This is a genomic window from Acinetobacter sp. YH12106, from assembly GCF_013418995.1.
GTDB lineage: Bacteria > Pseudomonadota > Gammaproteobacteria > Pseudomonadales > Moraxellaceae > Acinetobacter > Acinetobacter pseudolwoffii.
Genome location: NZ_VPAV01000015.1, coordinates 1 through 57671 on the forward strand (window position 1 = coordinate 1; position 57671 = coordinate 57671).

A 57671-nucleotide genomic window follows, 5' to 3' on the forward strand; every position below is an offset into this window, starting at 1 on the left:
GATCATATGGATTGGTATTTATATAAAATCAGACACTTAGTTGAGAATGCATTTTGTAGGTTAAAGCAGTTCAGAGGAATAGCAACACGATATGATAAGCTAAAGTGTAGCTATGAGGGGGCAGTTGTATTAGCTTGTATATTTATTTGGCTACCTTTATCGGGTAAATTCTATACTTGAAATGTCAACAGACCCTAATATTTAAAATTTTATCATTTGGTATATATTCTTGATTCTTATTAGGTTTTTCCTATAGATTCTAAAGAGAATTTTTTTAGATTTTTTCTTAAAATTTGTTTGAATTGAAGTGGTGGTGTTTCAAAAAGTATGCTGGGATTAAATGCAGCCATTATTGATGTGGAAGAAGGTTAAATCGAAAGCCTTAAAGTGGTTTTCTAACTTTTTCGAAAAATTACAGCTTCTCCTAAATCCACGCCTGAGCCGATGCCTGATTCTGCAATTATTACCTTCAATACCTACAGTAAAGAACTTACCAATCGATTGCTTATAATTTTAAAAGCAGTGACAAAACTGTCCCATAAATTACTCGAAATTCGCCTCCGACAAACCCGGTACGGTTCACTTACGAAAAAAGATTGAAGGGCACCTTTTTGTTCATCAGATTCGAGTGACTGCAAGTTTTGGGGCCGCCAAAATAGATGCAGAGTCCCAGTTAATGAGTGCTTTAGAAACCGCAGATCAACGTTTATACCAAGCTAAAAATAATGGCCGAAACAGAGTGTGTTTTAACTAACCTAAGTAGACTCCACTTTACTTATTTTCAGACAGCAACCAATCAAGAGCGTTCATTTTTACAATACCATTATAATTGGCTTCAGTCCCGATCGTGTCTAAGGTAAGTAAATACTTGGGATATGAATCAGAAATTTTCTGTAATGGACGTAACTCTCGGCTTAGTGTCTCCTCATTGAGGGTTTCTAATGCCACCTGATAATAAGTTAAATTCTGTAAAGTATCGACAGCAACAAAATCAATTTCATATTCATCAATCCGCCCTACATAGACCGTATAACCTCGTCTGACAAGCTCAAGATAAATCACATTTTCTAAGATATGACCTTGATCAGCATTAGCATCAGGCAACATAATGCGGCGCAATCCAACATCAACTAAATAGTATTTTTCAGAGGATTGTAATAACTCACGCCCACGTACTTTAAACTGTGCGGCGCTATAAAATAGCAAACTGTCCTGTAAGCCCCGAATATAGCGCTTCACTGTTTCAAATGAGATTTTAACCCCGCTTGAAACAAAGGTATTTTTAATTTTATTGATGGAAATGGGTGAGCCTGTCACGCTTGCCAAATATCTTGCGACACGCTCGAGAGAGTTAATATCGGCAGTATTTAAACGGGGAATAACATCTTTAAACATTACACTGGCATAGACTGCTTGCAAGTAATCATAGGTTTCCTGCTGGCTGGTCATGGCAAGCGTATAGGGGAAACTACTTCGCGTGTACATAGCATACAAATCACGATTGGATAATTGTTGGATGATCGGATTATTTTCAATATGCCACTGTTTAAACTCTTGGAATGACAAGGGTAAAACATGTTGCTCGATATAGCGTCCTGTGAGTAAAGTCGCAAGTTCTCCACTCAGAAAGAATGCATTTGAACCTGTAATATATAAATCGATATAATCCCGAACATATAAAGAGTCGACTACTTTTTCAAAATTGGTAACATGTTGTATTTCATCTAAAAAAACATAGTTTTTCTTGCTTTCATCAACTTTTGACAATACATAATCATGTAGTTTACGGTAATCGGTGAGTTCTTCAAATTCCATAAATTCAAAGTTGATGACAATGATGTTTTCGGCTTGTACCCCCTGTGCTTTTAGGTCTTGTTGAAACATCGCCAGCAAGGTGGATTTTCCAGAGCGACGTACACCCGAAAGCACTTTAATGACATCACGGTTTTGCCATGTATTCAGAAATTTTAAGTAGCTATCACGTCGAATATTAGTTTTTCTCATTGTTTCCACTTAAACTCTAAAGTTTTAATTAATTCTATCAAAGTTTAGATACTAAGTTAAAATATATTTAATTAAAAGGAAAGTTTCTAGTTCATGTGAAATATTTAAAATTCTAAACTGCTGTTATAGCAGTTTAGAGACGCTAATCACGACAAGCTCCAAGATACCAGGTCTACTCTTTAGACGAAATTTGATAGGTTTTCATCGATGAGATAATCCAAATTCTGTCTTTTTGATTATTTTCTATGTCATGTTATGTCATTGCTGCTACGACTTATTTGTCATATAAATTGAGTGAAAAGTAAATGGAATTACTATGTTAACTAGAGTGGAACTCATTTTTGTGGTGCTGATGGTGTCAGGCTTAATCTTGATTGCTTATGAAATGCTAAAAGGTTTATTCTAGGGCATCTACACATGATTTTTGATCAAAAAAAATGCCCAGAGAGGGATCAATGGGCAAAACTAAGGACCTTGACGGTCATTCAGAAACTACAGCTAGCTTCTAGCTATGATTCTGCACTTAATTAAAAAAAGCTACACTGGCTGAATATATCAAAAGTTAAATCATGTGATTTATCATTAATTAACACACTTGAGAAAATGAGTTCATCACTCTGCTGATTAATACAGTAATTCACCAAACAAATCCGCTCTAATCTCTTCCAGGCTCAGATCTGATTTCATTCTATTACAGAGTGGATGAACCAGCAGACCATTCTCTAGCACCCCTTGGCCACCTGCGGCTTTGGCAATCCGATGATCCGATTCAGTAGAATCGAGATAGATTAATCCATCACAAATGGGGCAAAAGTTATGATTACCCACCAGAAAATTGTGCTTAAGCAAATTTTTGGTTAATGCTGAAAAGGCCTTGGGCTTTGATCGAGAGATCGGGCTAATCGATTCAACATATCCGACTACATGCTCTACAACCCCATCATCATAATTACCCAAAAATCTTTCAGAATAAAACTCATTAAAGTTGATGTACTTGAAAGCCTTTGACATCGACAAAATAAAGGTGTTCAGGCATTCTTCATCTTCAAAATCGACATCCATTTCCAGGCTTAAACAGATAAAGGCTTTATAAACGATTTGTAGCCGATCATAGCCTTTAATCCCACTGCCGAACTTACCGACCGTTTCAGTGGTCGCCACTGGAAAATTGGCAATCAAGAACTCAATACTACGGCGGACACGTGTAAACTCTTTAAAGCTAATGGTTCGATGGTGAATCTGCATCAGGCTTTCATGAATTTCAAACACAATAGCAAACCATGCCAGAAAGGAAGTAATCTGAAAACGCTGGTCCTTATAAAAATATAAGAACGGATGTAAGCCCAAACTCGGAACCCCAGTATTTTTTACAGGAGTGGCCATTCTGCAAAGGACCGTAAACAGATGTGACATGATCTTTTCAACGCGTTCACCCTGATTCAGGCTCATGATATTATGAATCTGATCACCCGCGATGATATTCATGAGCTCATTGACCAAGCCAATTTTTTTGCCATGACTCATTTCAGTATCTAATAATATGGTAGAGAAAAGCAGCTGATGGATCTTCTCCCCCAACTCGATCAGCGAATTTAAACGTGTATATTGGAGCTCTTCCAAGTTAGATTTATTGTCATTGATATAACAACAGGCATAGATCGCATAATAGGCGTCACTCCCGCGACTTCTGAGATGATATTCCTCATATTTATCTAGACGTTTAGTATCTGAGTTAATCGATTGAAATACCCGTCGCGCATCTTCTGGAGTCCCCAGTACCTGCCGGAAACTGATTTTAATATCGCCTAATTTCGATTTTTTTTCTGCAAATTCGGCATCAGTACAAATTTTTTGAAAATCAGCAAGATCTCCTAAATAATTGCGGAGGTAACGAATATCTTGTTTTTGTTGATCATTGAAATTAGGTGCTTGAGGGACTTGCTCATCCGCAAAATATCTATTGATCCATGCATAAATACAGGAAAGACGATGTGCCCCATCAATAATGTAAATATTGCCGTGTATATCTTTCCAATACAAAATGCATAAATTGATGTTTTGATCTTCTGTGCAATCCTCAATAAAGTTTGCAATTTCTTGCACGCTCCAACATTCCGTAGAACGCTGGTTATCCGCCTTAAATAAACATTTGATGATTGGATGCTTTTCAAAATCAGTCAGTGCAACTTCAAAATTGTCACGCTGCATTGAAGGTGACATTTCTTCTGGCAACATGACTTTACGCTGAATAATATTGGTCAATAATCGTGTTGGACCCATTTTTATTTTCTCCAGACAACACTGTCCTACTTTCGCTCAAGTACGAAATTTGAAAGTGTATATAGTTCGATTTGGTTAAAGCGATGAATTAAATGACCGTCAATATTCAGTCAGCGCTAACAAAAGAGACCTAAGAGAAATGGGGGGATTAGATAATAAAATCTTCATGTTTAGTACCTGTAGTTTAGAGTTGACTATCTACAACCATCTTTTCCACGAGATGGAGGTAGACCAAACAGGGGTGGAAATACCGCACTACAGAAGACGGCCAGTCATAGACTGCCCTGCCTGGCCTACCATAATGGCAAACTAAGCATAATAAGCACAAAAAACCGCTAAAGCGGTTTTAATGCTTCTGTAGTAATTTTCAGGTTTCCACGCCCGATTACAGATTTTGCTGTAATGTAATTATCATATGGGTATCTTTTTCTTTGGTCAAACCGAATTAGAATTTTTTTATTCATTTTTAAATAAAAAAATATAAATCGATAACATATGGATCAAATTGAAAGCAAAGAACAAATCAAAGTCGCTGATTCCTAGGCCCCTTAGGTTGAACGATATATGCTTAGGCTATTTGCACAAGGAAGGATGCTATACGGCTTCTAGCAGCATATTAAATGCAAGGTATGATGTAGTCAGGTAAATGATATTTATGCACACGTAGCTGTCTTGAACAAATTCACAGAATTTGGCTGCACTTATACCCAAATTGTCACTTGAATTTAGCTCAATTAGGGTAGCGCTGTCTTTCAAAACTTTATGTAATAAAGCGTGCGTAAGTCATATTTACTTAAATTCTGATATGATCTCTAATCACCAAATATCGTACACTCAACCATGCTAGTACCCATCGCACGGCGCTTAATGACGCTTGTTGAGACATAATTCTAAAATAATCATATTTATTATGTTTCATCACTATCGGAAAAAACTGATGTTCTGTAAGGATTGAAAGCATAGGTTCATCCTCTGCCGTAAAATGCATCAATACTTTTGTTACATTACTTTCATACAACCATTTTTTTATTAACCAATTGTAAGTTTCTGATTGGTTTTGTTCTAAATAATCAAATCGCTCTAAAATCTCTTGTGCGAAATTAAAATCTACAGCCCTTAGTAATTCAGGCAAACGTGCTAATTTTCCTTGTGTCAAGAATGGATGTCTTCCTATATTTGAACCACGTTTACCTGAAGGAATGTTTGACATCGTAATTAAAGCTCTCTTCCAGGGCTCAATATCTAATTGTGGCTGCCCCTGTCCAGAAATAAGATACCGCTCAATATCTTCAATCTTTTGAAACAGTTCGTGTTTAATTACTTTACCCGTCGAATTCCCTCTTTTTTGAGCATAGATTACCCACCTCTGACTTTCTATTTTTTTGAGCACATATTTTTCGATGGTATCTCTCAACTCATATTTTAGATTACCATTGTGTTGGTTAATCGCTTGGAAATGCCTGAATAAATTACTCCGACTCATGACTCGCTTAAAAAATGCAGTATGTAAATTGGGTTGCTGTTGTTGCATGCTATAGGCATAAGTAGCTAGAAATAAGATATGAATATAATGCTTTAATGTTGTCGATTCATGTAAATGTCCAAGCACTCGACTAATCGCCTTAATCCCTTGCCCAACCTGTCCTTCATTGCCTACTAGCGTATTAAATTGCTCATTCGATGGCATCCAAGTTTGTAGCCATGGCAGTTCTATCGTCAGCGCTTTAAAATCCACCACTGTTTGCAAACACTTTAAAGTATATGCACTTGCAAACGTATGTCTTAAATGATGTAAGCTGAGATCAACATCTCCAGTGACTTTCTTTAATATTTGAGATATTTGATCAAAAAAAGTCCTATGCTCACTGTTCTCATCGGAAATTAATATTGAATCTTTTTTATTCTTATAAATATCATCTAATCCCTTTTTAATCGTCTGGCTTAATAAATTCATCGGAACAACACGTTCTGATCCAAGTGTTTTTAACTGATGCTCACCATAAGGACGAATTCTGAGCATATCCTCATCAATATCTAAGGGCCGTAAATGAAGCGCCTCTGAACGGCGTACACCCATCGCCGCAGATAAACGAAAATGACGCTGAATCTCTAGACGTAAAGCAGCATCATTCACCCCAGACTCTACAGATTGTAAGATTTGAACGATCTGCTGCACTTCATTTTTTGAAAAGACTTTAGCACTTGCTTGATGTGCTGCACGCTTGTGTAACTTTATCCGATCATCATTTAACTGAATTAAAAAATCCCTAAAGCGATTCCACGCTGCGAGATGCTTGCGGTGTGGAAAATGCTCTTGCGTCAACTCCATCCATTTTTGAAATACATCTTCATTAATCTGGCTATCTTTTGTTAAATCTTCTGAAAACCCCAATATACCTGCACTGACGATAGCTAAATGTAGATGAATCATATTTCGATTCTGTAGACTTAACTCTTCTGCATCACAGCGTAAAATCAACCATTGCACAAAGCATGTTAATAAATTGACTGAGTAGCGATTCGTTTTATTACTAGCAAGCTGTTTAAGCCAAATGCTTGATCTAGATTCACCTTTTAGTTGCTGAATCATCGCTAAAATATCAGACAAATGTAGTTGCTCATCGTCTATTTCTATTTCACTTTCTGGCTCAGTGCTATCTAAATTTGTGGTTAATTTTTCATATTCGAATAAGCGTAATAATTCATTTATTGAAAGATCTTCAGTCAGGACTTGGCCTGATATATAACCTGCAATCAACGGAGTGCTATTTAACATCACATTTTGCTGTAAAGCTTTCAACCATTGAGCTAACGATAGAGTTGACTTAACCCCTATTTGTTTTAAATATGTATTAAAACACTTTTGCCAAGCCGTTCTTTGTTGATTTCTTGGCTGTGCTAAAATCTCTTCTAATCGGGGCTGTAGATACTGTCGGTCTACTAAAATTAACGTCGAGACATAAGGACTTAACATTACTGTACGGCGTATCTTTGTCACAGATCTATCATTATTCACTGTCAGTTCAACGAGCCGACTATTCCCCATAGCGACTATATGTTGATCAGAAGCAATAAACTCCAACATCGCTTGTAAATGGCTCACTCTGCACAGTTGTGAATACATGGAGAGTACAACCAGCAAACGTCCTATTTCAACATCACAATTTTGATGTTCAGGTAAATGTTCTAAATCCTTCTGAATATGATCAAGTAAGTTTTGTTCTATATAACACCATGTACTAAAACTATTTTCAGATGTCAGCCATGTACGATGAGCCTTTTGAGGTAACTGAACGAATAAAGGAATTTTCGCTTCATCGCGAATATAAGCACAATATGCTTTAATCGCTTGAGGCAAATCAATATTTTTATTTTTAGCTAAATTTGAGGCTAATAGATGGCCAAGCTCTAAAGCTACTTGTGGCTCAGGATTTTCCTCAAAAATCAGCTGATAATAGGACTTATAGTCTGGGTTTTTCAGCCATTCTTTTACATCATTTTCTGAAAACTCTATTCTAAGCTTTGTCTCTACTTGTACTGTTTTAGTCTCTTGAGTTAAAACAAATGTAGGAACATTCTTGATTTTTAAAAAATCAAAATCTTCAATACACTCGAAACCTAATTGTTTTTGCAAGTTTTCTTGTACATCAAGCCACTGTTGTTTAAAGGCTGATACAGGAAATACGGATAATATATCCCATGGATGACGACCCCGTATCCAGTGCCCAAGTCCAGCGTCCTTGAACCTCCCAGGTAACTGATTACGATCAGAGCGAACCAACTTCCGTGCCCAATTTCTAATTAAATCTTCAATCTGATGAGGATCATACAGTTGCACAGCATAAGATGATAAATCAACACGTAGCTCAATTTGCTCCCCCAACATTCCCATCAAACCACGTAAACTTTGAATTTGTTTGATCAATGCTGGAGTCAATGGCACATAACGATCAGTTGATTCATTTTGATGATGCTTATCTTGAATCAAGGCCCAGCCTTGCTGACTGATCCACTTTGGAAAGGGTTGTTTAATCCCTCGACCAGCTGTGGCAAGATTTATCCATAATTCCGTATATGACATTAAGTACTTAAAGAACATCTGCCAATCTTTCTGTTCATTGGCTTGATATATATAATTTTTTATTCGTGCAATTTCATTTTGTATTTCAATAATCTTTATTCCAATTGGGCTACCCACCCGCTTATTGGAAGAGTATATATATTCAGGAATATTAATTTTTATCGTTCTTAAACAAGCAGCCCAGAGTTGCTCAAGTTGCCTCTGTTCAAAAGAGGCATAATGAATCAAGTTATCATAATTTCGACCTGATGCATTCGTCACTGCTTTAACGACAGCTAAATCACCTTGGCTATGATCATATAACAACCGTGGAAGAATATCTCGAATGCTTTTGAGGCTGATTTCTAGCTCTTTAGGTACACGGTTAATCAGTTCACTCGCGTCACGTTCAACTGCAATATGCTGTCTTGTAATCCCAAGATTTTTGACTTGACTCACCAAATCATTGAGTTCAATCGGTAAAATCAAATGTAACTCGTTGGTCCATGGCACGTGAAATTTAGATTTTTTTGGCTTTTTTTTGAGTATTGGTGTCCCAGCTAAAATACTCAATACATATGCAGATAAAGTATGATCATACTTAATAGTAATATTATTATGACCAGTAATATTATTATGACCAGTATTTTGACTAAAACTTGGCGCTTTAAATTCACCCACCGGACGTCCGGTGAGCAAGCTTAATATCAAAGCTAATTTTGCGCGTAACATCATGCTGGTATCTGTATGAGATGGTTGACAGAGTCTAAATACTTCTTGAATTGAATTTAAGGACAATCGCGATTTGGTCCAAACTAAACCAACATTTGCAGCTTCAATATGTTGAGAAGTCGACTTAGATGCATAAAACCCTCGAAGTAAATCGGATTGTTCTGCCAAAAAAAATCTAAACAAGGGCTCCAATGGTGTTTCATCTTCTTCAATCTCATCATGCTCAAATACATCTGAGACTAGACCACGATGAATTTCATCTACATCTTCTAAAGGTTGAATAGCAATACTTAATGAACCATATCGTTGCAGGATCAATTTTTTGTGCTTTATCCCTATACGGTGTAAAAACTCTCGACGTTTTTTGTTATTTTTTAGCCGATTATTTCGCCAGATTTGTGATAAAAATAGCTTTAATGCATAATAAATTTTATTTAATTGTTCATCATTATTATGAACAGACATTAACTGAATCAGTTGCTTCGGTGAATTTTGAAGCAGTGAAGCTTTTACATCTTCTAAAATCTGTGTATTACCAGCATCACCTAATAGCCTAATCGCTAAAAAGGCATTGTACACACGAGATCCTTTTTGGTCTTTCAGCTTTATGCTTCCATCACCCTTTAAATAACTACTATAAAGCTCAAGAGCATGTACCTTGTCTTGAAAATGAAAAATTTGCTCTAAAAACCAAATAATTACAGTATCAAAACTCTCATTATTATGATTTTCTCCTGCTTGAATCAATAGCAAATCACAAATTCCACTGTCTCCAGTGTATGGACGTAATGGCGTGGGTGTATGTCTGTTTCTATCTATTGTTTCTGAGAAAAAATGTGCATATTTCTTAGAATCCTGCAATCTACTAATGATCTTTAACGTATTAAGCTCATCACGAAATTCTGGTAATTCATTATCACCAATCAAAGTGAAAATTCGCTGACAAATGACAACGATACCGGCTAAGCTATAATGTGCACGTAATAAAAATAATGCTCGGAGGAGTTTTTGTTCTTCTATAGGGGTATTCTGGTTTATCCATTCTAGCAGTTGCTTAAAATAAATATTCATAGCCTACTCCTAAGACGATAAATCCATGCTTTTCCAAAGTCTGTTAAAGCTAAAGCAACTTCTGCCGTTGGCGCCAAACGAACAATTTGCTGCTGATATTTTTGATAAAGTTCCTCCAGTCGAGGTAAAAATACAGAAAAGTTAGCTAAATGAAAATATGGTTGCACAGACTTGCCCAGCTCTTTCACTTTAATTCTTTCTAATGGCAAAAGCTTCTGGGCGATATAACCAGCTAAAACATTTTCGATTAAAAAATTACCACTCACCACCGGTGATGCCCAATTAACCAATTCTTGAACAAAGGAAATCGGCAGCTTTTTCAAAAAATGCTGTGTATTTAAAAATAAAATCATTTCTTCTGGATCTAAACTCTTTAGTCGAAGTTGGCCTGCAACCACCATCTTGTCCTGTGCTTTATCCACTTTAGCCCAGTGTCTTCTTTTCACACTATCCTTTAGAGTTTTTACCTTACATAAGTCCCTATCGACAGCAAGCAGTAACTTACGATATATCGCGAGCAGTAGTAATGCTTGATTTTTAATTTTTTCTGAAAACTCCCGGCTCATTTCCTCATTGAGTAACATCATTTTCAAAACTAAAACTGGGCATGGTTTTTCAAACCTGCCTTCAGAAATTGTTAATGCATCAATGAGCAATGGTGTCATCATTTTTTTCTGCACAGGTAAGTTATTTTTAGCGTCACAATAGTAGAATAACACAGTCCCAAAATTAACAAAATTAAATCAAATAAATTTTATATTTAATAAAAAAGTATTTGATTTATATAATTTATTTACTAACTTTATTTTTACACCAATCTAAGATATTTAGCTTATCATGTCAGCCTATTTGCAACAGTGCCAACAAATCGTTGGCTATAGCTTAAATGAGCGTATGACGTCACAGCTTGTTTGTAATGCACTGAGTATGGCTATTGGCAATCATGAGCCAACTGAAGGCTTGATCGTTCATTCAGATAGGGGTAGTCAATATTGCAGTCATGAATATCGGAATATACTTGAAAAATATGGATTTCAGGGTTCAATGACTAAACGCGGTGATTGTTACGATAATGCACCGATTGAGAGCTTTTGGGGAATATTAAAAAATGAATTGGTTCATCATCGCAACTATCAAACAAGAGAGGAAGCTAAAGCAGATATTACAAAATACATAGAGCTATTTTATAATCAGCAGAGAGTTCAGAAAGGACTGGATTTTAAAACACCAAATCAAACAGCAGAGGACTTTTTTAAATTGGCTGCATAGAATCTCCCAAGTCGAAGTGTCCTGTTTTTTCAGCACACATCAAAATGGGTAACTTCCTATTTTTCAAGAGCTATGTCCGATCAAGTCTGAATTAATACATCTAATCAACAGATTTTTCGATCTCTAAGAACTTTTTAAGGGAACATCATCGACTCAAATCTCTATTTGCAACAGTGCCAAAATTATAACTAAATCTTTTAATTTAATATTAAAACTAAATCCATATTTTTAACCTGATTACCCACACCCATTAAAACTTCCTGAACCACACAGTCCTGATCAGCTTTAATCACAATCTCCATTTTCATTGCTTCAATGGTAAATAAGGTTTCACCTTTCCTGACAGACTGACCAAGTTTTACAGGTACTGTACTAATCATGCCCGGCATCGAAGCACCGATATGTTTTGTATTCTTCGGGTCTGCCTTTGAATGAGCCGTCGATTCTTTTTGGCTTGCCTGTTTAATCTGAACCAGACGTAACTGGCCGTTCAGCTCTACAAACAGATCAATCACTCCATCCTTGGCTTCTGAGCGGCCCAACAGTTTTATTTCGAGTACTTTACCGCGTTCAAGTTCGATTTCGACTGGACTTTGCTCTTTTAGACCATAAAAGAACGCTGAAGATGGAATACTTGAGACCGTGCCATATTTCATTTCGTGCTGCATAAAGTCGGTAAAGACTTTTGGATACATCAGGTATGACGCCAATTCTTGTTCAGTGACTAGTTTCCCAAACATATTCTCAAGCATTGCTTTTTTACCCGCCAGATCGGCTGGTGGCATAACTGCACCAAGACGGTCATTTAACGGGGCTGCACCTTTTAATACCTTGTTCTGTAACTTTTCTGGAAAACCATGTACTGGTATGCCTAGCTCCCCCTTAAACAGGGAAACCACCGACTCAGGGAAATCAATTTCAAGTTCAGAATCTTCAATATCTTGTGGACTAAGATTGTTCGATACCATATATAAGGCCATATCACCCACCACTTTAGAGGTTGGAGTGACTTTAACAATGTCACCGAACAATAAGTTAACTTGTGCATAGGCATCAGATACTTCCGTCCAGCGCTCTTCAATACCCATTGAACGAGCTTGTTCACGCAAGTTAGTATATTGTCCACCCGGCATTTCATGATGATAGACATCAGCTGTACCAGCACGCATATCCGCCTCAAACGGCTTATAGATATGGCGCACACCTTCCCAGTATGTCGAAAGCTGTTGCAGGTTGTTAGGGTTAAGTCCTGTGTCCCGATCTGTATTTTGTAAGGCCGCAACCACAGAGCCCATGCTTGGTTGTGAAGTGAGACCGCTCATGGCATCCATGGCAGTATCAACAGCATCTACGCCTGCCTCAATTGCTGACAAAATACTGGCTGCTGCAATACCACTGGTGTCATGGGTATGAAAATGAACTGGCAGTCCGGTTTCTTCTTTCAATGCTTTGACCAGCTCACGTGCTGCGGCTGGTTTGCATATCCCCGCCATATCTTTAATAGCCAGGATATTGGCTCCTGCCTTTTGTAGCTGCTTTGCCATATCAACATAGTAGTTGAGGTTATATCTGCGGTTATTGTCAAAGATATCGCTGGTATAACAGATTGCTGTTTCACACAACATGCCCGACTCTCGAACCGCATCAATAGCAACCCGCATGTTATCAACTGCATTTAGCGAATCGAATACACGAAATAAATCGATTCCACCTTGTGCTGCCTGTGCAATAAAGTGGTGAACCACATTATCTGGATAGTTGGTATAACCCACGGCATTAGATGAGCGAAGCAACATTTGAAATAAAATGTTCGGCACTGCTTCACGAAGTCTAGCTAAACGTTCCCACGGATCTTCTTTTAAAAAACGCATCGACACATCAAAGGTTGCGCCCCCCCAGCACTCTAGTGAAAATAGCTCACTGGCCATCTGGGAGTAATAAGGTGCAATAGCCAACATATCTGCGGTCCGCATTCGTGTTGCAAATAAGGACTGGTGGGCATCACGCATAGTGGTATCAGTAACCAATACACGCTTTTGATCTAGCATCCAATTTGAGAACCCTTCTGCACCCAGTAATTTAAACTGGTCTCGGGTTCCGCTTGGAATATTCTGATTCAAGTTAAATATTGGTAACTGTGCTGGAGCTGGAACTGTCTCAGGAAGCGGACGTCCTTTAAGTTCAGGTTGCCCATTGACGGTAATGTCACCTAAAAACTCTAATAACTTTGTCGCACGGTCCTGCTTAGGTTTAAGGTTAAATAATTCAGGAGTGGTATCAATAAATCGGGTAGTACAGGTACCTTGTGTAAATAGAGGATGTGTCACCACATTTTCTAGAAATGCCAAATTATTTGAAACACCACGAATACGAAACTCTTGTAATGCTCGTAGCATACGGGCATTAGCTTCATCCGCACTTGCACCACGAACCGTTACCTTAGCCAGTAATGAATCATAATAAGGCGTAATGACTGCACCAGTATAGGCAGTACCACTGTCTACCCGTACCCCAAAACCAGTTGCGCTACGAAATGCGGTCAAACGTCCATAGTCCGGCATAAAGCCATTTTTAGGGTCTTCGGTGGTGAGACGGCATTGTAATGCATGGCCTAACAGTTTAATTTGCTCCTGGGGTGGAATAAAACTGCTACCATCTCCAATCGCGGCACCTTCAGTCACCCGAATTTGTGCTTTAACAATATCAATGCCAGTAATTTCTTCTGTGACTGTATGCTCCACCTGAATACGCGGGTTAACTTCAATAAAATAGAAGTTTTCTGTTTCAGCATCCATTAAGAACTCGACCGTACCGGCGTGAGTATAATTTACTGCGCGAGCCAATCTTAAAGCGGCCTCACATATTTTATTACGTTGGGCTTCGGACAAATAAGGTGCAGGCGCACGCTCAACCACCTTCTGATTACGTCGTTGGACAGTGCAATCTCGTTCAAATAGATGCACAATATTGCTATGGGTATCACCTAATATCTGCACTTCTACATGACGGGCATGGCGAATCAGTTTCTCTAGATAAACTTCGTCATTGCCAAACGCAGATTTGGCTTCACGACGTGCAACAGTAATTGCATCTTCGAGTTCCTTCTCATGTTCAACCACGCGCATGCCACGACCTCCACCGCCCCAGCTCGCTTTGAGCATGAGTGGATAGCCTACCTCAGCTGCCAGTAACTGACAGTCTTCAATGCATTCAGGTAGTGCTGCTGTAGCAGGAATAACTGGCACACATGCAACCATTGCAACCTTACGGGCCATCACTTTATTGCCTAACTGACGCATTACTTCTGGTTTTGGACCGATAAAGCGAATGCCAGCTTGGCTACAAGCCTCTGCAAACTCAGGGTTTTCAGACAGGAAGCCATAACCTGGGTGGATAGCATCTACCCCTGCCTCAACTGCAATACGGATAATATCTTCAATATCCAGATAGGCAGCGATTGGTTTTTTCCCTGCCCCTACCTGATAAGCTTCATCCGATTTAAAGCGATGCAGGGCAAATTTATCTTCTTCTGCATAAATTGCAACTGTACGGATGCCCATTTCTGAGGCAGCACGCATGACTCGAATCGCGATCTCGCCACGATTAGCAATAAGTATTTTCTGGATAGGCTTAATCATTTATATACCCATTTATTTCGTAATATATTCATAATCTTATTAAAGATATTCGTAGTTTGGCGCTAAATATTTTTTTAGCTAGTAAAGGAAAAGTTCGTATTTCAAAAGCTGAAATAACAATTCATTAATTTTTAAAAAATAATTTTCGAACTGAAGCCTAGTACTAAAGCGTTATTTATATAATTGGTTGCACCTGGATGGATGATGTACTGCATATTTGGTCGTAGCATTAACCATTTAACAGGGAAGTAGGAGTAATTAATTTCGAAATTATATTCAGCATCTTCATTAATATTTGAATAGTTTGCACGGAATCGGTCGCTAACACTTATTCTGTTTATTGCTAATCCAAAAATATCATTTGCATGGGTATCTAAAAGACCAATATATTTCAAACCAACTTGTTGCATATTTCCAATTTTATTCGTAGTTTTATTATGGAAACTGAAGTTCATGAATCCATATAATCCTTGATTTGGTAAATTCCTAGACGATAACTGCTGTTCTACTCCTCCCCATACTCCATATGTATTATCTTCAGACTCTCCTGTTACGATGTCCTTTTGATTATCGGCCTCATCAGAAGTATTATAAAATGCTCCTATACGATATATTCCAGGCAAGTCATTAACTGCGTTTTTAGGCTGCCATACCAACTCGACAGGAATATTAAAACCGTCTGCATCTTTTGTATCTAGATTCCATCCTTCGTTTTCTTCCAAGTTTTTTGGGTTATATTCGAATACACCAAATTGAATAAAAGCTTCAGGATTAAAACTATATTTAGACATTACTGCCCACTGGCTTACAGGTGCATTAATCCATTTATTGCCTTGCCATTTCCCCATTTGTGCACCACAAAAAGAATTATTTTGAAAGTCACAAGACATCACATTGAAATAGGTTCCCATGGCAAAACGCCCAACTCGAATACTGGTAACTGCGTTACTGAAATTCTTTTCAATCGACAGTTCTGCAAGCCTTGTACCCGAATTACCCCGACCATAATTTGCCTGTACATTGGCCAATTGCGGTGCTTGCGGATCGGAAATCTGCTCTACTGATACACTTTGCCCTTGTCTTGCCATAATTAATACTCTGACACTCACCCCGTCTACATTTATCAATTTTTCTAAATCTAAAGTTGAACCGAGTGAAAACTGGCTAACATATGTTGGGTCTTGTCGTGGGGCATATCCACCATCTGCTAAATAAGCAATATCGAGATTGGAACTAGCATCAAATTTGATTCCTTTATCTGCTAAAGCTGTTCGTTTGCCATCCCAATCCCCTGTTAAATTTGTCCGATTTACATCAAATAAGTTCTCAGCAAAACAAGCTGTATTTGTTCCAATAAGTACACTAATAAGACATAAAAAATTACTTTTTTTCATTGCACAATCCCTGCAAATTTTGAATATAAGTTTCCCTAAACAGCTAATTGAATAAGCTATTTTGAATGATTAAATTGGATTAAAAGTGGTGTGATAAAATTGCAGCATGGCGGGACTCCTGTCATACACCATGCTCAATTCACTAACAGAGTTGGACTCTCTTAGGTTAAGTGATTTTTAATTTTTGCTTTAACGGCTTCTGTAGAAATACCATAACGATCATGTAGTGTTGGTAATGCGCCTGCATCTAAAAATGCATCAGGTAAACCAATCATATCAAAACGTGGATGTTGCCCATTTCTTAATAGCAAGGTTCCAACTGCTTCACCTAAGCCTCCAACCACAGAATGATTCTCAGCAGTTAAAACTGGACGACCTCCTTTAGCTACTTCGTCTAAAATGGTCTGTTCATCTAATGGTTTAATCGTAGGTACATGTAATACAGAAACCTCTACCCCTTCTTTTTCTAGCTCTTCCGCTGCCTCAAGCGCACGCATGGTCAGTAATCCGGTAGAAATAATCAATAGGTCTTTACCAGGCTTAATGACTTGGGCCTTACCCAATTTAAATTGGTAGTTATATTTATCCAGTACCAATGGAACTTGACCACGCAACAAGCGCATATAAACAGGACCTTGATGAGCAGCAATCTGCGGAATAGCCTGTTCAATTTCCAAGGCATCACATGGATCAATGATCATTAGATTTGGCATTCCACGGAAAATGGCAATGTCTTCTGTTGCTTGGTGACTTGGTCCATATCCTGTAGTTAAACCAGGAAGGGCTGCTACAATTTTCACATTTAGATTATCTTCGGCAATCGCCATACAGATAAAATCGTAAGCTCGGCGTGAAGCAAAAACAGCATAAGTCGTGGCAAAAGGAACGAAACCTTCTCGAGCTAATCCAGCAGCAGCGCTCATCAAGAGTTGTTCGGCCATTCCCATTTGAAAGAACTTGTCTGGATTTTGATTCGCGAAAATATGTAAATCTGTATATTTGGATAGATCTGCTGATAATCCAACAATATCATCACGCTCTTTCGCTAGTGCATTTAAAGCATGTCCAAATGGTGCAGACTTGGTTGGTTGCCCTTCTGCAGCAATAGAAGCAATCATGGCAGACGTTTTTAATTTTTTCTTAGGAGAGTTCGCTAATTGGCTCATGGATCTAGACTCCTTATTTGCCGTAATGGGTTAATATATTTAAAGCTTCATCCCATTCACGTTCATCCACGCGAATAAAATGTGTTTTTTCACGGCTTTCTAAAAATGAAACACCTTTACCCATTTTGGTATCGCAAATAATGACCCTTGGGCATGTTCCTTCGTGACTTTTCGCTTGATCGAAAGCATCAAGTAAAGCTTCCATATTGTTGCCATCTACGCGTTGGGTATACCAACCAAAAGACTGCCAACGATCTACAATCGGTTCAAAAGCTAGAATTTCACTTGAATGCCCATCGGCTTGCTGATTATTCACATCAATAATTGCGATGAGATTATCTAATTTCCAATGTGAAGCTGACATGACAGCTTCCCATGTCGAGCCCTCATTCAGCTCACCGTCTGATAGGAAGTTATAAACAAAAGATTCTGATTTCTTTTGCTTTAATCCGAGGCAAGCACCTACCGCAATGCCTAAACCATGACCCAATGAACCACCTGTGATTTCCATACCAGGGGTATACGTTGCCATGCCTGACATAGGTAAACGACTGTCATCAGAACCATAAGTTTCTAGTTCTTGAAGTGGAATAACTTTTGCTTCGATCAAAGCTGCATATAAAGCAATTGCATAATGACCTATTGAAAGATAAAAGCGATCTCGTCCTTCCCACTCAGGATTCTCAGGCTGATATTTCATTGCATGAAAATAAGAAACTGCAAGTAGATCAGCTGCACCTAAGGCCTGCCCAACATAACCTTGGCCCTGTACTTGTCCCATACGTAACGCATGTTGACGAATGTTATAGGCACGTTGCTGTAGTTCAGCAATACGAGCTTCTTTATTAATATTTGACATGATTAACTTCTCTTATTAACGATTAACAAGTTTTGCTGGAACGCGCGTTACCAGTGTGGCACCGACAAGTAAAACTGCTGTGATTAAGAACATACCTATGGCATTAGAACCTGTATTAGTCGTAATCCAGCCGATGAGAAATGGAGAACAAAATCCAGCGAGATTGGCAAAACTATTGATTCCAGCAATACCAGCAGCGGCTGAAACACCACCTAAAAAGTTGGTTGGCAACATCCAAAACAAAGAAGATGCAGTGAGTACACCCGATGCCGCAATACATAAACAAATCAGCGATAGGGTTAGATTTGAGGCAAACAATGTTGCGAAGGTCAGTGCAATTGCACCAGCACACATAGGAATAATTAAATGCCAGCGACGCTCTCTAAAGTGATCTCCGCTACGGCCTGCTAACAGCATTACAACTATGGCACACATATAAGGCAGGCTGGTCAACAAGCCAATATGCCAGTTGTCACTAATACCCGAGTTACGAATTAATGTCGGCAACCAGAAAGTAATTGCATATTGTCCCATTACGACACAAAAGTAGATTCCAGCAAGTAACCACAAGCGTTTATCACTAATGAAGTCTTTAATACTGCTATGCCCTTCTTTCTGCTGATTATCTTGTGAAATTTCTTGTTGAACTAAATTCTTTTCAGCACTTGTTAACCAATGTGCATCTTGAACAGAATCTTTAAGAACTGCGAGGACTAACAAACCAACAACCACTGTAGGTATAGCTTCAAGTACAAACATCCATTGCCAACCATGCCACCCTTGCACATTGTTCATTTGGTCCATGATTAAGCCAGATAGAGGCCCACCGATCATTCCTGAAATTGGAATCGCAATAAACCAAAGCACAGTCATACGGGCCCGACGATAAGAGGGGAACCAATATGTAAGATAAAGTAATAGACCTGGCGCTAATCCAGCTTCAGCAACACCAAGTAAGAAGCGTAAGGTATAGAATTGCCACTCTGTTTCAACAAATGCAAAACAGCCTGACAAAATACCCCATGTAATCATGATGCGAGCAATCCATCGTCTGGCGCCTACTTTGTGTAATACAATATTGCTGGGTACTTCACATAAGAAATATCCAATAAAGAAAATACCTGCACCGAGGCCGTATACAGCTTCACTAAACTGTAAATCACTCATCATTTGAAGTTTGGCAAAGCCAACATTTACGCGATCTAGGTAGGCACAAAAATAACAAAGCATTAAAAATGGCATCAGCCGAAATGCAATTTTCCGATATGCTGATTTACGAATAGCATCCGTATTAGATGAAAGTACAGTATCCATCATGCGAGTCCCTTTACACTTGGCCACAATATCCTCTCGTGACCATGATGTTATTTTAAATGTTTAACACTGAACTTTAGTGAATAAGCATGCCGCCATTTACATCTAACGTTATACCCGTTAGATAAGTAGATAAATCACTGGCTAAAAAGAGTGCAGCATTTGCAACATCTTGGGCTTTGCCTAAACGCCCAAGTGGAATTCCAGCCAGAATGTCATGACGTCGGTCATCATTCATCAGTCCGCCAGTAATATCGGTATGTATAAGACCTGGCGTAAGTGAGTTCACACGAATGTTATCTGCACCAAATTCACGTGCCATTGCTTTTGCCAACCCTAGAACCCCAGCTTTAGCAGCACTGTAATGAGGGCCACCAAAAATACCACCGCCACGTTGTGCTGAAACTGAAGATAAGCAAACAATACTTCCACTACCATTTTCTTTCATAGATGGAATCACGGCTTGCGACATAATGAGTGTGCCACGTAGGCTAACATCTAAAATTCGATCGTAATCATTACGTTTAATATCAAGTGTTTTTACAGGTTGGGTAATACCTGCATTATTGACCAAAATATCTATCTTTCCATATTGCTGAAGTGCTTGCTGAACAGCTGCATGTGCCTGCTCTTCATTGGCTACATTTGCAGCAAGACCCAAATGCCCTTCACCTAGTGCTTTTGCTGCATTCTGACTTTGGACAAGATCTAAATCTACAATAATGACTTTTGCACCGTGTTGCGCAAAGATTTCTGCTGTTGCACGCCCGATACCACGCTCAGATGCAGCACCTGTGATTAACGCTACTTTTCCTTGTAATAACATTTGTCGTTCTTCCTCATTCATTTATTTTCTTCCTAATTAGTCTCGCTGTTTTTATAAGTCGCAGCAATAAGGTTAAACTCAACTAGACATGAATAAAATTCATGTCTGTGATATTTTAGGTAGTGATTTAAAATAAAAATGGATTTTTATAGCATGAGTAGTGAAAAAAATTACAATCAGGTGCCTGCAATTAAAACCTTACAAGCTTTTGAACAAACTGCTCGATTAGGAAATGTGGCAAAAGCAGCAGAGGTTTTAAGTCTCACACCATCTGCTGTCAGTCATCAAATAGCAAAATTAGAAGAAATGATTGGTCAAAGTTTATTTATAAGAGGCGCACGAGGAGTTACTTTAACGCCTTCAGGTGAGCGTTATTATCAAGATGTAACGACTATCCTGCATAATTTGATGTTAGCAACTGAACAAGCATCAGATAAAAGCCCAAAAGATAGCTTATATATCCATTCTTCTCCTAGCTTTGGACTTCTGTGGCTATTGCCAAGATTGGAATCATTTAAAGAACAATATCCTCTTATTCAGGTGAATTTATCTTGCTCTTATGAAAACCTTCATTTTACGCGTGATAAAATTGATATTGATATTCGTCATGGTATTCCCAATTGGACAGGTGTCGAAATTAGAACCGTTCGAAGTGAAAAACTAGAAGTTCTTGCCTCCCCTAAACTACTTGAACGTAGTCCAGTAACTAAGCCTAAAGATTTATTAAAAAAAGAATTAATTTTATCAAAGTCTACTCTCGTGACATGGCCCCAATGGTTTGCTCACCAAGGATTAAGTGTTCCTGAATTTCCTTATACTTTTAGTTTTGATCGCTCTTACATGTCACTTGAAGCAGCCACACATGGACTCGGATTCGTCCTTGAAAGCAATTTACTTACCCAAAATTATTTAGAGTCAGGAAAACTTGTCAAAGTCTTCCCTGATGACTTATCCGTGCCCATATCCGCACACCACTTAGTTTATCCACGTACCCATGAGAACATTCTCAAAGTGAACCATTTTTTAAACTGGATTAATGAAGAAATTAACAAAAGTAGTGAATGGTAAAACTTTTAAAAGTATTGAAGTCATGCGTGCACTACGTAAAGGACAACCATCGTCATTCTATTATGGTCAGCCTCAGGGTGAAGTGTGTCTAATCAACAGGGTTTCCGGTCTCTAAGCACTTTTTAAAGGGAACATCATCGGTAAGCGTCCGCTGAACCCCACTTTTTCTAACTCATTAATACCGCGATAGTGTCCACTTAAATTTAAGTGGACACCTATTTATGGATTTAAAGACAGTTATAGACAGTGCACCAACGCTAAAAAAGCCCCGTCGAACCTTCACAGCTGAATTTAAACATCAACTTATTCAGCAATGCCAGCAGCCAGATACATCAGTGGCCAAGGTAGCAATGCAACATCAGATCAATGCCAATCTGCTACATAAATGGATTCGTCAGTCCAGATCAATGCCCCCTGCATTAAAAACCCCATCCATTCCACAGACTGACTTTCTTCCGGTCATTCTTCACCCGACGCCAGTCAAACAAGAAGCACCTCTACCACCTGTGCCAGAGAAGAAAGCTGTCGCTCATATCAGGATTCCATTACATGAGGCACCAAGTTCCGCAAGGGATCAGATGATCGAGATCGACTGGCCGGTGGAGTCAGTAACTGAATTACTGTTGCTGATCCAGGGTTTGACTCAATGATTCGTATTGATGAGATCTGGTTGTCTACCCAGCCGATGGACATGCGTGCAGGGATGGATACAGCCATGGCTCAGGTGCTGAGAGCCTTTGGCTACATCAAACCGCATTGCGCTTACCTGTTCTGTAATAAGCGTGGCCATCGTATGAAAGTGCTGGTGCATGATGGACTGGGTATCTGGCTGTGTGCCCGGCGGCTGGAACAGGGGAAATTCCACTGGGCTAAAGTTCACCAGGGTGAAAGTATGGCGATCAGCCCGGAGCAGTTACAGGCACTGATCCAGGGTTTGCCCTGGCAAAGAATCGGACTGCAGCAAGTGGTAACAATGCTCTAAACCAGGCTCATCCATTCTGCTATTCTCCAAACGTTCTATTTCCTCTGCATCATGACCTCAGGCATACTGCGGTCATGAATACGCTGCCTGATTTAAGCCAACTGACCCATGAACAACTGCTGGAATTTACCAGACAGTTGGCGATGCAGCATCAGTCTCTGGCACAATCTAAACAACAACTGGAACAATCAAATCAGCAATTAGATGCCAGAGTTCAACATCTTGAAGTCACCAATCAGCAATTAGATTCTAAAGTTCAACATCTTTCTATTCTCAATCAAAAATACGAGCATGAGCTTGCACTATTTAAACAGCATAAATTCGGCAGTAAAAACGAACATCTCACCGCAAAACAAATCCATCTCTGGGATGAAGCGGTTGAAGAAGATATTGCAGCGGTTGATCTGGAACTGGAACGGCTAAATGCAGATAAAACCAATGCAGCTGCACAGAAAGCCCCAGTCAACAAACCTAAACGTCGGCTGTTGCCAGATCATCTACACACCCTCCGTATTGAGCATGAACCTGCATCAACCCAATGTGCTTGTGGCTGTACCTTGCGTCGTATCGGTGAAGATGTCAGTGAAAAACTGAATTTCAGACCGGCACAGTTCTATAAGGAACAGCATGTGCGTGGTAAATGGGTCTGTGATCAGTGTGACACTCTGACTCAGCAAGCGATGCCAGCCTATGTGATTGATAAAGGCATTGCTTCACCTGAATTGCTTAGCCATGTGCTGGTGTCAAAGTATGCCGATCATTTGCCTTTGTACCGTCAACGTCAAATCTTTCTACGCGCAGGTGTTGATCTGTCTAGATCAACGTTATCTGACTGGATTGGCCGCTGTGGGGTGGAACTGGAACCTCTGGCCAATGCCTTAAAACAGGTGGTACTGCAACAGCAGGTGATCCATGCAGATGAAACACCGGTGACGGTCATGCAGATGGGTGAAAATGAGAAAAAGCCCAAAAAAGGTTATGTCTGGGCCTATGCCACCACACAGTACAATCCAGTTCAGGCAGTGATCTATGACTTTCAAGATAGCCGTTCTGGCCAGCATGCTGAAGACTTCCTGAAAGGCTGGCAGGGTCATTTGGTCTGTGATGATTACAGTGGTTATAAAGCACGCTTTAGATCAGGTCAGGTCATTGAGGTGGGCTGCATGGCACATGCACGTCGTAAATTCCATGAACTACATGTGACCAAGAAAAGTCAGGTCGCTGAACAGGCATTAGTGCTGATTCAGAAATTATATGCGATAGAAGCAGAACTCAGGAAAAAGACCGATGGTACGGCAGAACAGCGCCGCGAATACCGACAACAGCATAGTCAACCGGTGATGCAACAACTGTATGAATGGCTCAACCAACATTATCTGACGGTGCCATCGAGTTCTCCAACCGCCAAGGCCATCAATTACACTCTGAAGCGTTGGCCAGCTTTAAGCCGCTATCTGGATGATGGCAATCTACCTATAGATAATAATTGGGTGGAAAACCAGATGCGACCTTGGGCGTTGGGACGTAAGAATTGGCTATTTGCAGGTTCGCTGCGCAGCGGTCAGCGAGCAGCCAATATCATGACATTAATCCAGTCAGCAAAGCTGAATGGGCTGGATCCGTATGCCTATTTAAGTGATGTTCTGAAAAGGTTGCCGACACATAAAGTGACCCAAATAGAAGAATTACTGCCACACCGCTGGAAATCCAACTCAAATTAAAAAATAGGCATGGGGTTCAGCGGACGCTTACCATCATCGACTCAAATCTCTATTTGCAACAGTGCCTCTCCGACAATCTTGGTACAGTTCAACTTGATGATATATAAATTTTTACCATATGGTAAATTTTTATTTTAAATTAAATTTATTGAAACCAAAATCTAGGTGACTTTTATAAAATAAAAAATCTAAAAAAAGTGACCAAAACAACATTAAATGATCTAAATTGATCAAAACTTTAATTCATAAAGACTCATATACTACCTTTTAAATCATATGCTTATAATTATTATCACTTGATGTAATGAATCTCGGTGACCTTGCCAAGGTTGGGAAATATTAATTTCTTTGTACATCTGGATTTACGCTACCTGCGAATCCTTCGATTATTCAGATTACTCAAATTAACCCGTTATTTTGTCTCCCTGCAGATTTTATTGTGGGTGATCAAGCGCGAAAAAGGCTCATTTCAGGCAGTTATTTTTATCCTGCTGATCATGATCATCATTGCGGCGGCTGGGGTATATGTGGTTGAAAACAAGGCACAACCGGAAGTCTTTAGCTCCATCCCTGCGTCCATGTGGTGGGCGGTGGTGACGCTGACCACAGTCGGCTATGGCGATGTGACACCAATCACCCCCTTAGGCCGCTTTCTGGGGGCTTTAATTACCATTTTAGGGGTAGGTCTGGCAGCACTTCCTGCGGGTATTCTGGCCAATGAGCTGAGACAACGCAAACACAAGCTGGAATTAAGATTTCGTGAACTGCTTGATGACGCAGAAATTGACTTGATTGAAGATCAAGAAAAAATTGAAACTTTACGTAAAGAAGTCGGGCTGAGCACAGAGCAAATGCAGGATATCCTGTTAGAGCTTATTCATGAGCGCAAGAAAGAACAACTCGAGCAGGAAAAAAACAAGTTTCTTCTGCCCGCATTGTGGGCATAAGTTACCTGATTAAAAGGTAGCCAGATCATCGCGAGCATCAGACCATAGGATATGATACTTGTTGCAGGCAGATGCTATTCACTCAATTTTTTCGTTTGAAGCAGGATCAAGTCATTTCAATCTAAAAACGCAGCGATTTCATCGGCCACTGCCCTGGATGTCCGGGAAACTCCGACCAGCGTCGCCGAAGCAGCACCGGTCCATTCCCCATAACCGACCAGCCATAAATTCGGCAGCTGAACCGAGCGGCCATCCTTCACTGCGATGGTCTGGTCCTGCTGGATAATCCCGAGGCTGCTAAGATGATTCAGCGCCGCCTTAAATCCGGTACACCAGATCACTGCATCCACTTGCGCGGTGCTGCCATCTTCCCACATCACGCCATGTTCGGTAAAAGCCGAAAATGGACGCTTGCTCTGTAAAACGCCTCGCTCACGTGCCTCTTTGACTGAATCAATCATGACAATATCGCCCAGACCACCAATGGGCTGCTCGATCTTTCTACCTTGCTGCTGGGCTTTCAAACGCTCGGTCGCCCTTAAGAACAGGACACGGCCATCAACATCATCTGCCAGAAATTGCGGCGGTGTCTGGGTGATCCAAAGCGTTTCAGCTACCTGGGAAACCTCGGCCAGGATTTGCGCACCGGAGTTGCCACTACCCACGATCATGACTTTCTTGTTTTTAAATAACTCAGCATTTTTATAATCTGCTGAATGAAGTTGTATACCCTGAAAATGCTCACGACCTGCATACTCGGGAATAAATGGTTGGCTCCATGTCCCTGTAGCGCTTACCACCGCTTTGGCTTTCCAGGATTGTTCCCCGGCATAGACCTCTAAATATGTCCCTTTGTTTTCCACGCGCTCCACATGCACCGGACGAACTACAGGAAAGTGATAGCGCTGCTCATAGGCGGTCAAATAATCGATCACCTCATTGCGGGTCGGATAGGTCTGTTCGGTCGCCGGCATCATCCAGCCCGACAGCGAACTCCAGCTATTCGGGGAGAAAAGACGCAAGGACTCCCAGGCATGCTGCCAGGCACCTCCAGGCTGAGGCTGATCATCCAGGATGATAAACGGAATATTCTTGCGCTTTAAGAAATAAGCCGTGGACAAACCGGCCTGTCCAGCACCGATGATGATCACATCTGTTTCGATCTGTTTTATGTCCAAAGCCTTTTCCCCTTGCATTTTTCTGTCGTTCTTGATGCAGCATCCCGCTTTTTCAGCGGGTTTCTGCTGATTTCTCTGATTGACCGGACAGCCTGATCAAGCAAATTCAGTCTTACAAACTGCGCTGATTTACCCGTTTGGAAAGCTCTTCAGCCGATTCCTTGCGTTCTGAATAACGATCTGTCAGGTATTTGCTTTGACCACGAGTCAGCAAGGTAAATTTATACAGTTCTTCCATCACATCCACAATCCGGTCATAGAATGCTGATGGCTTCATTCGTCCATCTTCTTCAAATTCCAGGAATGCTTTTGGAATTGAAGACTGATTTGGAATCGTGATCATCCGCATCCAACGCCCCAAAACACGCATCTGGTTCAGACTGTTAAAGGACTGTGATCCCCCACTGACTTGCATCAAGGCAAGGGTTTTTCCTTGAGTGGCACGAATTGCGCCCCCTGCCAGTGGAATCCAGTCAATCTGGGATTTAAAGATGGAACTCATAGAACCATGTCGTTCCGGTGAACACCACACCATGCCTTCTGACCATGCTAAAAGTTCATGCAACTCTTTTACTTTTGGATGCTCAGTATCCGCATCTTCAGGTAAAGGAAGCCCTTTAGGATGAAAGATTTTTACTTCTGCCCCAAAATATTCAAGGATTCGACCAGCTTCAAGAACTGCAAGGCGACTGTAAGAACGTTCCCGATTAGACCCATAGAGCAGTAAAATCCGAGGAGGATGAGCTAGTTCTTTGGCTTGGACTTTTTCAAAGGTGGGTTGTTCAATAAGATTTGGATCTACGTTAGGCAGGTTCATCATATCAAGCCTCTTTAAAATATTTCTTTCTTAGCCACAGTGAAACACTCACTAAAGCAATTAACACAGGTACTTCAACCAATGGCCCAATAATCGTGGTAAAAGCAACCGGCGAAGCAATACCAAAAGTTGCAATGGCGACTGCAAGTGATAATTCAAAATTATTTCCAGCCGCAGTAAATGAGATTGCAGCAGTTTTTGGATAATCATTGCCCATCCATTTACTCATAAAGAAGCTAATAAAGAACATGGCCACAAAGTAAATGATTAAAGGAATCGCGATGCGTAAAACTTCCAGTGGAAGACTCACAACATCACCCCCTTTTAAGCTAAACATGGCCAAAATCGTAAACAGCAAAGCCATTAAACTCAGCGGGCTGATTTTTGGAATGAACCTGGTTTGATACCATTCCACGCCTTTTTGTTTCACCAAAATTAAGCGCGTTAAGAAACCCAATAAGAACGGAATTCCAAGATAAATCAGAACAGCATGGGTAATGGTCCAGAAGCTAACATTGATCACTTGAGCTTCAATACCAAAATATGGCGGAAGGAAGGTCAGGAATAACCAGGCGTAGGTACTGAAGAATAAAATCTGGAAAATACTGTTAAACGCCACCAATGCTGCAACATATTGGTTATCACCACAGGCCAGACCATTCCACACCAGTACCATGGCGATACATCGAGCTAAACCAATCAGGATCACGCCTGTCATATACTCTGGATAGCTATGCAAAAAAATCACAGCCAACGCAAACATCAGTACCGGAGCAATCAACCAGTTTTGAATTAAAGATAGCGTCAGGGTTTTTTTATCCTTAAACACTTGTGGCAAGGTCGCATAATCCACTTTTGCCAGGGGTGGATACATCATCAGAATCAGACCAATCGCGATTGGAATATTGACTGAATTAATACTGAATTGATCCAGAGCAACCGATGCTTGAGGAAAAAAGTTTCCTATTGCGATGCCTAACGCCATGGCAATAAAAATCCACAGCGTCAGGTTGCGATCTAAAAAGGACATGCGTTTTTCAGACATGTGACTTACTCAACATTCGAAATTTGATTAATCGCTGCAATCAATTGTGAGCGAGAAAGTTCATCTACGTTCAGTTTAAACAAAGTATCCAGGCGACGATTGATATGTTCAACAGTGTTCATAAAGGCTTGCATTTTTTCTTCTTTATCCACCTCTAAATGTGACGGATCAGACAGGCCCCAGTGCGCCTTGATCGCTCCGCCAAGATAAAGAGGACACGCTTCCTGTGCAGCCGCATCACAGACGGTAATCACCACGTCTGGCTGATACTGTTCACAGGCATCAATCGTCTTGCTGGATAAGCCTTTAGTCGACAAGCCCAGATTGTGCAGGGTTTCAAGCGTCAAGGGATGCACCTGACCGGAAGGTTTGCTGCCAGCACTGTAAGCGACCCAGCCTTCTGGCGCACGGCTATTGAACAACACTTCAGATAGAATGCTGCGGCAACTGTTCCCCGTGCATAAAAACAAAAATTTCATGAAAACTTACTCGCAATGGCTCTGAATCGATAGAGCGGAAGAATCAAATAAAACCGGAACGTCACTACGTTTCAGTACGTCCAGAATTTCAAAGCACCAGGCCGGTAATTGCGGATTGAGGCTGTAGTACACCCACTGGCTTTGCCGACGATCGTTGAGCAGACCGCAAGACCGCAACAAGGCCAAATGCCGTGAAATTTTTGGTTGGCTTAACTGCAGTTTATCGGTCAGATCACAGACGCATTGCTCTTTATTTTCCGCAATCAGCAGGACAATACTGAGACGTGTTTCATCAGATAAACATTTAAAAAACTGAACGTGGTCCATAGCTGCTCCCCTTCTATTATGCAAATATATACATATCCATATATATAGTAAATAGTACAAGTGAAAAATTATATCTGGATCAGGATATCACAGCCAGAAAGCGCTGGATTTAACAGTTTCCCTCTTCTTCCAATATAGAAAAACCAGCGACTTGAACCACTGGTTTTCTTCGCTACAACTTTAATTTTGAAGTTATTTATTTTTCTCGATCAGTTCCGCGATAGCCTGAGCTTCCAGAATTTTACCACTCGATACGATTTTACTGTCAATCATCAGACCCGGTGTGCTTAACAGTCCGGTTTCGGCAATCTGCATCATATCCGTGACATACTCAATGTCCGCTTTGACACCGGTGCTTTTCACTGCTTCTTCAGTTGCAGCCAACAGGGCCTTTTTCCAGTTAAAAATACTGGCCAATAAAATAATCGAAGCCAGATCGACTAAGGGAGATGAAATCAGAAAGGAAAAGGTCACCCCCACAGGCAGTCCGGCACGGGTAAAACCGATAAACAGCGGAATGGAAGAACAGGAACAAAATGGGGTAATGGTGCCGAGCAAGGCCCCCATGATATTGGCTTTGATCCCGGTCATGCGTCCCAGAATCTGCCGGGTGCGTTCAGGCGGAAAATTACTCTGGATATACGACAGGCTATAGATCAGGACTGAGAGCAGAATAAAGATCTTAAAAACATCATAAATAAAGAAGTGAATACTGCCACCGAGCCGGGTCACCACCGATAAACCGAAGACATTTTCGACCAGCCAGCGCACGCCTTCCGAGAGCCAGGTCATTTTAAGCAGCACATCATTCAGCCAGGCAAAAATCGCGATTATGCTTTCCATTTAAAGCTCCTGGTTTTAGGGGGATGAGATCAGGTCGATGCACTCATCGGCAGATTTTTGAACCATTGACCTGCGCAACAGTTTCCAGTCGGTAGCCTGTGTAAGATTTGAAAAATGGTACTCTCTGTCAAAACCTGATACGGGGAAACTGCCTGCTGATGATCCAATTCCTTTATCCTTCAAGAACCTATTTCATTCAGTATGTAAATGATATGGATCATCGTCCATGTGTTTTTCAGATAAAAAAGCTCCAATCAAGTTGAAGCTTTTTCGTAGGGGGGACACTTTATTTTACCCGATTGCCCTGTTGATCCACGATGATTTCACCGTCTTCTTTGGCAAAGGCTTTTAATTGTGGCGAAGGCAGAATATCCAGTACCACTTCCGATGGGCGGCATAATCGGGTTCCAAGCTCGGTAACCACCAACGGGCGGTTGATCAGGATCGGATGTTGCAGCATGGCATCAAGCAGTTTCTCATCGCTCCAGCCGGCATCATCTAGATTCAGCTCGGTATAGGGATCGACATTTTTACGGAGCGCATCTCTTACCGATAAACCTGCATCAGAAATCAGTTGAATCAGCTCATCACGAGAAGGAGGCGTAACTAGATATTCGATCACTTCAGGCTCAATTCCCGCATTGCGAATTAAAGCCAGCGTATTGCGTGAGGTACCACAGGCTGGATTATGATAAATTTGGACTTTTGGCATTTGATCCATGAGCTTTACTCTTATCAATGAATCATAGCTTTATATATGAATATACGCATATTCGCAATATAAAATATATGTGTTTTTCAGATGTAACCTGATATGAGAAGTCCAAAATCATTTGAAGCAGTTTCAAAATGAATAGTCTCTTCTAGCTCTAGATTATTGGATCACTTCACAGGCTGCTGTTAAAACCCCACATAAAACTTTTCAATCAGCTTTCGGGTCTTGACCAGCAGATTACTCAACACATTTTCCCGTTCAAACAGCTTCACTTTAAAGTTCAGCAAGTCTTTCAATTCTTCCTTACGTGGTAAACGTTTGGTGAACTCGTAATGTTCCAGAACTTGCTTCATTGCTTCTGGTTTCAGGTTTTCTTCTGTACAGAGGTACTGATAGGCCTGTTCTTTTTCAGCATCCCAGAACTGAGCAAAGGCCGTTTGTACGCTCTGGCCATTGATCATCTTGGGCAGGTTTTCTTCAATAAACTTCTGGATCAGCGCCTGCTTGTCATACAGGGTGATTTCATTGCCAATCAGGTCATAGACCTGAGCTTCATACTTCTTACGTTTGTCTTCATCATCACTATTCACAGCCAGTTGTAGCAGGTTGATGATATAACCAACATTGATCCGGTCACTGTGCAGTAAGTCCAGCTGAAAATCGACATCGTCCAGTACCGATACTTTTTCTTTTTTAGTGGTCTTGCGTACATCACGACATAGATCGGCATACTTGGACGCAAAGTTGGCAAAATGCTGTTTATCCAGTGCAGTCTGGTCCTGATCATATTCAATAAAGGTTTGCAGCTGGGCGTTGTAACGCATCACTTCTCGAAAGGCTTTAATGAACGCCAGCTGCTGATCTTCAGTGATGAGTTCGTCGACACTTTGATAATCAGGGGTAATATTTAGTAGCTTCTGTACTGCCACTTCATAGTCCTGCTGAATTTCTTCATAACTTGGCACCAGTACCACTTTTTGCGCTTCTTTATTGGAAAATAATGCCAGTGCTTCATCAGTGGCGCGTTTCAGGTTACGGAAACAGATGATGTTGCCGAAAGGTTTTTTGTCGTTAAAGACGCGGTTGGTTCGCGAGAAGGCCTGAATCAGGCCATGGTATTTCAGGTTCTTGTCGACATACAGGGTATTTAAGGGCTTGGAATCAAAACCGGTCAGAAACATATTCACCACAAGCAGGATATCAATCTGTTTCTTTTTGACCCGATCGGCAATGTCGCGGTAATAGGCATAGAACTGGTCGCCAGAATTGTAGTTGGTCTTAAACTGCTGGTTGTACTTGGCGATATAACGGTCCAGCTTGTCGCGACTGGACGGATTGATCTGGCTGGGAATATCGGCTGCTTCTTCATGGATCAGCCCGTTTTGCTCATCTACTGGGACTGCTTCATTGGCGGCATAGGAGAAAATCGTCGCAATCGTCAGCGGTTTGAACAGTCGGCCCTGCTCTTCATCCTGTTGCTGTTTCTCGGCCTGAACCTTTTCAAACACTTCATAGTACTGGGTCAGGGTATCGACCGAACTGACACAGAACATCGCGGTAAATTCACCATTGCGAGTTTTGGTCGGATGCGTATCGACAATATAGCGCGCAATCATTTCCAGGCGCTGTGGATTGTCGTAGAGCTCCCGGGTATCAATGCCTTCGACATCATCGTCATAGTCGAGGTTGTGCTGCATGCCCTTGGCCGTGTATTTACCCCGGTAATCAATCTGGAACTGCAACACGTTACGATCCCGGATCGCATCGACAATCACATACTGGTGCAGACACTGATTAAACAGATAATCCGTGGTGAGTTTGAGGCCGGCTTTAGACTGACTGTTTTCCTCAAAAATCGGCGTTCCGGTAAAACCAAACATCTGCGCATTGCTGAAGAACTTCTTGATATTCTGATGGGTCTCACCAAACTGGCTGCGGTGACATTCATCAAAGATAAACACCACTTTCTGGTCTTTGAGATAATCGATGTATTCCAGATAGCGATCCGTGCTGATGGCGCGATTGAGCTTTTGAATGGTGGTGACAATCAGTTTGTCATGGCGTTGATCCAGCTGCTTGACCAGAGTATGCGTGCTATCGGTGCTGTCGACACTTTCGGCTTTAAAGGCATTAAATTCGCGTGAGGTTTGCGTGTCCAGATCATTACGATCCACTACAAACAGGACTTTTTCCACATCCGGCATTTGCATGATGATCTGGCTGGCTTTAAACGAGGTCAGGGTTTTGCCTGAACCGGTGGTATGCCAGATATAGCCGTTCTGATCGGAGTTTTGCACATGCTGCACGATTTTCTGCACTGCATAAATCTGATAGGGACGTAGCACCATCAGGCTTTTCGTGGTTTCTAGCAGCACCATGTATTGGGTCAGCATTTGGGTCAGATGCTGCTGATTGAGAAAAGCTTCGGCAAAGTCGACAATTTCATTGATGTGTTTGTTATTGACATCGGCCCATGGAAAGGCAAACTCGATGCCTGTGGTGCCGTTAGAATAATAACGGGTATTGGCACCATTACTGATCACAAACAGCTGGATAAAACCAAACAGACCTTGTCCAGCCCAATACGCTTCACGGATATAACGTTGGGTTTGGTTAAAGGCTTCGGCAATTTCCATGCCACGCTTTTTCAGCTCGATCTGAACCAGTGGCAGACCATTGACCAACAGAGTCACATCAAAACGGCTGGTTCTGCCATTATAGTCGCGGTGATCAATGGTGATTTGATTGGTCACCTGATAGATGTTTTTGCTGGGGTCATCTGACAGGAAAAAGATGTGCTTACTTGAACCGTCATCAAATTTGACCGGGAACAGATCACGCAAATTCTTGGCCCGTTCAAATACCGTTCCGGTATTCAAAAAGCTGATGACCTGTTTCCATTCAGTTTCAGACAGTGGTGCAAGTCCATTAGCGCGTTCAATTTGAGTTTTCAGGTTAGACAGTAGCTGGCGTTCGTCCTTGAGCGTGACTGAGGCATAACTTAATTGCTGCAGCTGGCCAATCAGTTCGTTTTCAAGTTGGTATTCGCTTTGTACTGTCATTTCCTTCCCCTCTAAAATCTTAAATTATTCACTTCAATGTCTGTTTAATTAAACTCAAGATATATTCTAAATTTTCTGTATCTGACACGATCACCTCACAATCGCCATTGCCCCAATGTCCAATATTGGTCACATCTTTCGCGAGCTGTTTCGGGTCATCCAGTTGATTAAAAGGCATATTCAACCATATACGAATTTGCTTTGTCCCAATACTCATATAGACATAGTTGCGCTTACCCTTACGGAAGGCGATATACATTTTCTTAGGATGGATATCTAAATCGGTAGTTAAGCCCAGAATTGAGTCCCTGAATTGCTCATATAGCTCTTTGATGTCATCGGACTTATCCGCCAAGTGATAGGCTTCATCATATTGCTGAATTTCTTTGGCAATCTTTTGAATGTCTTCAGACTCAACCTTTTGCACTTGCTTTATTGAAGGCGCTGATTTGGCTTTCTGCAATGGATTGACAGAAACAATTCCACCCTGATAACGTTTGATTTCCCACAGCTCAATACCTAAATCTTTAAAGTTGGTGGACTGCTTTTGATAGTCGGTAAAGCTCGGTGAAACAAAGATGATTCGGCTTTGTGACCAGTCGACATCGTGACGTTTAAGCTGTTTGCTCTGGCTCTCGTTGTACTCCACGATAAAATCTGCCTTATAGTCGAGCATCAGATTCAGATAAGAAACGCCTTGATCAATCACGCTATAATTGCGTTCACGCTTGTATTCGATAATTACGAAGGCCTGACTTTCGGGATCGAAAGCCAGTGTATCAATACGGTTATTTTTAATGGTGAATTCAGACTTGATGAATTCCAGACCTGTAAAACTGTAAAGATTGTTTTCAAACAGGGTTTGAATTTCTCTTTCCAAACGAAAAGGATCTTCTGTAAGTTCTACTAATGACTGTGCTTGGGTTTGATAAAGCTGCATTAAAAATCTCGAATTATTTATTCTGCAAATGTTTGTCTAAGTGGATTACTCAAAGAAACGCTATATAAGAGTTTTAATCTCTTAATTGTCATTGGAATACCATTTTCGGTTTTATGGAGCATGGCATGACAGTTCGGGCATACAGGTCGAAGATCCTCTTTAGGATCTACTTCATACTCTTCGCCAATCGTGTGCAAAGGCTTAAGATGATGTATGTGGATGAAATCTTTAGCAAATGAGCCATACATATGTTCAAAGCTTAAGCCACAGACATAACAGCGTGTTCCATGAATTTCTATACATTTAGCCCTTGCTTCAGGATTACGCTCATATTTATTCACTAAAACCGTTTGCTTAGCTCCTTCAGGAAAGGTTTCATTTTCTAAACCTGCTTCATCGGGATAGTCGGTATTCACACTATCAGTTTTAAACTCATTAAAAATGTGAGTTAAAAAAATGCGGATTGGATCATTTGAAGCTTTATCTCGATCTGTGCGACGGCCTTGAATAGGAGCATCAGGAATTAAGTTTTCCTGTCTGAAATATTCAAAAGACAAAGTGGATTTATCCACTTTGTTTAACTTTTCAAAAATAGAGTATCCACCTAGATAACTTTCAATTTTCTTTTTATCCGACCAAAATACTTTCTGCGCTACTGGGTATTCTGAGTTTTCCGCATGCCCCAGAACTTTGAATTGATACATCACCTTTGAGATGGGTTGGGTCACATATACATGAACAATATCATTGATTTGTAACCCTTTACCTTCACTAGTGGCTGAATTCTTCCAATAAATCTGCGGCAAAGCATCATAAGCTGCTTCTAAATCAAACTCAGCATAATTCACGGTTACTAGCCAATTTGCCATAACTTTCCCCCTAGACAAACATCTGCTGCAACAAGCCTTTTTTCCACTGTTTCGCTTGTTCAATTTGCTGTGCCACAACTTCAATTTTTTGGTCAATGGCAGATAAGAAATTGGCGATTTTGGTTTGTTCTTCAAGGCAAGGAAATGGAAAAATTTCATTAGAAACAATGTCAGAATTTAGATTAACTTGAGTCCCTGACTGTCCATACTGATACCAATTCTTTTCAATGTACTCTAAATAATAATAGGTATATTCATGCCAAGCTTTTAGTTCACTGAATACAACGAAACCATCATGAATGCAGACATCAAAACCTGTATAAATTGGTTTACCAATCGTTGCACAGATACTCATAATAATATTACCTTTAGGAATAAATCTGCTTTTTTGAATTCCTTCATTTGATAAATATTGCTCTGTTTCTACGAGTATTTTTTTACTTTTCGAAACATCTGAAATGCGTACCCAACCTACTTTTGATTCTTCATCAAACCATTTGGCATCTGTAATTGGTCTAGGTGAAGCACCTCTTTTAATATTAGCAATTTCACCAATTATTTTTTCCTCCCACTCCCCAAACTCACTCCCATCATCTGCTTTAAAACGAATTTGCTGACTAAACAGCTTTTGCATCATGCCTTGTTTGTGTTGGCTCAGCAGCTCATGTTTTTGGGTGAGTTGGCTAATCTTTTCATCCACTGCGGAAAGAAAAGAAGCAATTTTGGTTTGTTCTTCTTTGGATGGGAGATAAATATCAACATTATTAATCGAGGTTGTATTTAAACTAGGCACACCAGTTGCTTCATTTAATCCAAGCCAGTTCACTTGCAAAGCGTGTTGATAAATGAATAAAGGATAAATATTCTGCTTAATTTCTGAATAAAAAAGAGTATCTACTGTCCAAAATTTTTCATTTACATATTTTGGTTGATCAATTGTACCTTTACGACCGATAAGAATACTTTCACCATCGTATAGGTATTGATTGACATAACGCATCACACCGCCTGTGCCGTAAACAGGTATTTCTCCATCCTCAAGTAATTTATGATCTTTACCATATTTAATAGTAAGTACATCTTTATATTTTTGCGCAGACCAATCCCCATCAAATTCTTTAAATCTTAACTTAGGCGCAGCCATTACTTCACCTCCGCAAAAGGTGAAACAATGCCTAGCTCTTTGCAAAAATCTGCAATGATGGCATCGGTTTTTTGGCTGTCGTGTTCCAAAGCTTGAAGCTGTTGGGCAATCGCATCTAAATCAATCTCGGCTTCCGCTTCAAAAGTATCCACATAACGCGGAATATTCAGGTTGTAATCGTTATCTTTCACTTCCTGCAAGGTCGCCACATGCGCATACTTTTCAATATTTTCACGCTGTTCAAATGCCGCAACAATCTTATCCAAATGCTCAGGCAATAACTTGTTTTGATTCTTCTGCTTTTCAAAATCATTGCTGGCATCAATAAACAGAATATTGCCGCTCTGCTCACGGTTTTTCTTCAACACCAAAATACAGGTCGGAATAGACGTGCCATAGAATATATTGGCGGGTAGACCAATAATCGCATCCACCACGTTCAACTGTTCAATCAAATACTGACGAATCACGCCCTCGCTCGAACCACGGAACAAGACGCCATGCGGTAACACCACCGCCATAGTGCCGTTGTCATCCAGTTGATACAGCATGTGCTGTACAAAAGCCATATCGGCTTTAGAACTTGGCGCCAGTTTGCCATACGCAGCAAAACGTTCATCTTGTAAAAATAACGGATCGGCAGACCATTTTGCAGAAAATGGCGGATTCGCCACCACCGCATCAAACTTTTTATCTAAATGTTGCGGACGGGTTAAAGTGTTTTCCTGCTTGATGTCGAACTTGGCAAAATGCACATCATGCAGAATCATGTTCATGCGCGCCAAGTTGTAAGTGGTACGGTTCATCTCCTGACCATAAATCATATCCACATCTTTGACTTCACGTTTTACCCGCAGCAACAAAGAACCTGAACCGCAAGTCGGGTCATAGACTGAACGTAAACGCTCCTTGCCTTGGGTGACAATCTTGGCCAGTAAAGTCGATACGGTTTGCGGGGTATAGAACTCACCAGCTTTCTTGCCCGCACCTGAGGCAAACTCACCAATCAGGTATTCGTAGGCATCCCCCAGTACATCGGCTTCGGTATTGGAAATATCAAAATCAATATCATCCAGATGACTGAGGACTTTCGCCACCAGTGCATTACGGTCGCTGGCATTGTTGCCGAGCTTGGTCGAATTCAGATCCAGATCTTCAAACAGATTGGCAAAGTCATCGGCAGAATCGGTACCTAAGGTACTTTGCTCAATCGATTTTAAGGTCGCAGTTAAATCATCCAGAATGAATTCGCCCTGACGGCCACGCTCAGCCAGGGTATGGAATAGTTGTTTTGGTGTGAGCGCATAACCGACTTCAGCAATGGCATTCTTTTTGATTTCTTTGATATAAGGCACATGCTCAGGATTGCTTTCATCCAGCTCAAGAAAGCTGACTTCTTCGCCATCCAGCAATTCATTAGCAAAATTAACCGACTTTTCCGACAAATACTTAAAGAAAATAAAACCCAGAATGTAATCACGGAATTCATCTGCCCCCATGGTGCCGCGCAAAGTATTGGCAATATTCCAGAGTTGTTTTTGTAGCTGTTGCAGTTGCACCTGGGTCATTGTTATAGAATTCCAAATAAGTAAATCATTAATAAAATGATTTTACCTAAAATTCTAAAACATGCAGCAGTAAAAAGGTGGAAAAGGACATGAATTGTCGTGCTTAATTCACTTTATTTATCCATTAAAGCTCCCCAGACAGACCAATATGCCAAATTTTACCAGTGCATGCTCGGGCACAGACTGAAGCTGATCTCGATTAAAGCTCATGTAACTCCGCAAGGTCACTGTGCTGAACATGCTTGAGCAGAAAAAGATTTAAAAAATCAAGCCTGTTTGTGCCGACATTTTACTTGGCTAATTTTTGCGTCATACGAACACAGTTCCGCCCATTATTTTTCGCTTCATACAGCTTATTATCTGCCATTTTAAAAACCTGTTTGACGCTTACTGAATCTCTCGGCCAGAATGCGATACCCACGGAAATGGTAACTTCTTTGATTCCTTCAATTTGACTCACTTGCATACTCGTTCTGAGACGTGCTGCTGCATTGAAAGCAACACGAATATCGGAGGTCATCATCAATACGATAAACTCTTCCCCACCAGTGCGACAGCAGAGATCATGACTTCTGAAATTTTTCTGCATTAAAAAAGCCAATCGCTTTAAAACCTCATCTCCGCGGTCATGTCCATAGCTATCGTTGATCTTTTTAAAGAAATCAATATCGATAGCGAGTACCGCAAAATGAGTACCCGTACTGATTAATTCATCCAGAAGATATTGCATGCCACGACGGTTATAAAGGCCAGTCAAGGGGTCAATATTGATATGTTGGCGTAATTCTGAGATCTTGTTATTAAATGTTTTGGAGCTCAAAAGTAGCGAGGCCCTAAACTTGAATACCTCAAAATACCAGGGATCAACCTGACTGATTTTATCCTGAATATCATTTCGATTTAACATACTGGCCATTTTCGCCAAACGATTCAGCGGCGAAGAAATAAATAGCGACATCCGCCAGACGATAAAGAAAATAAACAGATAAAAGATAAATATGCCAATAGAAACTTTTAAAATTAATTCATTGGCCTGTTTAAGAAGTTCATCCGTAGGTTGCTGTGAAACCACAATCCAGTTCACACTGGGAACATGTGCAAAACCGGCCAGGTTATCAATCCCCAAGCTATTCGTTAGACGGACGGATCCTTTCTTGTTTTCATTGATATAGTCAAGACCAGTATTATTTACAATTTTTTCGCCAATCCGACTCGAATCTGGATGGAAGATAATACGGTTCTGCTGATCAATCACATACATATAACTTTTTTTGAAATCAAATTGATTGAACAGCATTTCACTGATTAAATTATTCTTCTGCAGATAAATCGTACCGCTGATAAAGCCCTTATAATTTTGATTCACATCGTAAATAGGCTGTGATATCAACACAACCAGATTTTTTTTGCTTGACCAATAGGGTGCCGAAATATACGCCTTTTTGCTTTTAAGTGATCCAACAATACCCGCTGTATTATAGGGCGTGTGGAATTTTAGGTCTAATGATACTGGTGCATAAGCAAGTATCTGATTTTGCTGGCCCACCATAAAAACACTGTTAAAGTTATTCGACTGGTTTTTGAGCCGTTTGACTTCAGCCTGTCGCAGTGGCGTATTGTAAAAGTTTTGCCCTAATTGCTGAGCACTATACTGCAACTCCTGCAACATATTACTGACATCACGATTCACCCCCATCGCAATCTTGGCTGCGTATTTTTCATTTATAGAGAGTGAATTCTGAATTAGTTGCTGTTTAACCACATAATTCAGAATAAACAGGCTAATCACAAATAAAAAGGAAACGCTGAGGATCGTTGAAATCAGAATCAGCTTGCGTAAATTCAGATTCAAAGATAAAAGTATTTTATATAACAACTGAGCCCCCAGGTACCTTAGGTTGTATTACTCTATTTAATGTAACTTGAAATCCTCTCCGACCTAAATTGAAAAAAGCGCTGTAGCAAGTTGCTACAGCGCTTTAATTTTATTTTTTCAGCATTTTTTTCAGCAAATTTTCCAGCTCTTGTAAATTTTGCTCATCAAATTCACTCATTTTTAATGACACTTTTAAAATGTTGTGATCAAACTTGATATTCCCTGCGACTTTTCCATCATATTCAATTTTATGCACGATTGACGTTTTAATTGGCTCTTTGTTTTCTTTCGACTTTAAAATTTTTTCTGCCAATAAGGCCAGTTTTGTTTGCTCAACTTCTTTTTTCAGTAATTTCGCCCAAGCTTCTAGCAGTGCTTTTTTAGCATTACTGTAATTCTCTTCATAATCTGAAAGAAACTTTTTCACAGCTGTGGCGGCAGTGCGTGCCAACAATGTCGGTTGTTGTTCTAAATCGGCAATCAGTTCTTTCGGTAATTTTTCGAAAGATAGATATTTATACATATCCTCTCGATTCATGCCTAATGATTTTGCCAGCTTTTGCTTGTTCTTTTTTAATTTCTCATCCAGAGAACTCAGACCGACATAAATTTCATAATCTGTTAAGTCTTCCCGTTTTAAATTCTCAGCCAAGGTTAACAGTGCAACTTCTTCATCTGATGCATCGATGACAATCACTTCAATGGTGTTTTTATTGAGAATTTGATGCGCTTTCAAGCGTCGTTCACCTGCAATTAACTCATATTTGTCCTGTACTCGCCGAACTGCAATCGGCTGCAATAATCCAATCTCCTCAATCGAGGCTGCTAAATCTTCAATATCTTGCTGATTGAATATTTTTCGTGGCTGATTGGGACTAGGTTGAATGTCTGTAATTTGGACATTACGACGTAATTCTTTCACATCGTTGACATGCTCTTGCTGAGCTTGTTGATGCTTTTGAGTATTTTGCTGAAGACGTTGTGCCAACAATTCTTTTGTACTTACCATAGGATTCTCAGAGTGCCTTTATTCAACACGATTGATGATTTCTTTCGCTAAATCTTGGAACGCTTTACGAACTTTAGAATTTTTATCTACGCGCAACAATGGCTGTTGTAAAATTGCTGCTTGATTGACTTTCGTACTCATTGGAATGGTCGTTTTTAACAATTCGCCGACCTGGCTTAAAGCTTCATCTCGTATCAGTTTACAGACGTTTTGACGTTCATCATGTTTAATCAGCAAAGCACCTAACAGTTTCAATTCGGGATTGACCCGTCTTATTTTACTTAAATGGTTAATTAAGTCAGTGACACCATATAGGCCATATTGTGAACCGGATTCAATCGGCACCATAACATGGGTAGATGCAGCCAAGGCATTACTGGTCAGAAGTTTTAGGCTTGGAGGACAGTCAATCAGGATGAAATCATATAATCCGTTTAATAATTCCAACTTGTTAGAGAGCTCTTCAGAGGGTCTTGGGGCATCATCTTTAAGTTGGTCTTCTGTTTTACCTAAAGTAAGTGAACCATAAATTAAAGAAACATTTTTAAAATTGGTTTCTTCTTGTAAGGCATCAGACAATAGGTTCAAATCACCTACCAGTAATTCAGCAGAAGTGGTTTCAACCTCACTCGGATGTCTTAATCCGATATGTAAACTTGCATTGGCTTGTGGATCTAAATCAATCACCAATACTTTATGCCCCAAGTCTGCTAGCTCTGCAGCCAGATGAACAACCGTGGTGGTCTTCCCGCAACCACCTTTATGGTTTGCTACAGCAATAATTTTAGTCGATTTATTTGTCATATCAGACCCCATTCGAATGATCCTAATATAGTGGAACTTGTAGCAACTTGCTACACTTTATTTGAATGATATTAAAGTACGAATCAATATCGGCTAACAAAGAAAACAAATTAAAGTTTTATATAAAATATAGCTAGCTAATTATAATTAGTATTAATTAATATAATTAAGTAATTATAATTAGGACAATTTTTCCCTTTTTAAAACAATATCTTACGTCTTTAAAGGTGGAAGGTTTGTCACCGAAAAGTGGAAGGTTTGTCACTGAAAGGTGGAAGACTTGTCACTGAAAGGTGGAAGACTTGTCACTGAAAGGTGGAAGAGCTGTCACTGAAAGGTGGAAGACTTGTCACTATGGTGGAAGACTTGTCACTGGTTTAAAAAAAAACATGAAATTAAGTTATAAAAATATTTAAATTCAAAACTTTAATCTGTTGATAAGTATCATGATCTGACTTTAAAGGTGGAAGACTTGTCACGCTTATTTTTATACTTGTGGATAAGTTATGTTTTCCCTTTAAAAATTGCAAAAAAAAGTCCGATTTAGTACTTGATTCTCTCTAAAGGTGGAAGCTTTGTCACTGAAAAGTGCTAAACCAAATGATTTTTTCACTTATAACGGTATTTTTGGCCACAAAAAAATGCAAAGAAAACGATTTAAGCTCTTCTCAGTTGATAAAAGTGGAAAGCTTGTCACTAATAAGTGGAAATTTTTTCAAAGTTTCCACCTTTGGGTTAAGGATTAGGCTAAATCTAAAAAAATGATGACATGCTTTCCACTCTTGATCTTTAGCACATCCTTTTAAAGGGATAAGCACTTAAAGTGAATCTGTAAGGTGAAGATGTTGAATGTTATTCCACTTTTATGTATAAATAGGGGGAATAACTTTTAATTTTTCACTTATGAGCGATTTTAACGAAAAACAAGAAATAGAATATTTACCTTATTGTATCGGCAATATTCGACAGAATGGAGTGGTGAGTACCAGTAACCGCTTAATTCGCCCTATTGAATTGTCTTCTAATGAATATAAGGCACTGCTTTATGCAATGGCGGTTGCAAACTATGGTGAAAAAAATAACCAAGATCGTGAAATTACCGAGAAAACCTATATCTATCTGCATAAAGAAGATTTGGGGGAATTGTTAGGACTCAATAAGAAGAATTCCATTAATGTGGCTATTGACCGGATTTATAGGGAACTTTCATCTCGGGTTGCTCATTTTGTAATTGAAGAGCCTGTAGATGACGTCAAGCGTAAAGTAAAAAAAGTCCATTCTGTGGTACCGATTATCCGGGAACTGCGCTGGGAAGATGATGCCAAAAATGCCTTACAGATTCGCTTTACCAGTGAAGTGCTGCCTTACTTCACCCGTCTGGCCAGTGGGAATTTTACCACTTACCAGTTGAAAGATTTATTTGCTTTAGACTCTGTCACAAGTATGAGTCTATATTCTTATATTGTTAAAAATGAATTTAAGTATGCGAATCTCGACACCTATGAAGTTGAACTCACCTTAGAGAATTTAAAAGCGTTGATTGACATCGGTGAAAAAAAATATGACCGTTGGGTAGATTTTAGGCGTTATATTCTGGATAAAATTGTTGAAGAAATTAATACTAAAACCAGTTTGCAGCTAGAATATGACACTATTAAGAAAGGCCGTCCTATTGTGGGTGTGCGGTTTAAAATTATGAGTGGAGATACTGAAGCGGCTCTCCCGCAATTTAACGAAAAGACTCAAATCTATTTGGATGTAGATTTTGATGATAATGCCATCGTGAAAGAGTTGGGGGCAAAGTTTGATATGACCGTACGTTCCTGGTATATCTATGCCAATGATCCGAATTATACGCAGTTCAGCAAGTGGTTTAAGATCGAAGGCTGTTTAACCGATTCTCAGGCGAATGTTATTGTGAACGATATTATGTTTCAAATGGATTTTGCTGTGGCCGGTGCATCCATGAATGATTTCAAGAAAGAGATGAAATATAAGCTCAAAAATGATCCGACTTTTGTTCAGGAAAATCGCGAGCGTTTGAATGAGATTTTTGGTAAAGAAATTATTTAAAAAGTGTAGCAAATTGCTACAGCGCATTGAAAAACATTCCGAGTGAATGATTTTTTTTTGCATGTCTGACATTTTTCGCAAATAACTAGAATATTTCTGGTACATCTTTTTAGTGAGATTAGCGGGCGCTCATTGGGAAAATGTCGCAGTTCGGACTTGCTACATCTTGTCTAAAATACAAGTGAAAATACCTAAATTCTGAATATCTAAAAAGTGTAGTAAGTTGCTACACTTTTTTCTTGGGGTCAAAAACTTACTATTATTCACGCCATAATCCCACGAAAAACTATGTCTTTTGCCACCTTCTTACGATGGCATGATTGAAAATTTTAGGCGAAATCACTGGATTAATGAGTTCGTGATTTGGACTGTCATAATCATGCCCAGGTGCAACAGCTACAAAAAATCTGGAATATTGCCAATACCTTGACTGGCATCATAGAGGGAGAATTTGAAGCCAGAGACGATAAAAAATGTACTGGAATATTACGAGTTCTCCAAGCATTTGTTGCGCAAGGAAGAACTTAAAGACTCGCCAAATTATAAGGTGAAGCTATTTGAACGGGATAATGTGTTTAAACATCTGCTGATTAGAACACAGCAGTTGATTGAAAAGTTTTATGTGGAGTTTTAAAAACAGCCCGTGATGTGATCCGGGACAGGATGGGATCATGTTACAGCAGTGAATGATTATCTGGAGGCATCTCAGTTCATGGATTTAACTGAAGGTATCAGCGCTTATGTCAGTTGAAAGACTCCTTCGATTTACAGGAATTTTGCCAGCCATATAGTGTCTAAAAGCAATCGATTGACTTATGCCAACGGAAAAAGAAAGTAAATAGTAACAGCTCAAAGAGGCATGATGCCTCCTTATTTATTTTGTATGCTAAATAGCCTAAGTATGGCAGGCCATTACTCAAATAGAAGAAAAGATTTTAGCAGTGATTCAGTGCAATGACCGGGATTTATCATATAGAACGGAGCAAAAAGGGACTTGTGAAAGCGTACCAGTAATCACTTCTATTTTTTTGAGCTTATTTAACAACATCCTCAATTATTTTTTAAATTAAGTTGCACTCAGGTGGCAAGCTGACCATGCCAGAAATCTTTAGCTATCCGGCCTCACCGCATCTGGCATCTGAACTGGATCGGCGTTCAATCGATTTCGAAAAAATTCAGCAGGCAGCCACTATACTGGCCGAGCGTTATGACCGGGTTCTGCTTGAAGGAGCGGGTGGATTAATGGTGCCGCTGACCCGGGACATGCTGACGATCAATTATATTGCAGCGCATCACTACCCTGTCATTCTGGTGACTTCAGGCCGTCTGGGCAGTATTAATCATACTCTACTGAGTCTGGAGCTACTCAAACAACGTGAAGTCACGCTTTATGCTGTGGCATTTAACCATGCTGATGACCACCAGGATCAAACGATTGCGATGGATACCATTCAATATTTAAAGGAGTATCTGACCCGGTATTTTCCAACAGCCGTATGGCTGGATATCCCTAAGCTTGCATGTCAAGCTTAGACACGCCGTACTTTATTTCAATGCTGAGCCCACCATAGGGTCGACGGGCATTGAAAGAGAGCTGATAGCCATATTGTTTTAACAGGTTAGCAGTTAATGCCAGTCCTAAACCATGGCCATGCTGCTGAGCAGATTTGCGCCAGAAGCGTTGTCCTAAATGTTGAATATCTTCTGCTGTAAGTTGCTGGCCATTATCTTCAATCACCAGGCAACCAGACTGCATGGAAATCCAAATCTGTTCAGCCTGTGCATGCAGCAGTGCATTCTCAAGCAGATTTTTCAGTACGGTATACAGCACAAATTCAGGTAGCTGAATTTCGCCTAGACTTTCCCAGTTCACCTGTATTTTTTTGTTCATTTCTGGATAGCGTGTACCTAAGTCTGCAAGAACTTTCTCAAGTGTGGGGCGAAGCCAGATGGCCTCAGTCATTTCCTGGAGACTGTTTTCTGATTGGGTCAGCAATAAAAGCTGCTCGAGTAATAGTGTATAACGCCGGATACTCTCATTGGCCTGCTGCAAATTGTGCTGAATGGATTCAGGCAGGTTCTGCTGCTGACCGATCAGCTGTGCCAGTTGTACATGGGTTTTAATTGCGGTCAGGGGACTGCGTAATTCATGTGCAGCATAGGCACTAAAGGCTTTCTCCTGTTGCAGACTGTCATTGAGTTTCTGAATCAACTGCGTGGAATTGTTGACAAAAGGCTGTACTTCTTGGGGAATGCTTGCAGGCTTGAGCTGCATTAAAAAATCTGCCGCCTCTGAATAGCTAAGGTTTTTCTGGTTCAGGTATTGACTGAGCTGATCCAAAGACCGGAACTGTCTGCGGATAATAAAGATGATCAGGGCAATACAGATTAGCAGTGAGAAGACCAAGGGAACCAGTACGGACTGTAGAATCTGCTGTAGTAAGGTATCCCTCAAGAACATACGTTCTGCCGCCACCACCTGAATATCACCACGACGCAGGACATAACTGCGCCATTCCGTATCACCCTGCTGCCAGGTGCTGAATCCTTCTGGTCGCTGGCTTAAATTTTGGGGGGCACCGCGTGTTTTGGCAATGACCTGATTATCTAACGAGATGTCAGAGCTAAAAAGAGAGACTTCACAGGCAATTAACTGGTTTGCATCATCATTCTTGGCTAATTTGGATAAGGTTGCATCCCCCAGACTATCCAGCGGTAGCTGCTGAATCAGCCGGGCAACCATTTGCGCAGATGCCGATAGGCGTTGATCCAGCGTGTCTTGTAAACGTTGTTTCAGGTCAATATACAGCCATGAAAATACCGCACTCCACAGCACAATAAACACGGCCAAAAGACTCATGGCCAAACGCCATTTCAAGCTGTGCTTAAACATGACGATGCTCAAACGGTTTGAAAATATAGCCCACACCACGAACGGTCTGAATCAAGTCTGGATGTAGTTTTTGTCTCAGGTGATAAATGTGTACATTCAGGGCATTGCTCTCGATAGCGTCCTGAAAACCATAGAGCTTGTCAATAAGCTGTTCATTTTTCAGGATCTGGTTGGGGTGGCTCATCAGGGTTTCCAGCAGGCTGAATTCACGGCGAGATAAACTCACGGCCTGGTCTTGGTAGGTCACAGTCTGGGTATCCCGATTCAGAACCAGGTCATCAAATTGCAGTGTATTCGAGGCAAAGCCGCGGTGGCGACGGGTGAGGGCATGAATCCGGGCAATCAGTTCCTCCAGCTCAAAGGGTTTGGTCAGGTAGTCATCGGCACCGGCATTCAGGGCCTGAACACACTGATCGGTCCGCAGCCGTGCCGTCAATACCAGTACCGGGAGATCAATCTGGTCACGTCGCCAGCTGTGCAGCAAGTCCAGGCCATCCTGATCCGGCAGGCCTAAATCCAGTAAACACAAATCGACAGCACTATGCCGGATAAAATAATCTGCAGCACGTGCGTGACTGACATGCTCCACTGAAATATTCAGATAGTTCAGAGCAGCACAAATGCTCTGTGCGATATAGGGATCATCCTCAACCAATACAATAAACATAGAACATCCTGATCAAACTGCCATTATTTTATAAATGATTTGGGCTGTTAATGTTGTCTTAATTTTAGTTTTTCAATAATGCAGTCCTAACAGGAGGAGATCAGCTGGATGTTGAAGTGGATATTGGGTGCCGTGATCGGCGGTGGAATCATGACGGGAACTGCACATGCAGACTTTTTACCACCGGATCAGGCTTTTCAGTTTCAGGTGGTTTCTACAAGTCAGGATCAGGCAGAGCTTAGCTGGAAAATCGCAGAGGGTTATTATCTGTATCATGACCAGCTTAAAGTGTCTCATCAGCAGACCCCAGTCAAGTTGGCATTGCCCAAACCTGAAGACAAAGATGATCCCAATTTCGGTTTGACTCAGGTGCATTATGGGCAAGTCAAAACCAATATGAATGTCCAGCCCAACCAGCAGTTTGCGGTGCAGTGGCAGGGCTGTGCAGAAAGCGGTTTATGTTATCCGGTGCAACGCACCACAGTAAAAACTGATGCAGATGGTTTATTTCCAGCGCAAAACTTGAGCAAGCCTCAAAAGCTGCTGGCCAGCACTACACAGCCAGAAGCAAACGAAAAGATTTTGACTACTCAGAAAGATGAGCTCCAAGCTATAGGGCAAACTCAAAGTACAGATCAAGCACTGGCTGAAGAAAAGGTGGAGAAAGTGCAAGTCGCTGCAGTTTCCGACCCTGTCGTGCAGCCTGAGGTGGAATTAACAGAGAAAAACGACCAGCTTATTACAGACCCTAAAAATCAAACTTCATCAGCAGGCATGAATGACCAGTGGAACAATGACCAGTATTTTTTAAGTTTGCTGTCGAAACAAGGTCTGTTGATTAATGCTCTGATTTTTCTCGGGCTTGGCATTCTGCTGGCATTTTTACCGTGTTCTTTACCTTTAATTCCAATTTTAACGGGAATTCTGGTTCAGCAGCACCGGGGCTACCGTGCTGCACTGATTGCGCTGGTCTTTGTTTTGGGTATGGCACTGGTCTATGCGGTCATAGGACTTGCTGTGGCACAGCTCGGTTACAGTTTTCAGCGCTGGTTTCAAAGTCCGATATTCATCAGTATTTTCAGCATTCTGTTTGTTTTGTTCGCGCTTAATCTGTTCGGAGCATTTCAGCTGTCCTTACCTCAAGGCATGTTACAGCGGCTGGATCAATGGCAGCAAAAGCAGAAGGGTGGCACGCTGATTGGTGCTGGTCTCATGGGCATGATCGCGGCACTGATTGTCGGGCCATGTATGAGTGCACCGTTGGCCGGTGCCTTAATCTATGTGTCTCAGCTTAATCAACCGATTTTGGGTGCCAGCTATCTGTTTGTCTTAGGCCTTGGGCTGGGCTTGCCACTATTTATCGCAGCTGTATTTGGGTCCCATCTTTTACCCAAACCTGGCATCTGGATGGATCGCCTGAAGTTTAGTTTTGGCTTTGTCATGCTGGCCCTGGCCTTGTATTTTGCCCGCCCCCTATTGCCCGGCATTTTATACCTGAGCCTTTTGGGTGTAGTACTGATCACCTGTTCAGGCTACTTCTTGTTCAAGATGCTGCCCCATGTGCATCGGTCTGTATCGAAAATAGTCCTGATGCTGCTCAGTGGTTTACTGGTCTTTGCAGGAGGCATGCAGCTCTATCATGTCTGGAGTCAGGTACAGGTCGCCCATGTGGAATCACGGCTTGAATGGCAGAAGGTCAGTACAGCCGCAGAATTGCAACAGGTTTTAGCCAAACATCCTGCACAGCCAGTGGTAATTGATGTGTATGCGGACTGGTGTGTGGCCTGTCAACCGATTGAAAAGGAAGTGATTCCACGTAGTGATGTCCAGACGGCTTTACAAAATGTGGTTCGTATCAAATTAGACCTGACCCACTATCATCCAAGTCAGGATGAGCTGCTAAAAGAATGGCAAATCCTCGGTCCACCCACCTTTATATTTTTAAATGCAGCGCATCAGGAGCAGCGTGAGTTGCGCTTGACCGGAAGCTTTAGTGCGGCACATTTACTAGGCACATTGCAGCAACTACAAGGGGAGCAACTATGATGATTTCCAGTGATGCGCTGCATCTGGGACCTTTGATGTTGCCCTGGACACTCATGATTGTTGCCACTGGCTTGATGCTGTTATCTGCCGTCCTGTTTGGATTAGCCAGAAAGTATTCATGGTCTAAACAGCTGCTTGGACAAAGTCAGGATTTGCTCTGGAGCAGTTTTCTGCTAGGGATGCTGGGTGCACGTCTTGTTTTCGTTCTACTCAATGCCGAGCTGTATTTTGTAGCCCCCATCGACATACTGAAAATCCAGGACAAAGGTTTTCATTTATGGGGCGGGGTGCTGATAGGTACTTTATGGTATGTCATTCGCAACAGACAGTTGCAGACCCGATTCAAAGCCATCTTGCTGATCATCTTTGTACTCTGGGTCGGGCTTGGGCTCGCGTTCAAATCCAGTCTAAAAACTGAAGCAGCGTTTCCTGATCTAGCCTTTGCTGGACTAGAACAGGAACGTCTGGGTACAGATAAGATTCCACTCAGCCAATTCATTGGCCAGCCCACGGTAATTAATTTGTGGGCGAGCTGGTGTCCGCCGTGTCATCGCGAAATGCCGGTATTGGCCAAAGCAGCCAAGCAGCATCCTCAAGTGAATTTTGTCATGCTGAATCAGGGTGAGGAGGTAGCCACCGTAAATGCCTATTTAAGAAAACATCAGTTTCAATTTAAACATGTCCTGCTGGACCCATATGGTGAACTGCCACAGCAGCTGAATAGTTTTGGCCTGCCAACGACGCTGTTTTTTAATGCTCAAGGCCAGCTGGTCGAGCGGCATATGGGGGAACTCAGTCCGGCCATGTTGCAGCAATATTTAAACAGAATTTCAGATCAACCTTAAAAAAACGGAAGGACTTAGTATGAACAGAATTTACCGGGTACTGGGTGCAGGCATGTTCCTGATCATGAGCATGCACACGCAGGCGAATATTAAACAGAATATTGAAAAACAGGGTTTTGTGTTTGTAAAACAGATTCCGGCACCGCAAGGAATGACCGGTTGGGTGGGGCATGAAGACCAGTACTCCAATACAGTATTTATCTCCAACGATGACAAATATTATATCAAGGGCGAACTGTTTGATGCGCAAGGGAAAAGCCTGTCCAATGAGCAGATTGAAAAGCATATGAAAAAAGCGGTATTGGATGATGTCTGGAAAACCCTGGAAAAATCGACCTGGATTCAGGATGGCAAGCCGGATGCACCACGAGTGGTTTATGTCTTTTCCGATCCGAATTGTCCATATTGCTATAAATTCTGGCAGGCGGCTCGGCCTTGGGTCGAATCAGGCAAGGTACAGCTGCGTCATATTCAGGTCGGTGTGATCCGTGAAGAAAGCCGTGGTCAGGTGGCAACATTGTTAATGTCGAAAAATCCAGCAGCAGTTTTTAATGATATAAACAAGAATAAAGGCAAAAAGCAGCTCAAGAAAATGGCAAAGATTCCTGCAGAAATTGCTGCAAAAATTGATGCCAACCAGGCCCTAATGGGGAAATACGGCTTTTTCTCCACACCGTCGATGGCCTGGAAAAATAACCAGGGTGAATTTAAATCTACTCAAGGCCTGGCGATGGACGTCAAAGAAATTTTTGAACAATAAGATCGGATGAGATATGTCCACTTTGGATCATCCACGGGTATTGTTTGCTTTGGAATGAACCGCTCTGGCAGGGAACCGGAATGGTCTGACATTAATTGCATTTGGTTTTGTGATTGAAAAATCCAACCGGCTATTGTAATTAGTCGATCATGAACGTTATGCATAAAAAATAGCCTATGCACAGTGGATGGGGATTGCGGTGATTGTGTTTTGCATGTTGGTGAATATCGCCTCAATCCTGCAATATCGAGGGGGATGGACATCACTGGGACCGCCGGAATTTATTGAAGGTTATTATACCCAGCATCCTGTATGGCTAAACCTGTTTACTGCTTTTAGCGGGCTGCTTCTGATCATTTCTTTTTGGTTGCATTAAGAGGAGGGCTAGGCGCAATACAGCTCGTACAGCTTTTGCATCAGGCTCAAGACCTTGGGATCACTCAGACGATAGAAAATCTGCTTGCCCTCACGTCGGGTGCCAACCATGTTGGCCTTACGCAATACAGTCAGCTGTTGTGAAAGTGTAGGTTGATGAATGTCAGTAGATTCTTCAATTTCCTGAACATTCATTTCCCCATCGACCAGGACACATAAGATTTTCAGACGATCAGGATTGGCCAAAACTTTTAGGCATTGGCTGACGAAATCGACTTGAGAAAAATCAATTTTGGCATTTTCAGCAATCATATCCATAAATGTCCTCACAACTTTTGATGTAGCCCGTGCAGTTTACATAATTTACCATAAAACTGCTTGATTAATATTTTTTATTATATAATATAAAAAAGTATATTGTATAGGGATTAATTCATCATGCATGACTTCCTCATCGCATTTATTGGCGGCTTAATGCTCGGGCTTTCCGTAGTTGGTTATCTTTACGTCAATGGCCGTATTGCAGGAATCAGTGGTTTGATTGGGCAAGTATTAAACTCAAAAACCATGTTTAAAACGCCTGCAATCTGGTTTTTATTAGGCTTGATCCTCACACCGTTTATTTATGGTCTGTTTGTACAACCTGAAATCGAATTGAATGCCAGCCCACTGATGATGATTGTGGCAGGTCTGCTAGTGGGCTTTGGGACACGCTTAGGTTCGGGCTGTACCAGTGGTCACGGAATTTGTGGCATCAGTCGCCTGTCTAAGCGTTCTATCATCGCGACCATGACTTTCATGTTTGCAGGTTTTGTCGCTGTTTATATTATCCGTCATATCACAGGAGCATTCTAAAATGAAAAATGTGTTTGCCTTTTTATTTGGTGCGCTGTTCTCTGTGGGATTGATGGTATCAGGCATGTCCAATCCGGAAAAAGTACTCGATTTCCTGGATCTGTTTGGCGATTGGGATGCCAGTCTGGCCTTTGTCATGATGGGCGCGATTGCGGTGGCCTTTATTCCCTTCCAGAAAGCATTACGTACGGCGCAACCGAAAACAGTATTTAATGACCCTATTGATTTACCTAAAAATAATCAGATAGATAAAAAACTGATCACAGGTGCGGTTTTATTTGGTGCAGGTTGGGGCATTGCCGGCATCTGTCCGGCGCCAAGTTTCACCTTGATCGGTTTGGGCCACTATCAAGTGCTCTATTTTATTGTAGCAATGCTGGTGGGTGTATGGATTCACCGTAAATGGTCAGGAGCTTAACGATGTCAAACTTACCTATAGTAAAAGATTTTTTTCACGAAGATACCAATACCTTCAGTTATGTTGTACGTGATCCTGCAACCAAAGCCTGCGCCATTATTGATAGCGTTCTGGATTACGATCCGGCATCAGCAAGTACCTCAACTATTCATGCCGATAAAATTATTGCCTATATTAAAGAGCAGGGTTTAACGGTCGAGTGGATTCTGGAAACCCATGTCCATGCTGATCATCTGACTGCAGCGCAATACCTCAAAGCTGAGTTAGGTGGCAAGATTGCCATGAGCCAGAAAATTGGTATTGTTCAGCAAACTTTTGGCGCGATTTATCATCTGGATATTAAACAATGGAATGCCCAGCAGCTCTTTGATTATTTATTTGAAGATCATGAGTCGTTCCAAATCGGAACATTGAAAGCCTATAACATTCCAACACCGGGACATACGCCTGCTTGCCTGAGTTATGTGATTGGTGATGCGGTTTTTGTGGGTGATACCCTGTTTATGCCAGATTATGGTACAGCACGTTGTGACTTTCCGCGTGGCAGTGCAGAACAGCTTTATGATTCGGTACAAAGCCTGTTTCAGTTGCCAGAAGATACCCGGGTCTTTTTATGTCATGACTATTTGCCTGAAACACGTGAATCCTATGTGTGTGAATCTGATATACAGACACAAAAGACACAGAATATTCATATTCATCAGGGAATCAGTAAAGCTGAATTTGCTCAGATGCGCAACCAGCGGGATTCAGGACTGAGTATGCCTAAACTGATTCTACCGGCGATTCAGATCAATATGAAAGCAGGGCAGTTTCCTGAGCCAGAGCAAAATGGTGTTTCTTACCTCAAGCTTCCTCTTAACTACTTCAAATAAGCTTGTGTCGTGATTCAACAAAAAGTTCAACCTTTATTGAATCATTTTTGTGGATAAGGGAGAGGGCGATGTGGGCATTAATACTGGAAGGATTGGCGATTGGTGGCTTGCTGGGTCTAACCGGTGCTGGTGGCGGCATTCTGGCTGTACCGGCACTGATGGCGAGTCAGGGTTGGACGGTAGCTCAGGCTGCGCCGGTGGGCTTGCTGGCAGTCACGCTGTCGGCCTTGGTTGGAACGTTCGAAGGTTTATTCAAGCGTATTGTACGTTATCGCGCTGCGCTCTGGATCGCGCTGATCAGTATTCCTTCAGCCCGTTATGGCGTGCATCTGGCTGATATCGTTTCTCCAGTCTGGCTGACGCTGGCTTTCAGTCTGGTCATGCTGATTGTTGCTTACCGGATCTTCTTTAATAAAGTCCATGATCATGGTAATGCACCGTGCAAGGTCAATCAAACGACCGGTCGTCTGATCTGGAATGTGAAAACGGCCTCCTTTCTGGCTGGTATTGGTGTAGTGGCAGGTTTATTAACGGGTCTGCTTGGCGTTGGGGGTGGTTTTGTTATTGTTCCAGCCCTGCGTAAATTCACCGATCTCGATATGCGCAGCATCGTGGCGACCTCTCTCATGATTATTTTCCTGATTGGTGGGGTCAGCATTTCTGCACACGTACTGGAGGGCTTTCAATATCCTGTTTCGGTCACACTGGCCTTTGTCCTGGCCTGTATTGTCGGGATGTTCATTGGACGCAGTCTGATGCATCGGATTGACAGTAACAAGGTACAGAAAATATTTGCCACAACCGTGGTTGGGGTAGCTATGTATTTAATCTATTCAGCGCTCATGGGCTAAAACAGACGATTAAGTACCTAAACTAAAGCGCTTTAATCTCCCTGAGCATCGTTTATGCAATGTGAATATCGTTTTAATGGCCGAGGAAGAATGAAAATGATGAAAACTGCAGAGCAATTGATCCGGAATGCAAAAAGCCGGATTCAGGAAGTCAGCGTAAATGAATTGTTTGAGGCGATGCAAAACCATAAAACCATACTGATTGATGTTCGGGAACCAGATGAATTCCAAGCAGCAGCGATAGACCGGGCGGTGAATTATCCACGTGGTATTTTGGAAATGCGAATTCACCAGCATCCCTTAGCCAGTCATCATTGTGATACCCAGCAGGCACTGGAACATCTTAAAGATCAGCCGATTTATTTGATTTGTGGTACGGGTGGACGTTCAGCACTGGCAACCGATACCTTACAGAATATGGGTTTTACCCAGGTCAAGTCGGTTCAGGGTGGTTACCAGGCCTGGCTGGAACAGGGCTATCCGGTAGAAAAATAAGCTATTGAATATATAAATGAATGCTGATTTCTTTATTTGAGGTGAAGCAATGAAATACAAAGAATTAACCCAGAACATTTCGGGCAGTTTAAGAACTTTAAGTCAGGATTCGCCTGATTTAATGAAAAGTTTTAACCAATTGTCACAGACTGCTATGCGTGATGGCGTGATTGATCCGAAAACCAAGGAGTTAATTGCCTTGGCGATTGGTGTGGCGGCACGTTGTGATGGTTGTATCGGTTTTCATGTTCGAACCTTAGTCAAAATGGGCATGACCCTACGGGAACTGGAAGAAGTTTTAGGCGTTGCCGTCTATATGGGTGGAGGACCTTCATTGATGTATGCCGCAAATGCCCTAGAGGCATTTAAAGAGTTTTCCAGCTGATTGAATCGTTTAGTAAATGGAGGCTGAAATGAGTCAGCACTGGAATGAATTGTATGCCCGGACGCAAGATCTGTATGGCACAGCAGCAAATCTTTTCATTCAGCAAATTTCGGACAAAATCCGAATAGAGGGTAAAACACTGGCAATTGCTGAAGGTGAAGGACGGAATATCTTATACCTGGCTGAGCGGGCAAGACAGCAGGGTTACCCTTTTTCAGCGGAAGTCTGGGATTATTCTGATGTTGCTTTGACGCATCTGTCCAGCAAGGCTGAAGCCCAAGGGATAAAAGTTGAACTTAAACATGTTGATTTAACAGTAGCTCAATGGCCATCGGAGTTTTATCAAAATGTGATCTGTGTATTTGGTCATTTCGATATAGAAACACAAAAACAGGTTTTAGAAGGCATAAGAAAATCCTTGCTCAACGGTGGGTGGTTTATTGGTGAGCTATATTCAAAGGAACAGATCGACTATAAAACCGGTGGTCCTTCAAATGTCGAATATTTATACGATCCTCGTTGCATTCTAGAAGTCTTCGGACAGGACCACATCCATCACTTTTATGTCGGGGAGCAAGAAAGGCAGGAGGGAAAATTACATTGTGGTAAATGCCATGTTATTCAATTTGCGATACAAGTGAGGAAGTAGAGCATAAGTGAATTTAATACATTTTGCTGACGATAAGGTCCTGCATTCTCATCATCAATATTTTTAGGGGGGATTACCATTACCGTAAAAATTCTCATTAAGACTAGGGAATGTATCTTTTTACTGATCTGTACCTTTTTTAATTTTCCTCTGTTCTTTAATTTAGTACCATCAATATAACTTACGCTGACGAGCTGGATTCACTGAATGAAGTATATGGAAATCAGAGATTTGATTGAGGCTGAATTGAAAAAATACAGTTCTAATCAAATGATTCCATCGGAACGTTACTTGGCATTAAAGTTTAACTGTTCAAGGGAAACAGTGCGTAAGGCTTATGAACAGCTTCGTGCCGAAGATAAAATTTACAAACGGCAAAATCTCGGCTGGTTTGTGAGTAATAAAAAAATTCAATACTATCCAAACTCAATTGAAAATTTTCGTTCTTATATGAAGGCACAGGGTTTTAATGCCAGAACAGAACTGATCTCGACCAGACAGCTGGAGCGATTTGATCACAGTGATGTTTTTAGTGAAGCAACGAGAAGACTCGGCTTTATTGAAATTATCCGTTTACGTTATGCTGATGATGTCCCGGTACTCCTTGAATACAATTATCTGCCTGTTGCGCTATTTCCAGATGTGCTGAATTATGACGTGATTACTTCGGTCCAAGATGTCATTAAAAATCACTTTGATTATGATTATACGAGTAGTCAGTTAAAAATTAAAAATACCGGTGTCTCTCATTTTGAGAGCCAATATTTAGGAATTCCTATAAGCCAAACAGCAACTTACATTGAACGTATTTCAAAATCAAACGATCTGGTGATTGAATATGACATCGAAATCTGGTCTCAGGACAAAATTGAAATGACCCTAGATATTCACGCATAAGCTTATATTTATCTCCAATCCATTAGATCTCTTGCGAAAGTCATTATTGCAAGTTTATCCGGTTTACGAGTGCAGCAATTAAGTTAATGCGTAAACCGAATCTTTTCCGTCTATTTCGATAGCGTTCACTTAATATTCTAAATGTTTTCAATTGACTATTAATGTGTTCGATCACAACTCGTATTTTTCCAATCATTTTATTGTACCTTTTCTCAACATCAAATAAGGGTAAATTCTTCTTTTTCTTTATTGGCATCAATAATTTAAAGCCATCTTGCTCTAATCCGTAGTACCCTAAATCGGTCATAACATATTCACAATGTTTGAATTTCTTAACCGTTTTTCTTGCCAATTTAATATCATGCTGACTGCCATTCGATATATCTAGCCCTATGATTTGTTTGCTGTTCGGATGATAGATCACTTGTGCTTTTAGCGTATGTTTCTTCTTTTTACCACTGTAGAACTTACTCTGATTTTTTTTTCGGACGTTCTATTGAACATTCTGTCGCATCAATAATGACCCAGTTAAAGTGTTCGTCTGCTGTGGTAATGCTTCGTTTTGGCAGAGTAAAACGTC

Annotated in this window: 46 protein-coding genes and 9 pseudogenes (1 of these 55 running past the window's edge); 24 read left to right on the top strand and 31 right to left on the bottom strand. The window is 41.0% G+C overall.

From position 1 onward, the window contains the following. Window positions 1-180, top strand: a pseudogene (locus tag FTU45_RS10765) (IS5/IS1182 family transposase); the annotation flags it as partial. Window positions 181-336: 156 nt separating this feature from the next. Here FTU45_RS10765 and FTU45_RS10770 read toward each other — a convergent pair. Next, a pseudogene (locus FTU45_RS10770) lies at window positions 337-557 on the bottom strand (IS1 family transposase); the annotation flags it as partial. Between the two features lie 65 nt (window positions 558-622). Here FTU45_RS10770 and FTU45_RS10775 point away from each other — a divergent pair. Beyond that, window positions 623-754: a diguanylate cyclase domain-containing protein gene (locus tag FTU45_RS10775; protein ID WP_289845708.1), complete on the top strand. Its 132-nt coding sequence runs from the start codon at window positions 623-625 to the stop codon at window positions 752-754. Between the two features lie 17 nt (window positions 755-771). On the opposite strand, the gene FTU45_RS10780 is transcribed toward FTU45_RS10775, so the two are convergent. The 4 genes from FTU45_RS10780 to FTU45_RS10795 form a co-directional block, all read right to left on the bottom strand. Next, window positions 772-2004: an ATP-binding protein gene (locus FTU45_RS10780; protein WP_159139014.1), complete on the bottom strand. Its 1233-nt coding sequence runs from the start codon at window positions 2002-2004 to the stop codon at window positions 772-774. 624 nt (window positions 2005-2628) lie between these two features. Beyond that, window positions 2629-4284 (bottom strand): HNH endonuclease signature motif containing protein, encoded by a 1656-nt coding sequence (locus FTU45_RS10785; RefSeq protein ID WP_180076388.1) that lies wholly within the window; start codon window positions 4282-4284, stop codon window positions 2629-2631. A 793-nt stretch (window positions 4285-5077) separates the two neighbouring features. Next, entirely contained in the window at window positions 5078-10147 is a 5070-nt protein-coding gene (locus FTU45_RS10790) for a tyrosine-type recombinase/integrase (protein ID WP_180076389.1), read from the bottom strand. Beyond that, on the bottom strand, window positions 10144-10815 hold the full coding sequence (locus tag FTU45_RS10795; protein WP_180076390.1) for a hypothetical protein: 672 nt from the start codon (window positions 10813-10815) through the stop codon (window positions 10144-10146). The genes FTU45_RS10790 and FTU45_RS10795 overlap by 4 nt, the downstream gene beginning before the upstream one ends. A gap of 193 nt (window positions 10816-11008) precedes the next feature. On the opposite strand from FTU45_RS10795, the pseudogene FTU45_RS10800 reads away from it, so the two are divergent. After that, window positions 11009-11416, top strand: a pseudogene (locus FTU45_RS10800) (IS3 family transposase); the annotation flags it as partial. Between the two features lie 197 nt (window positions 11417-11613). Here FTU45_RS10800 and FTU45_RS10805 read toward each other — a convergent pair. The 6 genes from FTU45_RS10805 to FTU45_RS10830 form a co-directional block, all read right to left on the bottom strand. Next, complete coding sequence (locus FTU45_RS10805; protein WP_218944672.1) at window positions 11614-15054, bottom strand: pyruvate carboxylase; 3441 nt, start codon at window positions 15052-15054, stop codon at window positions 11614-11616. A 131-nt stretch (window positions 15055-15185) separates the two neighbouring features. After that, on the bottom strand, window positions 15186-16448 hold the full coding sequence (locus FTU45_RS10810) for a carbohydrate porin (protein ID WP_100535579.1): 1263 nt from the start codon (window positions 16446-16448) through the stop codon (window positions 15186-15188). 161 nt (window positions 16449-16609) lie between these two features. Next, window positions 16610-17614, bottom strand: coding sequence for a transketolase family protein (locus tag FTU45_RS10815; protein ID WP_100535580.1), 1005 nt, complete (start codon window positions 17612-17614; stop codon window positions 16610-16612). Between the two features lie 13 nt (window positions 17615-17627). Next, on the bottom strand, window positions 17628-18473 hold the full coding sequence (locus FTU45_RS10820) for a transketolase (protein WP_100535581.1): 846 nt from the start codon (window positions 18471-18473) through the stop codon (window positions 17628-17630). Window positions 18474-18488: 15 nt separating this feature from the next. Beyond that, window positions 18489-19787, bottom strand: a complete 1299-nt coding sequence (locus tag FTU45_RS10825; protein ID WP_180051107.1) for an MFS transporter — start codon at window positions 19785-19787, stop codon at window positions 18489-18491. Between the two features lie 76 nt (window positions 19788-19863). Next, a complete protein-coding gene (locus FTU45_RS10830; RefSeq protein WP_159516666.1) occupies window positions 19864-20613 on the bottom strand; it encodes an SDR family NAD(P)-dependent oxidoreductase in 750 nt (249 codons plus the stop codon). Between the two features lie 180 nt (window positions 20614-20793). Between FTU45_RS10830 and FTU45_RS10835 the strand changes: the two genes are divergently transcribed. The 6 genes and pseudogenes from FTU45_RS10835 to FTU45_RS10860 form a co-directional block, all read left to right on the top strand. Next, on the top strand, window positions 20794-21681 hold the full coding sequence (locus FTU45_RS10835) for a LysR substrate-binding domain-containing protein (RefSeq protein ID WP_159516677.1): 888 nt from the start codon (window positions 20794-20796) through the stop codon (window positions 21679-21681). A gap of 1 nt (window position 21682) precedes the next feature. After that, window positions 21683-21796 (top strand): annotated as a pseudogene (locus tag FTU45_RS10840) (IS6 family transposase); the annotation flags it as partial. A 106-nt stretch (window positions 21797-21902) separates the two neighbouring features. Further along, the gene (locus tag FTU45_RS10845) at window positions 21903-22331 is read left to right on the top strand and encodes a transposase (protein ID WP_000364662.1); all 429 of its coding nucleotides are present in this window, start codon (window positions 21903-21905) and stop codon (window positions 22329-22331) included. Next, window positions 22328-22663, top strand: coding sequence for an IS66 family insertion sequence element accessory protein TnpB (tnpB, locus tag FTU45_RS10850; protein ID WP_000618090.1), 336 nt, complete (start codon window positions 22328-22330; stop codon window positions 22661-22663). The genes FTU45_RS10845 and tnpB overlap by 4 nt, the downstream gene beginning before the upstream one ends. A 74-nt stretch (window positions 22664-22737) precedes the next feature. After that, entirely contained in the window at window positions 22738-24384 is a 1647-nt protein-coding gene (locus FTU45_RS10855) for an IS66 family transposase (protein ID WP_180076391.1), read from the top strand. A 338-nt stretch (window positions 24385-24722) separates the two neighbouring features. Then, window positions 24723-25344: pseudogene (locus FTU45_RS10860) on the top strand (potassium channel family protein); the annotation flags it as partial. 103 nt (window positions 25345-25447) lie between these two features. Here FTU45_RS10860 and FTU45_RS10865 read toward each other — a convergent pair. The 16 genes and pseudogenes from FTU45_RS10865 to FTU45_RS10935 all read right to left on the bottom strand — a co-directional run bounded on the left by FTU45_RS10865 (window position 25448) and on the right by FTU45_RS10935 (window position 42007). Continuing rightward, complete coding sequence (locus tag FTU45_RS10865) at window positions 25448-26527, bottom strand: ArsO family NAD(P)H-dependent flavin-containing monooxygenase (RefSeq protein ID WP_005093691.1); 1080 nt, start codon at window positions 26525-26527, stop codon at window positions 25448-25450. Window positions 26528-26621: 94 nt separating this feature from the next. Beyond that, window positions 26622-27326 (bottom strand): arsenical resistance protein ArsH, encoded by a 705-nt coding sequence (gene arsH / locus FTU45_RS10870; RefSeq protein WP_035337425.1) that lies wholly within the window; start codon window positions 27324-27326, stop codon window positions 26622-26624. Between the two features lie 4 nt (window positions 27327-27330). Further along, window positions 27331-28371: an ACR3 family arsenite efflux transporter gene (gene arsB, locus FTU45_RS10875; RefSeq protein ID WP_005093695.1), complete on the bottom strand. Its 1041-nt coding sequence runs from the start codon at window positions 28369-28371 to the stop codon at window positions 27331-27333. 5 nt (window positions 28372-28376) lie between these two features. Next, window positions 28377-28850: an arsenate reductase ArsC gene (locus tag FTU45_RS10880; protein WP_074382687.1), complete on the bottom strand. Its 474-nt coding sequence runs from the start codon at window positions 28848-28850 to the stop codon at window positions 28377-28379. 6 nt (window positions 28851-28856) lie between these two features. Next, complete coding sequence (locus tag FTU45_RS10885; protein ID WP_005093699.1) at window positions 28857-29177, bottom strand: metalloregulator ArsR/SmtB family transcription factor; 321 nt, start codon at window positions 29175-29177, stop codon at window positions 28857-28859. Between the two features lie 192 nt (window positions 29178-29369). After that, window positions 29370-29561, bottom strand: a complete 192-nt coding sequence (locus FTU45_RS15625) for a thioredoxin family protein (RefSeq protein ID WP_354666952.1) — start codon at window positions 29559-29561, stop codon at window positions 29370-29372. Then, a pseudogene (locus FTU45_RS10890) lies at window positions 29559-30020 on the bottom strand (permease); the annotation flags it as partial. The gene FTU45_RS15625 and the pseudogene FTU45_RS10890, both read right to left, overlap by 3 nt. Window positions 30021-30306: 286 nt before the next feature. Continuing rightward, window positions 30307-30741, bottom strand: a complete 435-nt coding sequence (arsC, locus tag FTU45_RS10895; RefSeq protein WP_005093706.1) for an arsenate reductase (glutaredoxin) — start codon at window positions 30739-30741, stop codon at window positions 30307-30309. A gap of 179 nt (window positions 30742-30920) precedes the next feature. Continuing rightward, window positions 30921-33797, bottom strand: coding sequence for a type I restriction endonuclease subunit R (locus FTU45_RS10900; RefSeq protein WP_159516668.1), 2877 nt, complete (start codon window positions 33795-33797; stop codon window positions 30921-30923). 28 nt (window positions 33798-33825) lie between these two features. Further along, entirely contained in the window at window positions 33826-34737 is a 912-nt protein-coding gene (locus tag FTU45_RS10905; protein WP_159516669.1) for a DUF5655 domain-containing protein, read from the bottom strand. 17 nt (window positions 34738-34754) lie between these two features. Beyond that, window positions 34755-35606, bottom strand: coding sequence for an HNH endonuclease (locus FTU45_RS10910; RefSeq protein ID WP_159516670.1), 852 nt, complete (start codon window positions 35604-35606; stop codon window positions 34755-34757). Window positions 35607-35616: 10 nt separating this feature from the next. After that, entirely contained in the window at window positions 35617-36750 is a 1134-nt protein-coding gene (locus FTU45_RS10915; RefSeq protein ID WP_159516671.1) for a restriction endonuclease subunit S, read from the bottom strand. Beyond that, on the bottom strand, window positions 36750-38318 hold the full coding sequence (locus tag FTU45_RS10920) for a type I restriction-modification system subunit M (RefSeq protein ID WP_159516672.1): 1569 nt from the start codon (window positions 38316-38318) through the stop codon (window positions 36750-36752). Before FTU45_RS10920 ends, FTU45_RS10915 begins: the two co-directional genes overlap by 1 nt. A gap of 289 nt (window positions 38319-38607) precedes the next feature. Further along, window positions 38608-40194 carry a sensor domain-containing diguanylate cyclase gene (locus FTU45_RS10925; protein WP_005093719.1) on the bottom strand — a complete coding sequence of 529 codons (1587 nt, stop codon included), beginning with the start codon at window positions 40192-40194 and terminating at the stop codon, window positions 38608-38610. Between the two features lie 109 nt (window positions 40195-40303). Beyond that, window positions 40304-41203 carry a ParB/RepB/Spo0J family partition protein gene (locus tag FTU45_RS10930; protein WP_005093722.1) on the bottom strand — a complete coding sequence of 300 codons (900 nt, stop codon included), beginning with the start codon at window positions 41201-41203 and terminating at the stop codon, window positions 40304-40306. Between the two features lie 18 nt (window positions 41204-41221). Beyond that, a complete protein-coding gene (locus FTU45_RS10935; RefSeq protein WP_035337428.1) occupies window positions 41222-42007 on the bottom strand; it encodes a ParA family protein in 786 nt (261 codons plus the stop codon). A gap of 903 nt (window positions 42008-42910) precedes the next feature. On the opposite strand from FTU45_RS10935, the gene FTU45_RS10940 reads away from it, so the two are divergent. From FTU45_RS10940 to bioD, 3 genes and pseudogenes are all read left to right on the top strand, one after another. Beyond that, a complete protein-coding gene (locus FTU45_RS10940) occupies window positions 42911-44080 on the top strand; it encodes a replication initiation protein (protein ID WP_005093725.1) in 1170 nt (389 codons plus the stop codon). Window positions 44081-44525: 445 nt separating this feature from the next. After that, window positions 44526-44714 (top strand): annotated as a pseudogene (locus FTU45_RS15485) (hypothetical protein); the annotation flags it as partial. Window positions 44715-45166: 452 nt separating this feature from the next. Next, window positions 45167-45613 (top strand): annotated as a pseudogene (bioD, locus tag FTU45_RS10945) (dethiobiotin synthase); the annotation flags it as partial. Here bioD and FTU45_RS10950 read toward each other — a convergent pair. Beyond that, window positions 45591-46973 (bottom strand): ATP-binding protein, encoded by a 1383-nt coding sequence (locus FTU45_RS10950; protein WP_159516674.1) that lies wholly within the window; start codon window positions 46971-46973, stop codon window positions 45591-45593. The pseudogene bioD and the gene FTU45_RS10950 overlap by 23 nt on opposite strands. Next, on the bottom strand, window positions 46966-47640 hold the full coding sequence (locus FTU45_RS10955) for a response regulator transcription factor (protein WP_005093734.1): 675 nt from the start codon (window positions 47638-47640) through the stop codon (window positions 46966-46968). The genes FTU45_RS10950 and FTU45_RS10955 overlap by 8 nt, the downstream gene beginning before the upstream one ends. A 108-nt stretch (window positions 47641-47748) precedes the next feature. Here FTU45_RS10955 and dsbD point away from each other — a divergent pair, with 108 nt between their 5' ends. From dsbD to FTU45_RS15585, 4 genes and pseudogenes are all read left to right on the top strand, one after another. Further along, window positions 47749-49686, top strand: a complete 1938-nt coding sequence (gene dsbD, locus FTU45_RS10960) for a protein-disulfide reductase DsbD (protein WP_053579074.1) — start codon at window positions 47749-47751, stop codon at window positions 49684-49686. After that, complete coding sequence (locus FTU45_RS10965; RefSeq protein ID WP_016659405.1) at window positions 49683-50531, top strand: TlpA disulfide reductase family protein; 849 nt, start codon at window positions 49683-49685, stop codon at window positions 50529-50531. Before dsbD ends, FTU45_RS10965 begins: the two co-directional genes overlap by 4 nt. A gap of 19 nt (window positions 50532-50550) precedes the next feature. Next, window positions 50551-51291 (top strand): thiol:disulfide interchange protein DsbG, encoded by a 741-nt coding sequence (dsbG, locus tag FTU45_RS10970; RefSeq protein WP_016659404.1) that lies wholly within the window; start codon window positions 50551-50553, stop codon window positions 51289-51291. Window positions 51292-51355: 64 nt separating this feature from the next. Further along, window positions 51356-51667: pseudogene (locus FTU45_RS15585) on the top strand (DUF202 domain-containing protein). 8 nt (window positions 51668-51675) lie between these two features. Here the strand turns inward: FTU45_RS15585 and FTU45_RS10980 are convergent. Continuing rightward, window positions 51676-51984 (bottom strand): metalloregulator ArsR/SmtB family transcription factor, encoded by a 309-nt coding sequence (locus FTU45_RS10980; protein ID WP_005247061.1) that lies wholly within the window; start codon window positions 51982-51984, stop codon window positions 51676-51678. Between the two features lie 120 nt (window positions 51985-52104). Here FTU45_RS10980 and FTU45_RS10985 point away from each other — a divergent pair, with 120 nt between their 5' ends. The 8 genes from FTU45_RS10985 to FTU45_RS11020 all read left to right on the top strand — a co-directional run bounded on the left by FTU45_RS10985 (window position 52105) and on the right by FTU45_RS11020 (window position 57091). Beyond that, window positions 52105-52521, top strand: coding sequence for a YeeE/YedE family protein (locus tag FTU45_RS10985; protein ID WP_016659403.1), 417 nt, complete (start codon window positions 52105-52107; stop codon window positions 52519-52521). Window position 52522: 1 nt separating this feature from the next. Beyond that, complete coding sequence (locus FTU45_RS10990) at window positions 52523-52939, top strand: DUF6691 family protein (RefSeq protein ID WP_053579073.1); 417 nt, start codon at window positions 52523-52525, stop codon at window positions 52937-52939. Between the two features lie 2 nt (window positions 52940-52941). Then, the gene (locus FTU45_RS10995) at window positions 52942-53814 is read left to right on the top strand and encodes an MBL fold metallo-hydrolase (protein ID WP_053579072.1); all 873 of its coding nucleotides are present in this window, start codon (window positions 52942-52944) and stop codon (window positions 53812-53814) included. 68 nt (window positions 53815-53882) lie between these two features. Continuing rightward, on the top strand, window positions 53883-54665 hold the full coding sequence (locus FTU45_RS11000; RefSeq protein ID WP_074382697.1) for a sulfite exporter TauE/SafE family protein: 783 nt from the start codon (window positions 53883-53885) through the stop codon (window positions 54663-54665). Window positions 54666-54764: 99 nt separating this feature from the next. Then, window positions 54765-55160, top strand: coding sequence for a rhodanese-like domain-containing protein (locus FTU45_RS11005; RefSeq protein ID WP_035337430.1), 396 nt, complete (start codon window positions 54765-54767; stop codon window positions 55158-55160). 49 nt (window positions 55161-55209) lie between these two features. Further along, the gene (locus FTU45_RS11010; RefSeq protein WP_005093752.1) at window positions 55210-55545 is read left to right on the top strand and encodes a carboxymuconolactone decarboxylase family protein; all 336 of its coding nucleotides are present in this window, start codon (window positions 55210-55212) and stop codon (window positions 55543-55545) included. Window positions 55546-55573: 28 nt separating this feature from the next. Further along, complete coding sequence (locus FTU45_RS11015; RefSeq protein WP_005093755.1) at window positions 55574-56194, top strand: class I SAM-dependent methyltransferase; 621 nt, start codon at window positions 55574-55576, stop codon at window positions 56192-56194. Window positions 56195-56401: 207 nt separating this feature from the next. Next, a complete protein-coding gene (locus tag FTU45_RS11020; RefSeq protein WP_005093757.1) occupies window positions 56402-57091 on the top strand; it encodes a GntR family transcriptional regulator in 690 nt (229 codons plus the stop codon). Between the two features lie 43 nt (window positions 57092-57134). Here FTU45_RS11020 and FTU45_RS11025 read toward each other — a convergent pair. Further along, window positions 57135-57671, bottom strand: a protein-coding gene (locus tag FTU45_RS11025; protein WP_087554504.1) for an IS5 family transposase whose coding sequence is annotated in 2 segments (ribosomal slippage) — window positions 57135-57575 and window positions 57577-57671 — 822 coding nt in all (it continues 286 nt past the right edge of the window). Because the reading frame shifts where the segments join, the coding sequence is not laid out codon by codon here.

What these genes read in the sequence shown, in the direction of transcription:
- FTU45_RS10780 (WP_159139014.1), bottom strand. Translation starts at nt 2,004, where the DNA reads ATGAGAAAAACTAATATTCGACGTGATAGCTACTTAAAATTTCTGAAT.
- FTU45_RS10785 (WP_180076388.1), bottom strand. Translation starts at nt 4,284, where the DNA reads ATGGGTCCAACACGATTATTGACCAATATTATTCAGCGTAAAGTCATG.
- FTU45_RS10790 (WP_180076389.1), bottom strand. Translation starts at nt 10,147, where the DNA reads ATGAATATTTATTTTAAGCAACTGCTAGAATGGATAAACCAGAATACC.
- FTU45_RS10795 (WP_180076390.1), bottom strand. Translation starts at nt 10,815, where the DNA reads ATGATGACACCATTGCTCATTGATGCATTAACAATTTCTGAAGGCAGG.
- FTU45_RS10805 (WP_218944672.1), bottom strand. Translation starts at nt 15,054, where the DNA reads ATGATTAAGCCTATCCAGAAAATACTTATTGCTAATCGTGGCGAGATC.
- FTU45_RS10810 (WP_100535579.1), bottom strand. Translation starts at nt 16,448, where the DNA reads ATGAAAAAAAGTAATTTTTTATGTCTTATTAGTGTACTTATTGGAACA.
- FTU45_RS10815 (WP_100535580.1), bottom strand. Translation starts at nt 17,614, where the DNA reads ATGAGCCAATTAGCGAACTCTCCTAAGAAAAAATTAAAAACGTCTGCC.
- FTU45_RS10820 (WP_100535581.1), bottom strand. Translation starts at nt 18,473, where the DNA reads ATGTCAAATATTAATAAAGAAGCTCGTATTGCTGAACTACAGCAACGT.
- FTU45_RS10825 (WP_180051107.1), bottom strand. Translation starts at nt 19,787, where the DNA reads ATGGATACTGTACTTTCATCTAATACGGATGCTATTCGTAAATCAGCA.
- FTU45_RS10830 (WP_159516666.1), bottom strand. Translation starts at nt 20,613, where the DNA reads ATGTTATTACAAGGAAAAGTAGCGTTAATCACAGGTGCTGCATCTGAG.
- FTU45_RS10845 (WP_000364662.1), top strand. Translation starts at nt 21,903, where the DNA reads ATGGATTTAAAGACAGTTATAGACAGTGCACCAACGCTAAAAAAGCCC.
- tnpB (WP_000618090.1), top strand. Translation starts at nt 22,328, where the DNA reads ATGATTCGTATTGATGAGATCTGGTTGTCTACCCAGCCGATGGACATG.
- FTU45_RS10855 (WP_180076391.1), top strand. Translation starts at nt 22,738, where the DNA reads ATGAATACGCTGCCTGATTTAAGCCAACTGACCCATGAACAACTGCTG.
- FTU45_RS10865 (WP_005093691.1), bottom strand. Translation starts at nt 26,527, where the DNA reads ATGCAAGGGGAAAAGGCTTTGGACATAAAACAGATCGAAACAGATGTG.
- arsH (WP_035337425.1), bottom strand. Translation starts at nt 27,326, where the DNA reads ATGAACCTGCCTAACGTAGATCCAAATCTTATTGAACAACCCACCTTT.
- arsB (WP_005093695.1), bottom strand. Translation starts at nt 28,371, where the DNA reads ATGTCTGAAAAACGCATGTCCTTTTTAGATCGCAACCTGACGCTGTGG.
- FTU45_RS10880 (WP_074382687.1), bottom strand. Translation starts at nt 28,850, where the DNA reads ATGAAATTTTTGTTTTTATGCACGGGGAACAGTTGCCGCAGCATTCTA.
- FTU45_RS10885 (WP_005093699.1), bottom strand. Translation starts at nt 29,177, where the DNA reads ATGGACCACGTTCAGTTTTTTAAATGTTTATCTGATGAAACACGTCTC.
- arsC (WP_005093706.1), bottom strand. Translation starts at nt 30,741, where the DNA reads ATGGATCAAATGCCAAAAGTCCAAATTTATCATAATCCAGCCTGTGGT.
- FTU45_RS10900 (WP_159516668.1), bottom strand. Translation starts at nt 33,797, where the DNA reads ATGACAGTACAAAGCGAATACCAACTTGAAAACGAACTGATTGGCCAG.
- FTU45_RS10905 (WP_159516669.1), bottom strand. Translation starts at nt 34,737, where the DNA reads ATGCAGCTTTATCAAACCCAAGCACAGTCATTAGTAGAACTTACAGAA.
- FTU45_RS10910 (WP_159516670.1), bottom strand. Translation starts at nt 35,606, where the DNA reads ATGGCAAATTGGCTAGTAACCGTGAATTATGCTGAGTTTGATTTAGAA.
- FTU45_RS10915 (WP_159516671.1), bottom strand. Translation starts at nt 36,750, where the DNA reads ATGGCTGCGCCTAAGTTAAGATTTAAAGAATTTGATGGGGATTGGTCT.
- FTU45_RS10920 (WP_159516672.1), bottom strand. Translation starts at nt 38,318, where the DNA reads ATGACCCAGGTGCAACTGCAACAGCTACAAAAACAACTCTGGAATATT.
- FTU45_RS10930 (WP_005093722.1), bottom strand. Translation starts at nt 41,203, where the DNA reads ATGGTAAGTACAAAAGAATTGTTGGCACAACGTCTTCAGCAAAATACT.
- FTU45_RS10935 (WP_035337428.1), bottom strand. Translation starts at nt 42,007, where the DNA reads ATGACAAATAAATCGACTAAAATTATTGCTGTAGCAAACCATAAAGGT.
- FTU45_RS10940 (WP_005093725.1), top strand. Translation starts at nt 42,911, where the DNA reads ATGAGCGATTTTAACGAAAAACAAGAAATAGAATATTTACCTTATTGT.
- FTU45_RS10950 (WP_159516674.1), bottom strand. Translation starts at nt 46,973, where the DNA reads ATGTTTAAGCACAGCTTGAAATGGCGTTTGGCCATGAGTCTTTTGGCC.
- FTU45_RS10955 (WP_005093734.1), bottom strand. Translation starts at nt 47,640, where the DNA reads ATGTTTATTGTATTGGTTGAGGATGATCCCTATATCGCACAGAGCATT.
- dsbD (WP_053579074.1), top strand. Translation starts at nt 47,749, where the DNA reads ATGTTGAAGTGGATATTGGGTGCCGTGATCGGCGGTGGAATCATGACG.
- FTU45_RS10965 (WP_016659405.1), top strand. Translation starts at nt 49,683, where the DNA reads ATGATGATTTCCAGTGATGCGCTGCATCTGGGACCTTTGATGTTGCCC.
- dsbG (WP_016659404.1), top strand. Translation starts at nt 50,551, where the DNA reads ATGAACAGAATTTACCGGGTACTGGGTGCAGGCATGTTCCTGATCATG.
- FTU45_RS10980 (WP_005247061.1), bottom strand. Translation starts at nt 51,984, where the DNA reads ATGGATATGATTGCTGAAAATGCCAAAATTGATTTTTCTCAAGTCGAT.
- FTU45_RS10985 (WP_016659403.1), top strand. Translation starts at nt 52,105, where the DNA reads ATGCATGACTTCCTCATCGCATTTATTGGCGGCTTAATGCTCGGGCTT.
- FTU45_RS10990 (WP_053579073.1), top strand. Translation starts at nt 52,523, where the DNA reads ATGAAAAATGTGTTTGCCTTTTTATTTGGTGCGCTGTTCTCTGTGGGA.
- FTU45_RS10995 (WP_053579072.1), top strand. Translation starts at nt 52,942, where the DNA reads ATGTCAAACTTACCTATAGTAAAAGATTTTTTTCACGAAGATACCAAT.
- FTU45_RS11000 (WP_074382697.1), top strand. Translation starts at nt 53,883, where the DNA reads ATGTGGGCATTAATACTGGAAGGATTGGCGATTGGTGGCTTGCTGGGT.
- FTU45_RS11005 (WP_035337430.1), top strand. Translation starts at nt 54,765, where the DNA reads ATGAAAACTGCAGAGCAATTGATCCGGAATGCAAAAAGCCGGATTCAG.
- FTU45_RS11010 (WP_005093752.1), top strand. Translation starts at nt 55,210, where the DNA reads ATGAAATACAAAGAATTAACCCAGAACATTTCGGGCAGTTTAAGAACT.
- FTU45_RS11015 (WP_005093755.1), top strand. Translation starts at nt 55,574, where the DNA reads ATGAGTCAGCACTGGAATGAATTGTATGCCCGGACGCAAGATCTGTAT.
- FTU45_RS11020 (WP_005093757.1), top strand. Translation starts at nt 56,402, where the DNA reads ATGAAGTATATGGAAATCAGAGATTTGATTGAGGCTGAATTGAAAAAA.